Source organism: Actinomadura sp. WAC 06369 (assembly GCF_003947565.1).
In the GTDB taxonomy this organism is placed as follows: Bacteria; Actinomycetota; Actinomycetes; order Streptosporangiales; family Streptosporangiaceae; genus Spirillospora; species Spirillospora rifamycini.
The window spans coordinates 1-57,671 of record NZ_QHJN01000026.1 but is presented as its reverse complement, the minus strand read 5'-3'; the positions used below and the strand labels follow the sequence as shown (position 1 = coordinate 57,671).

At 73.1% G+C, this 57,671-nt stretch carries 49 protein-coding genes (1 of these 49 running past the window's edge); 28 read left to right on the top strand and 21 right to left on the bottom strand.

Features of this window, described 5'->3' with window-relative positions:
- Positions 1 to 1,268, top strand: the 3' portion of a protein-coding gene (locus DMH08_RS09910) for a glycosyltransferase (protein ID WP_233617505.1). It extends 877 nt beyond the left edge of the window; the window shows 1,268 of its 2,145 coding nt (coding positions 878–2,145); its start codon lies beyond the left edge, outside the window; its stop codon occupies positions 1,266 to 1,268.
- 117 nt (positions 1,269 to 1,385) lie between these two features.
- Entirely contained in the window at positions 1,386 to 2,213 is an 828-nt protein-coding gene (locus tag DMH08_RS09905; RefSeq protein WP_026403660.1) for an alpha/beta fold hydrolase, read from the top strand.
- 66 nt (positions 2,214 to 2,279) lie between these two features.
- On the opposite strand, the gene DMH08_RS09900 is transcribed toward DMH08_RS09905, so the two are convergent.
- The 10 genes from DMH08_RS09900 to DMH08_RS09850 all read right to left on the bottom strand — a co-directional run bounded on the left by DMH08_RS09900 (position 2,280) and on the right by DMH08_RS09850 (position 18,318).
- Positions 2,280 to 3,311 (bottom strand): CDP-alcohol phosphatidyltransferase family protein, encoded by a 1,032-nt coding sequence (locus DMH08_RS09900; protein ID WP_051301003.1) that lies wholly within the window; start codon positions 3,309 to 3,311, stop codon positions 2,280 to 2,282.
- A gap of 166 nt (positions 3,312 to 3,477) precedes the next feature.
- On the bottom strand, positions 3,478 to 4,623 hold the full coding sequence (locus DMH08_RS09895) for a glycosyltransferase family 4 protein (RefSeq protein WP_125613189.1): 1,146 nt from the start codon (positions 4,621 to 4,623) through the stop codon (positions 3,478 to 3,480).
- Complete coding sequence (locus DMH08_RS09890) at positions 4,620 to 5,375, bottom strand: hypothetical protein (protein ID WP_125613187.1); 756 nt, start codon at positions 5,373 to 5,375, stop codon at positions 4,620 to 4,622. Before DMH08_RS09890 ends, DMH08_RS09895 begins: the two co-directional genes overlap by 4 nt.
- Positions 5,376 to 5,462: 87 nt before the next feature.
- Positions 5,463 to 7,475 (bottom strand): glycosyltransferase family 2 protein, encoded by a 2,013-nt coding sequence (locus DMH08_RS40030; protein ID WP_158642284.1) that lies wholly within the window; start codon positions 7,473 to 7,475, stop codon positions 5,463 to 5,465.
- A 33-nt stretch (positions 7,476 to 7,508) separates the two neighbouring features.
- On the bottom strand, positions 7,509 to 10,928 hold the full coding sequence (locus DMH08_RS09875; protein ID WP_125613185.1) for a bifunctional glycosyltransferase/CDP-glycerol:glycerophosphate glycerophosphotransferase: 3,420 nt from the start codon (positions 10,926 to 10,928) through the stop codon (positions 7,509 to 7,511).
- A gap of 87 nt (positions 10,929 to 11,015) precedes the next feature.
- Entirely contained in the window at positions 11,016 to 13,295 is a 2,280-nt protein-coding gene (locus tag DMH08_RS09870) for a bifunctional glycosyltransferase/CDP-glycerol:glycerophosphate glycerophosphotransferase (RefSeq protein ID WP_199747713.1), read from the bottom strand.
- 61 nt (positions 13,296 to 13,356) lie between these two features.
- Complete coding sequence (locus tag DMH08_RS09865) at positions 13,357 to 14,478, bottom strand: acyltransferase family protein (RefSeq protein ID WP_064743686.1); 1,122 nt, start codon at positions 14,476 to 14,478, stop codon at positions 13,357 to 13,359.
- Positions 14,479 to 14,679: 201 nt separating this feature from the next.
- Positions 14,680 to 15,879 carry an acyltransferase family protein gene (locus DMH08_RS09860; protein ID WP_199747712.1) on the bottom strand — a complete coding sequence of 400 codons (1,200 nt, stop codon included), beginning with the start codon at positions 15,877 to 15,879 and terminating at the stop codon, positions 14,680 to 14,682.
- Positions 15,880 to 15,908: 29 nt separating this feature from the next.
- Positions 15,909 to 17,354 (bottom strand): LCP family protein, encoded by a 1,446-nt coding sequence (locus DMH08_RS09855; RefSeq protein WP_125613183.1) that lies wholly within the window; start codon positions 17,352 to 17,354, stop codon positions 15,909 to 15,911.
- Between the two features lie 121 nt (positions 17,355 to 17,475).
- The gene (locus DMH08_RS09850) at positions 17,476 to 18,318 is read right to left on the bottom strand and encodes a TIGR03089 family protein (RefSeq protein ID WP_125613181.1); all 843 of its coding nucleotides are present in this window, start codon (positions 18,316 to 18,318) and stop codon (positions 17,476 to 17,478) included.
- Between the two features lie 93 nt (positions 18,319 to 18,411).
- Between DMH08_RS09850 and DMH08_RS09845 the strand changes: the two genes are divergently transcribed.
- From DMH08_RS09845 to DMH08_RS09835, 3 genes are read left to right on the top strand one after another with little or no spacing between them, the layout of a single operon-like run.
- Entirely contained in the window at positions 18,412 to 20,493 is a 2,082-nt protein-coding gene (locus tag DMH08_RS09845; RefSeq protein ID WP_125613179.1) for a hypothetical protein, read from the top strand.
- A 20-nt stretch (positions 20,494 to 20,513) separates the two neighbouring features.
- Positions 20,514 to 21,434 carry a glycosyltransferase family 2 protein gene (locus tag DMH08_RS09840; RefSeq protein WP_026403656.1) on the top strand — a complete coding sequence of 307 codons (921 nt, stop codon included), beginning with the start codon at positions 20,514 to 20,516 and terminating at the stop codon, positions 21,432 to 21,434.
- A gap of 25 nt (positions 21,435 to 21,459) precedes the next feature.
- Positions 21,460 to 22,545, top strand: coding sequence for a glycosyltransferase family 4 protein (locus DMH08_RS09835; RefSeq protein WP_125613210.1), 1,086 nt, complete (start codon positions 21,460 to 21,462; stop codon positions 22,543 to 22,545).
- On the opposite strand, the gene trxA is transcribed toward DMH08_RS09835, so the two are convergent.
- Entirely contained in the window at positions 22,526 to 22,849 is a 324-nt protein-coding gene (gene trxA / locus DMH08_RS09830) for a thioredoxin (protein WP_026403654.1), read from the bottom strand. The two genes, DMH08_RS09835 and trxA, sit on opposite strands and share 20 nt — an antisense overlap.
- Positions 22,846 to 23,835: a lysylphosphatidylglycerol synthase transmembrane domain-containing protein gene (locus DMH08_RS09825; protein ID WP_051300998.1), complete on the bottom strand. Its 990-nt coding sequence runs from the start codon at positions 23,833 to 23,835 to the stop codon at positions 22,846 to 22,848. The genes trxA and DMH08_RS09825 overlap by 4 nt, the downstream gene beginning before the upstream one ends.
- A 93-nt stretch (positions 23,836 to 23,928) precedes the next feature.
- Between DMH08_RS09825 and DMH08_RS09820 the strand changes: the two genes are divergently transcribed.
- Together DMH08_RS09820 and DMH08_RS09815 are read left to right on the top strand one after the other, a co-directional pair.
- Positions 23,929 to 24,639: a class I SAM-dependent methyltransferase gene (locus DMH08_RS09820; RefSeq protein WP_125613175.1), complete on the top strand. Its 711-nt coding sequence runs from the start codon at positions 23,929 to 23,931 to the stop codon at positions 24,637 to 24,639.
- A 47-nt stretch (positions 24,640 to 24,686) separates the two neighbouring features.
- Positions 24,687 to 25,754 (top strand): sugar phosphate nucleotidyltransferase, encoded by a 1,068-nt coding sequence (locus tag DMH08_RS09815; protein WP_026403652.1) that lies wholly within the window; start codon positions 24,687 to 24,689, stop codon positions 25,752 to 25,754.
- Positions 25,755 to 25,758: 4 nt separating this feature from the next.
- Here DMH08_RS09815 and DMH08_RS09810 read toward each other — a convergent pair whose 3' ends face one another.
- Positions 25,759 to 26,592 carry a helix-turn-helix transcriptional regulator gene (locus tag DMH08_RS09810; RefSeq protein WP_125613173.1) on the bottom strand — a complete coding sequence of 278 codons (834 nt, stop codon included), beginning with the start codon at positions 26,590 to 26,592 and terminating at the stop codon, positions 25,759 to 25,761.
- 102 nt (positions 26,593 to 26,694) lie between these two features.
- On the opposite strand from DMH08_RS09810, the gene DMH08_RS09805 reads away from it, so the two are divergent.
- The 7 genes from DMH08_RS09805 to DMH08_RS09775 all read left to right on the top strand — a co-directional run bounded on the left by DMH08_RS09805 (position 26,695) and on the right by DMH08_RS09775 (position 35,839).
- Positions 26,695 to 27,777 carry an aldo/keto reductase gene (locus DMH08_RS09805; protein ID WP_233617504.1) on the top strand — a complete coding sequence of 361 codons (1,083 nt, stop codon included), beginning with the start codon at positions 26,695 to 26,697 and terminating at the stop codon, positions 27,775 to 27,777.
- Between the two features lie 190 nt (positions 27,778 to 27,967).
- The gene (locus DMH08_RS09800; protein WP_125613171.1) at positions 27,968 to 29,524 is read left to right on the top strand and encodes an alkaline phosphatase D family protein; all 1,557 of its coding nucleotides are present in this window, start codon (positions 27,968 to 27,970) and stop codon (positions 29,522 to 29,524) included.
- Between the two features lie 56 nt (positions 29,525 to 29,580).
- Positions 29,581 to 30,027 carry an SgcJ/EcaC family oxidoreductase gene (locus DMH08_RS09795; RefSeq protein WP_125613169.1) on the top strand — a complete coding sequence of 149 codons (447 nt, stop codon included), beginning with the start codon at positions 29,581 to 29,583 and terminating at the stop codon, positions 30,025 to 30,027.
- A gap of 105 nt (positions 30,028 to 30,132) precedes the next feature.
- Positions 30,133 to 30,906, top strand: coding sequence for an SDR family NAD(P)-dependent oxidoreductase (locus DMH08_RS09790; RefSeq protein WP_125613167.1), 774 nt, complete (start codon positions 30,133 to 30,135; stop codon positions 30,904 to 30,906).
- Positions 30,907 to 30,960: 54 nt separating this feature from the next.
- Positions 30,961 to 31,947 (top strand): RNA polymerase sigma-70 factor, encoded by a 987-nt coding sequence (locus DMH08_RS09785; protein ID WP_051300997.1) that lies wholly within the window; start codon positions 30,961 to 30,963, stop codon positions 31,945 to 31,947.
- 67 nt (positions 31,948 to 32,014) lie between these two features.
- The gene (locus tag DMH08_RS09780) at positions 32,015 to 32,908 is read left to right on the top strand and encodes a DNA-3-methyladenine glycosylase family protein (RefSeq protein ID WP_034519121.1); all 894 of its coding nucleotides are present in this window, start codon (positions 32,015 to 32,017) and stop codon (positions 32,906 to 32,908) included.
- Between the two features lie 339 nt (positions 32,909 to 33,247).
- Positions 33,248 to 35,839, top strand: a complete 2,592-nt coding sequence (locus tag DMH08_RS09775) for a bifunctional FO biosynthesis protein CofGH (RefSeq protein WP_125613165.1) — start codon at positions 33,248 to 33,250, stop codon at positions 35,837 to 35,839.
- 45 nt (positions 35,840 to 35,884) lie between these two features.
- Here the strand turns inward: DMH08_RS09775 and DMH08_RS09770 are convergent, their stop codons facing one another.
- Positions 35,885 to 37,171: a coenzyme F420-0:L-glutamate ligase gene (locus tag DMH08_RS09770; RefSeq protein WP_026403643.1), complete on the bottom strand. Its 1,287-nt coding sequence runs from the start codon at positions 37,169 to 37,171 to the stop codon at positions 35,885 to 35,887.
- Positions 37,168 to 38,127 (bottom strand): 2-phospho-L-lactate transferase, encoded by a 960-nt coding sequence (gene cofD / locus DMH08_RS09765; RefSeq protein WP_026403642.1) that lies wholly within the window; start codon positions 38,125 to 38,127, stop codon positions 37,168 to 37,170. The genes DMH08_RS09770 and cofD overlap by 4 nt, the downstream gene beginning before the upstream one ends.
- A 109-nt stretch (positions 38,128 to 38,236) precedes the next feature.
- Here cofD and DMH08_RS09760 point away from each other — a divergent pair, with 109 nt between their 5' ends.
- From DMH08_RS09760 to DMH08_RS09750, 3 genes are all read left to right on the top strand, one after another.
- The gene (locus tag DMH08_RS09760; protein WP_125613163.1) at positions 38,237 to 38,467 is read left to right on the top strand and encodes a hypothetical protein; all 231 of its coding nucleotides are present in this window, start codon (positions 38,237 to 38,239) and stop codon (positions 38,465 to 38,467) included.
- A complete protein-coding gene (locus DMH08_RS40940) occupies positions 38,464 to 39,405 on the top strand; it encodes a hypothetical protein (protein WP_026403641.1) in 942 nt (313 codons plus the stop codon). Before DMH08_RS09760 ends, DMH08_RS40940 begins: the two co-directional genes overlap by 4 nt.
- A 417-nt stretch (positions 39,406 to 39,822) precedes the next feature.
- Positions 39,823 to 40,038, top strand: a complete 216-nt coding sequence (locus DMH08_RS09750; protein WP_171064042.1) for a WhiB family transcriptional regulator — start codon at positions 39,823 to 39,825, stop codon at positions 40,036 to 40,038.
- Between the two features lie 249 nt (positions 40,039 to 40,287).
- Here the strand turns inward: DMH08_RS09750 and DMH08_RS09745 are convergent, their stop codons facing one another.
- Positions 40,288 to 40,716 (bottom strand): metallopeptidase family protein, encoded by a 429-nt coding sequence (locus tag DMH08_RS09745; protein WP_233617503.1) that lies wholly within the window; start codon positions 40,714 to 40,716, stop codon positions 40,288 to 40,290.
- A gap of 198 nt (positions 40,717 to 40,914) precedes the next feature.
- Here DMH08_RS09745 and DMH08_RS09740 point away from each other — a divergent pair, with 198 nt between their 5' ends.
- The 7 genes from DMH08_RS09740 to DMH08_RS09710 all read left to right on the top strand — a co-directional run bounded on the left by DMH08_RS09740 (position 40,915) and on the right by DMH08_RS09710 (position 47,676).
- Positions 40,915 to 41,292, top strand: coding sequence for a DUF3499 domain-containing protein (locus DMH08_RS09740; protein WP_026403638.1), 378 nt, complete (start codon positions 40,915 to 40,917; stop codon positions 41,290 to 41,292).
- A 118-nt stretch (positions 41,293 to 41,410) separates the two neighbouring features.
- A complete protein-coding gene (locus tag DMH08_RS09735; protein ID WP_026403637.1) occupies positions 41,411 to 42,766 on the top strand; it encodes a phosphomannomutase/phosphoglucomutase in 1,356 nt (451 codons plus the stop codon).
- A 2-nt stretch (positions 42,767 to 42,768) separates the two neighbouring features.
- A complete protein-coding gene (locus DMH08_RS09730; protein WP_176611429.1) occupies positions 42,769 to 42,945 on the top strand; it encodes a Trm112 family protein in 177 nt (58 codons plus the stop codon).
- Positions 42,942 to 44,081: a bifunctional phosphoglucose/phosphomannose isomerase gene (locus DMH08_RS09725; RefSeq protein WP_125613161.1), complete on the top strand. Its 1,140-nt coding sequence runs from the start codon at positions 42,942 to 42,944 to the stop codon at positions 44,079 to 44,081. The genes DMH08_RS09730 and DMH08_RS09725 overlap by 4 nt, the downstream gene beginning before the upstream one ends.
- The gene (locus DMH08_RS09720; RefSeq protein WP_034519118.1) at positions 44,078 to 45,025 is read left to right on the top strand and encodes a cation diffusion facilitator family transporter; all 948 of its coding nucleotides are present in this window, start codon (positions 44,078 to 44,080) and stop codon (positions 45,023 to 45,025) included. Before DMH08_RS09725 ends, DMH08_RS09720 begins: the two co-directional genes overlap by 4 nt.
- 365 nt (positions 45,026 to 45,390) lie before the next feature.
- Positions 45,391 to 46,986, top strand: a complete 1,596-nt coding sequence (locus DMH08_RS40935; RefSeq protein ID WP_199747711.1) for a sensor histidine kinase — start codon at positions 45,391 to 45,393, stop codon at positions 46,984 to 46,986.
- Between the two features lie 15 nt (positions 46,987 to 47,001).
- Positions 47,002 to 47,676 (top strand): response regulator transcription factor, encoded by a 675-nt coding sequence (locus tag DMH08_RS09710; protein WP_026403635.1) that lies wholly within the window; start codon positions 47,002 to 47,004, stop codon positions 47,674 to 47,676.
- A 57-nt stretch (positions 47,677 to 47,733) separates the two neighbouring features.
- On the opposite strand, the gene DMH08_RS09705 is transcribed toward DMH08_RS09710, so the two are convergent.
- Positions 47,734 to 48,513, bottom strand: a complete 780-nt coding sequence (locus DMH08_RS09705) for a trypsin-like peptidase domain-containing protein (protein ID WP_125613159.1) — start codon at positions 48,511 to 48,513, stop codon at positions 47,734 to 47,736.
- Between the two features lie 180 nt (positions 48,514 to 48,693).
- Entirely contained in the window at positions 48,694 to 49,029 is a 336-nt protein-coding gene (locus DMH08_RS09700; RefSeq protein ID WP_026403634.1) for a MerR family DNA-binding transcriptional regulator, read from the bottom strand.
- Between the two features lie 123 nt (positions 49,030 to 49,152).
- Between DMH08_RS09700 and ahcY (DMH08_RS09695) the strand changes: the two genes are divergently transcribed.
- The 4 genes from ahcY (DMH08_RS09695) (at position 49,153) to DMH08_RS09680 (ending at position 54,447) form a co-directional block, all read left to right on the top strand.
- Positions 49,153 to 50,583 carry an adenosylhomocysteinase gene (gene ahcY, locus DMH08_RS09695; RefSeq protein ID WP_125613156.1) on the top strand — a complete coding sequence of 477 codons (1,431 nt, stop codon included), beginning with the start codon at positions 49,153 to 49,155 and terminating at the stop codon, positions 50,581 to 50,583.
- 322 nt (positions 50,584 to 50,905) lie between these two features.
- Entirely contained in the window at positions 50,906 to 52,162 is a 1,257-nt protein-coding gene (gene ahcY, locus DMH08_RS09690) for an adenosylhomocysteinase (RefSeq protein ID WP_026403632.1), read from the top strand.
- Positions 52,162 to 52,752 carry a hypothetical protein gene (locus DMH08_RS09685; protein ID WP_125613154.1) on the top strand — a complete coding sequence of 197 codons (591 nt, stop codon included), beginning with the start codon at positions 52,162 to 52,164 and terminating at the stop codon, positions 52,750 to 52,752. The genes ahcY (DMH08_RS09690) and DMH08_RS09685 overlap by 1 nt, the downstream gene beginning before the upstream one ends.
- Positions 52,753 to 52,854: 102 nt before the next feature.
- A complete protein-coding gene (locus DMH08_RS09680; RefSeq protein WP_125613152.1) occupies positions 52,855 to 54,447 on the top strand; it encodes a BBE domain-containing protein in 1,593 nt (530 codons plus the stop codon).
- A gap of 17 nt (positions 54,448 to 54,464) precedes the next feature.
- Here DMH08_RS09680 and DMH08_RS09675 read toward each other — a convergent pair whose 3' ends face one another.
- The 3 genes from DMH08_RS09675 to DMH08_RS09665 all read right to left on the bottom strand — a co-directional run.
- Positions 54,465 to 55,682 (bottom strand): PP2C family protein-serine/threonine phosphatase, encoded by a 1,218-nt coding sequence (locus DMH08_RS09675; protein WP_199747710.1) that lies wholly within the window; start codon positions 55,680 to 55,682, stop codon positions 54,465 to 54,467.
- Between the two features lie 106 nt (positions 55,683 to 55,788).
- Positions 55,789 to 56,625, bottom strand: coding sequence for an SDR family oxidoreductase (locus tag DMH08_RS09670; protein WP_125613150.1), 837 nt, complete (start codon positions 56,623 to 56,625; stop codon positions 55,789 to 55,791).
- Positions 56,626 to 56,692: 67 nt separating this feature from the next.
- Positions 56,693 to 57,671 (bottom strand): GlxA family transcriptional regulator (locus DMH08_RS09665; RefSeq protein WP_442778633.1); only part of this gene is annotated, 979 nt, incomplete at its 5' end.

Sequence of the window (57,671 nt, the reverse complement as noted above, 5' to 3'; positions counted from 1 at the left end):
ACGAGCGGCTGTTCGGCGCCGACTACCCGCTGTTCGCCGCGTCCGAGAGCGACGTCCTCGACGCGCTCGCGCTCATCGGCAAGAACCCCGAGGTGTTCACCCTCGCCGTCGACCGCTGCCGCGCGGCCGCCGCCGGCTTCGGCCTCGACGCCGCCGCCGCGCGGCTCCGCGGGTACCTCGCCGAGACGTTCCCCGAGCCCGCCGAACAGGTCGCGGCGGCCGCGGCCGCGTACCGTCCGGGGGCGCGGAAGCTGCGCGTCGGCGTCGCGGGGCACGACCTGAAGTTCTTCACCCGCCTCCTCGACTACCTGCGGTCGCGCCCCGACATGGAGATCCGGGTCGACCACTGGGCGGCGCTGAAGGCCCACGACGCCGACCGCAGCCGCGAACTCGTCGAGTGGGCCGACGTCGTCGTCTGCGAATGGTGCGGCCCGAACGCGCTCTGGTACGCGAAGAACAAGCGCGCGGGGCAGCGCCTCGTCGTCCGGCTCCACCGGTTCGAGCTGTACGCGCCGTGGCCCAAGCAGCTCGACATCGACGCCGTCGACCAGGTCGTCTGCGTCAGCCCGCACTACACGGACCTGACCCGCGAGATGACCGGCTGGCCCGCCGAGAAGGTCGTCACCGTCCCGAACTGGGTGGACGACCGGCAGCTCGACCGGCCGAAGCTCGCCGGGGCGGAGCACCACCTCGGGATCATCGGCATCGCGCCGTCCCGCAAGCGCCTCGACCTCGCCGTCGACGTGCTGGAGGAGCTGCGCCGCGACGACCCGCGCTTCACGCTCTTCGTCAAGTCCAAGCTCCCGTGGGAGTACTGGTGGATCTGGCAGAAGGACGAGGAGCGGGAGCACTACGAGAAGCTGTTCCGCCGGATCCGGCGCTCCCCGCTCCTCGCCGGCGGCGTGGTGTTCGACTCCTACGGCCGCGACGTCGCGTCCTGGCTGCGCCGCATCGGGTTCGTCCTGTCCACCAGCGACGACGAGAGCTTCCACCTCGCGCCCGCCGAGGGCATGGCGTCCGGCGCGGTCCCGGCCCTGCTGCCGTGGCCCGGCTCCGACACGATCTACGACCGGCGGTGGATCCACGACGGCCCGTCCGCCATGGCGGCGTCCATCGCCGACACCGTCGCGCTCGGCCGCTGGGAGGGCGACGCGGCGGACGCCCGCGAGCAGGTCCGCGCGGCGTACGGGCTCGACGAGGTCTGCCGCCGGTGGACGGACCTCCTCGCGCGGCCCCCGGCGCGCACCGAGGCGCCCGCCGCGCCGTAGCCGGGCACCGGGGCGCCGCAAAGGTTTCTTGGTCCGCCGGTGGCTTACCGGACGCCCTTCCTCGGGCAGTCACGCCCGAGGAAGGGCCGACACCATCGCGAACCGGGGGGCACCCGCATGGGGTACGTGAAGACGCGCGACGGAGAGGAGATCTTCTACAAGGACTGGGGCGACGGCGACCCGGTGGTGTTCATCCACGGGTGGCCGCTGAACGCCGACGCCTGGGAGGACCAGATGCGGACGGTCGCCGACAACGGCTTCCGGGGCGTCGCGCACGACCGGCGCGGCCACGGCCGCTCCAGCCAGCCCTTCACCGGCTACGACTTCGACACCTTCGCCGACGACCTCAACGACCTGATGGAGCGGCTCGACCTGCGGGACGCGACGCTCGTCGCGCACTCCATGGGCGGCGGGGAACTCGCCCGCTACATCGGCCGCCACGGCACGGGCCGGGTCTCCCGCGCGGTCCTGCTGTCGGCCATCCCGCCGCTGATGATCCAGGGGCCGGGCAACCCGGAAGGCGTCCCCGAGCAGGTCTTCGAGGACATCAAGAAGGGCATCGCCACCGAGCGCTCGCAGTACTGGAAGGACGCGTCCGAGGCGTTCTTCTCCGCGAACCGCCCGGGCTCGAAGGCCACCCAGGGCAACCGGGACGCGTTCTGGTTCATGGCGATGCACGAGAACATCCAGGCGGGCCTGAAGTGCGTGGACGCGTTCGCGCGCACCGACTTCACCGGCGACCTGCGCCGGTTCGACGTCCCGACGCTGATCGTCCACGGCGACGACGACCAGATCGTCCCGATCGACGCCACCGGCCGCAAGTCCGCGCAGCTCATCCCGGGCGCGGAGCTCAAGGTCTATGAGGGCGGGTCCCACGGCATCGCGATGGTCCCAGGCGACAAGGAGCGCTTCAACCGCGACCTGCTCGAGTTCATCAAGCGCTGACCCCGGCCCCCGGCGCGGACGGGCGTGCCGGACGGGCGCACCGGGCGGGCGGCCCGGAGGGGCGGGTCAGCCGGCGCTGGTGCCGGCGCCCGCCTGGATCCGCTCGAACTCCTCGGCGGGCAGGCGGTCCCGGTGTCCGGAGATCTTCTCCTCCAGCGCGGCCATGTTCCGGTTGTAGGCGTGGGTCGCCATCCAGAACTTGTAGATGACCACGAGCTCGAAGAACAGCATCCCGGCGGCGCTGACCGCGACGACCGGGATGATCGCGCCCGAGACGACCGCGGCGGCGACCGGCGCGACGATGAACACGCCCATCTGGAACTCGATGCCGCTGAACAGGTGCGGCCGGATGCGCCCGCGCATGAGCACGTCGCGGATCCGGATGTACCAGGGGAACCGCGTGTAGAGGCCCCGCTGCATGACCGCGTCGGCGGCCTTCTCGGCGGCCTCCTCGCCGACGACCCGGTTCTCGTCCTCGGCGTCGCCCTCGTCCAGGGTGCGCTCCGCCGACGCGAGCCGCGCGCCGACCTCGTCCTGCGCGGCGCCCCCGGCGCGCAGCTCCGCCAGCTCCAGCGACTCGGCCTCCCGCCGCGTCTTCGCCAGCGTCGACCGCATCTGCGCCCGCACCTTGAAGATCTCGAGGGAGTCCATGTAGCGGAGCATGTCGAGGAAGACGACGGCGAGCGCCGTCCACACGTAGGCGACGTTGCCGGTGGCGGCGTACTGCCCGGCCATCAGCGCGATCGCGCAGGCGAGGACCCGCAGCCGGTCGAAGATGTAGTCGAGCCACGCGCCGAACACCGAGCCGGTGCCCTTCAGCCGCGCGATCTTGCCGTCCATGCAGTCGAGCGTGAACGACAGGTGGTACAGCAGCGCGCCCGCGAGCAGCCACTGCCAGTCGGCCATCGCGAAGCACGCGCCCGCCGCCAGGCCGAGGACGAGCGCCGCGACGGTGAGCTGGTTCGGGGTGATGCGGGTGCGGTTGGCGGTGACCTTCACCAGCCGCGCGGCGAGCGGGTCGACGAGCAGGACCGTCCACCACGCGTCACGCGCCTTGTACGTCCGTTGCCGAACGTCGTCGAGCGTGAAGTTCGCCATGGTGGGTGTCCTTTCGTCGTCAGGGCCGTTCCGATGCTAGCGACTGTCCGGAAGTGGCCTCCGGCATTCTCCCCGACTGCCGGGGTGAGATCAGCGGAACCGCGCGTTCACCCTCCGGACATGTCCGGTATCGATGGGCGTTGCCGGAGGCCGCGGGGCGAGGCCGCTACCGGAGCGCGGTGAGGAGGTCCTCCCACTCGGCGGCGACGGACCGGACGGCGTAGCGGCGGGCGCTGCCGGGCGCCGCCGCGGCCATCCGGCGGCGCAGGGGCCCGTCGTCGATGAGCCGGACGAGCGCGTCGCCGAGGGCGGTCGGATCCTCGGGCGGGACGAGCAGGCCGTCGTGCCCGTCGGTGATGATCTCGCGGGGGCCGCGGGGGCAGTCGAACGCGACGGCGGGCAGGCCGCACGCGAAGCCCTCGACGATCGTCATGCCGAACGCCTCGGCGCGGGACGGGACGGCGAGGATCGACGCCTTCGCGAACTCGCCCTCGATGTCGTCCGACGGGCCCATCAGCATGACGTTGTTGTAGAGCCCGAGGCGGGTGACCAGGCGGCGGAGCTGCTCGAACCGGCCGCCCTTGCCGTGGATCCGCAGCGTCCACTCGGGGTGCTTCTCCGCGACCCGGGCGAACGCCTTGATCAGCAGGTCGTAGCCCTTGATCCAGGCGAGCCGGCCGGCCGCCACGACGATCTTGTTCTCCTGCCGGGAGCGCGGGTACACGCGGTCGGGCAGGCCGTTGCGCAGCGTCCGGACGGTCGTGCCGGGGATGAGCCGCTCGTAGCTCTCGCGGTCGGCGCCGGTCAGCGTGGTGACCGCGTCCAGCTTCGGGTACCAGCGTTCGATCTCGGCGAGGATGCCGGGCTCGTGGATGCCGAGGTGCAGGTGCTCCTGCCCGACGCGGGCGATGCGGGACGGCGCGAAGCGGGCGGCGGCGACGTTCAGGCCCGCGCGGGTGGTGACGAGCACGTCGGCGCGGAGCCGCCGCATGGCGCGGGGGATGCGCTCGTCGGTGAGCGCGGAGAAGAAGCGGTAGGAGCGCTCCTCGGGGTGGACGAGCGCGCTGGGCTCCTCGTGGAGGCGGCGGGCGCGGCCGGGCCGCAGCCGCGCGAGCCGCGCGTCGTCCCGGGCGTCCACGAGGTGCTGGAGCCGGACGCGGTCGGGGAGCGGGAACGCGGGGGCGTCGGTGGTGCGCAGCACGCTGAGGATCTCGACGTCGTGGCGGCGGGCCAGCTCGCCCGCGAGCGTGAACGTGCTGCGCACGGTGCCGTCGAGCGCCGCCGCGTCCAGCAGCATGAAGACGATCCTCATCGGGCGCCGTCCCCGCCGTCGAGCGCGTGGCAGGCGACGGAGAGCTCGTCGCGCACCGTGTAGTACGGCCGGACCGAGCGGTCCCCGGCGAGCTGGCGCGGGTAGGAGACCATGCCGCGCTTGCCGGGGGCGTCGTCGAGGCGGGTCGCGAGCCGCGCGTGGACGTCGTCCGCGTCGAGCCACAGGTCCCAGATGGCGGGCGGCTCGGCGGTCAGGACGTCGACGGGCGCGCTGACGCGGAAGGCGGTGCCGTCGAGGCGCGCGGGCCAGGCGGCCCGCCGGCCGGTGCCGCGGGCGACGGCGACCAGGCGGGCGGCGCCGCGCCGCGGGCCGGTGTAGGCGAGGCGGCCCGCGATGCGGATCTCGCCGCCGCCCGGGTGCACGGTGCGGACCTCGGCGTGCGGGGCGACCGCGCGGACCCGCAGCCCGGCGCGCCCGTCCGGGGTGCGGGTGACGCGGACGGCGCGGTCGCGGGGCCGGTCGGCGTAGGCGAGGAGGCCGTCGAGGGAGAACCCGGGGTCGTCGGTGCGCAGCGGACGGGCGATGCCGCCCGCCTCGATGCACGCCTCCCAGGCGCCGGTGCCGAGGTCGCCGGCCGGCAGCGTCCAGCGGGCGCCGTCGCCGGCGGCGCGTCCGGCCCGGACGGCGCCGGACGCCGCGTGCCGCAGGACGACGCGTTCGCCGTCCGGCAGGGGCGCGTCCCAGCCGATCGTGAGGACGTCGTCGGCATCGACCCTGACGTGGTTCGCCACGGTTGCCAAGGTGCGGCCCTCCCCCGATGAAAACGCAGATTTTACCAACGCCCATGGGACGTCAGACGACGGCTGGGGCCCCTGAAGTCACCCTTTGCCGCCGGCGTCCTTCTTCGGGAAGGGCGCGCGGAGGCGCCGCTTGGCGGACCGGGCGAGCGCGGGCACCTTGCCGGGGACCACCTCGACCGACAGGTTGCCGCCCTCGGTGCGGTAGAACGACGCGTGGCGCAGCCCGAGCGGCGCGCACGGGACGGGCGCCGACCGGTCCGCGCCCGGCGCCGGCGCCAGCGGCACCCGCACCCGCGACCGGTCCCCGCCGACCGTGACCTCCAGCCAGACGTCCCAGCGCCCGGCGGCGAGCCCGCGCAGGTCCAGCAGCGCCGCGAAGCCGTACCCGCCGCCGGCCCCGTCGCCCGCCGGCCCGCCCGGGAGCTCGTCCCACCGGACCTCGCCCGGCAGGGACGTGCCCTGGGTGCGGTGGTCGATGGCGACGCCGAGCCGGACGAGCGCCGCCGCGGCGGGCGCCGCGGGGAGCCGGCCGCGCACCCGCAGCCGCCCGTCCGGCGCCCACTCGGCGCCCTCGAACCGCAGCAGCCGCACCGCCCCGGCGGTGCCGCGGGTGACGGTGAACGACAGGTTGCCGTACTCGCGGGTGAAGAACGGCTCGACGGCCGCGCCGGTCCCGTCCGCGCACCGGACGAACCGTCCGGCGGGCACGGTGACGCCCGGGGCGCGCGCGGCGCCGAGCCGGGCCTCCTTCGCCAGCTGCCCGTGCCGGGCCTCGACGTGCAGGTCCCAGACGCCGCCGGCGGCGGCGTCGAGGTCGGCCCGGTGGCCGTCGCCGTCCGGTTCGGCGGCGAGCCGCCGCTCGGCGCGCCCCTTCCGGGACCGCAGCAGCAGCGCGACGGCCCCGTCCGCCGGGTCCAGCCGGGGGATCTCCGCCGTCCAGCCGACCCGCAGCCGGTCGCCGGCCCACTCCAGCGACGTCAGCGACCGCCGCAGCCGCAGCCGGTCGGTGACGTCGTAGTACTCGTCGGGGACGCCGGCGGCCGGGTCGCGGAAGCCCGGGTAGCGGGCGTGCGCGCGGTCCTTGTCGACGACGACCGGGACCGGCCCGGCGTCCGCGGCCTCGATGACCCGCACCAGCAGGTCCTCGTTGCCGTGCCGCAGGCAGTGCGCGACCAGCCGGAACTTCGGCGGCATCCGCATCAGCACCGGCTCGGTGAGGAACTCGTCGCAGAGCGCGCGCGCCTCCTCCCAGAGGCGGCGGCGCCGCTCCTCGGACGACCCCGGGTAGTCGGGGTTGAACGCGTGCAGGACGTCCCGGTGGAAGTGGCGCAGCAGCATCCGGTCCCGGATCGGGCCGGGCTCGCGGTGCGTGACGACGTTCTCCAGCAGCGGCCGCGCCGCCTTCGCGTAGTAGCCCGGCCGCGCCGCGAGCCCGTTCTGCATGAGGCTGCTGCCGTCGTCGCGCTCGACCAGGTAGTAGCAGTCGTGGTCGGCGACGACGGACACGCCGCCGGACGCGTGCAGCAGCGCGTGGGCGGTGAAGACCTTGTCCTCGCCGGTCGGCGCGTCCTCGGGGAACCGGATCCGGTGCTCCTCGACCAGCGACCGGCGGAACAGCTTCTGCGCGGTCAGCGACTTCGCGTAGATGTCGAAGTCCGGGTCGTCCACGGAGACGTGCGCGATGTTCTCGGTGAAGTTCGCGACGGGCCGCCCCACCCCGACGTACCGGCCGATGACGACGTCGGTGCCGTGGGCGTCCGCGGCGGCGCACATCCGCTCCAGCGCCTCGTGACCGAGCCGGTCGTCGGCGTCGAGGAAGAACAGGTACTCGCCGCGGGCCGCCGCGATGCCGGTGTTGCGCGGCCCGCCGGGCCCGCCGGAGTTGGGGCGCTTCAGCACGGTCAGCCGCGGATGCAGCGCCGCGAGCCGGTCCAGCTCCTCGGCGCTGCCGTCGGTGGAGCCGTCGTCGACCGCGATCACCTCGACGAGTTCCGGGGCGATCGACTGCTCCAGGGCGCTCCGCAGCGCCGTCGCGACCGTCCCGACGCAGTCGTAGACGGGCACGACGACGCTGACCTTGATGGTTGTCACGTGCGGTTGTTCTCTCTAGGTCGTCGCCCGGCGTCAGCCGGACGACCCGAAGACGCGGTCGACCGTGCGGGCCGCCGCGTGGCCGTCGTCGAGCGGGCAGAACCGCGCGACGAAGTCGTCGTACCGGCCGGCGTGCCCCGCGGTGGCGGACTCGACGTCCCGGATCGCGTCGATCAGGTCGTCGGACGTCTCCACCAGCGGGCCCGGCGCCTCCGCCTCGAAGTCGAAGTAGAAGCCGCGGAGCCGGTCCCGGTAGTCGGCCAGGTCGTAGGTGAAGAACAGCATGGGGCGCCGGGTGTTGGCGTAGTCGAACATCACCGACGAGTAGTCGCTGATCATCATGTCGGAGATCAGGTACAGCTCGGTGATGTCGGGGTACAGCGACACGTCCCGCACGAAGCCGTCCGGGTCCTCCTGGACGCCGTCCACCACGTTGCTGTGCAGGCGGACGAGCAGGACGTGGTCCTCGCCGAGCGCGTCGCGCGCCCGGTCGAGGTCGAGGCGCATGTCGTGCTTGTACCGGCCGCGGCTGTAGTACTGGTCGTCGCGCCACGTCGGCGCGTACAGCACCACCCGCTTGCCCTCGGGGATGCCGAGCCGGGACCGGACCTGCTTGGCGACGGCGTCCGCGTCGGGGCTGTGCAGCAGGTCGTTGCGCGGGTACCCGACCTCCAGCATCTCGCCCTTGAACGCGAACGCGCGCTTGAAGATCTCGGTGCTGAACGGGTTCGGCGACAGCAGGTGGCTCCACTCGGGGACGGACGGGCCGGACGGCCCCTTGTCCTTGCTCTGCAGCGCGGACTTCATCCCCGGCGCGTACGCGAAGTGGACCTCCTTGACGTCCCGGCCGATCTTCTTCAGCGGGGTGCCGTGCCAGGTCTGCAGGACGATCTGGTCGGGGTGCCGCTGGAACCAGTCGCCGAGCCGGTGGTTGGTGACGATGTACCGGGACGTCGTCACCGCCTCCTGCCACTCCTTGCCGTTCAGCCGGACGGCGTTCAGCGTGTCGGGCAGCTCGCACTGGGCGTCGTTGACGACCCAGAGCTGCTCCAGGTCGGCGCCGCGCCGCAGCAGCTCCTCGTGGATCGCCTTCGGGCTGTCGGAGAACTGGCGGCCGTTGAAGCACGAGAACAGCACCGCGTCGCGGAGCCCGTCGCGGGCGACCCGCTTGCGCGCCTCCTCGCGGTACTTCGCGCCCGCGCTCTTCTCCTCGCCCGACACGTCGCCGGTGACGGCCACGACGAGCCGCCCGTTCTTGGTCTCCAGCTCGTAGCCGCGCCGCGCCACCTCCACCGGCTCCGGCAGGGACCGCTGCGCGTCCTCCGTCAGCCGGACGGTCAGCGCCCGCTCGCCGGGCGGCCGGAACAGCACGTCCCAGCGGCCGGGCCGCAGCGGCAGCACGCCCGCGACGCTCGGCACCGCCGCCGTCGGGATTTCCGCGCGCAGCACGCCCGAGCCGTCCCCGACCAGGTCGAACGCGAACTCCTTGCGGCGCCCGCGGCTGCGCACGACGATCTGCCCGGACGCGTGCGCGGGGTGCGTCGCGGCGAGCGTCAGGGTCCCGTCGGGGCGCCACCCGCACTCGTCCACCGACAGCCGGATCGTCGCGCGCCGCACCCGCACGTAGCCGCTGGGGCCGCGGCCCGCGCTCACCTCCAGCGCGCCGAACGTGCGCGGCGCCTCCGCGACGCCCTCCGCGAGGACGAGCGGGCGGTCGTCCCCGCCGTCCGACGGCACCGACAGCGACCAGTCGCGGGTGTCGTCGATCGAGTCGGGGTCGATGTCGACGTCGAGGGCGTCCGGGTCGATGCGGGCCGTCCAGCCGCCGGGCCGCGCCGCCACCGGGACGGGGACCCGCGAGTCGCCGAGCGTCAGCACCGCCTCGGCGGGCGCGCCGCCCGCCGACTCGACCTCGACGACGAGCGTCCGGTCGTCCCAGCGCAGCGCCGTCGCCTTCTCCCGGACGCGCTCCACCTGCACGACCAGGTTGCCTTCCACGACCTTCGGGACGACGCGGACGTCGTCGGCGACGTACCGGTAGGGCGGGTTCGCGCCCGTCCCCGAGCCGCCGCCGCGGACCGGGCCCTGCCGGAACACGCCCGCGTTCAGCACGGAGGCGTGCACCTCCCAGGTGCCCTCGGCCCAGCCGCCGCGGCCCTTCAGCTTCCCGGCCTCCAGCGCGAACTCGAAACCGGTCCAGCCGCCGGACGACTTGCCCGGCTTCGGCGTCTGCCGCGCCCGCACGGTGATCTTGCGGCCGCCGCTGCGCAGCGTCACCGTCTTGATCGCCGTCCAGCGGCGGCGGGAGCTGACCGAGTTGATGTACGCCTCGCCGGTGACGACGAGCCGGTCGCCGTCCCACGCCACGCTGTGCGCCCGGCCGCGCATCTTCACCTCGTCGCGCGCCCGGTACACGTCGCGGGGGACGTCGACCTTGGCGTCCTTCCAGTACGGGTAGACGACGTAGCGGCGCAGCGGGTCCCGGACGATCGACGGCGACGACTTGCCGCGCTCGTACCGGACGACCTTCACCAGCTCCATCGTGTGCCCGCTCGCGGCGAGGTGCCACTTCAGCCGGGTCAGCGCGGGCGCCTCGGCGAACACCTTCGCCGACACGCCCTTCCCGTACGCCGCGGCCAGCGCGATGACCTGCTCCCGCTCGTCCCCGGACAGGTCGGGCAGGACGTCCAGGAACGCCTTCAGCTCGTTGCCGACGAGGGCGAGCTGCAGGCGCCGCAGCTCCCGGGCGTCGCCCTGCTCGGCGACGAAGGTGGTGGCGAGGTTCGCCGCGGCGAAGCCGTCCGCGATCTCCTGCAGCTCGGTCGTCGGCGCGTACCGCCGCGACCGCCGGTGCAGGACGACGTCCGGGACGACGTCGACGGACTTCGCCAGGTGCAGCGCCCGCACCATCACCGGCAGGTCGTCGTCGCGGGACAGGTCGGGGAACTCCAGGCCGTGCGCGTCCCAGAACGAGCGGCGCAGCAGCGTCCCGACGATCTTGCGGTCGGACAGCAGGTCGGGGCTGCGCCGCAGGTCGGTGCCCGTCGCCGGCGCGGCCGTGTCGCCGCGCGCCTTCCACTGCGACACCTGGCCGGTCCACTTGCGGGACGCGTCGGGGCCCTTCGCCAGCTCGGCGCCGGACGCCTCGAGGGCGCCGAGCAGCGCGGCGACCGCGCCCTCCGGCAGCGGGTCGCCGGAGTCGGCGAACAGCAGGAACTCGCCGCCGCTCTCGGCCACGCCCAGGTTGCGGGCCGCGCCCCGGCTGGGCGCCCCCCGCCGGAGCAGCCGGAACCGGTCGTCGGGCAGCGGCGCGCGCGCGGCCGTGCCGGTCCCGTCGTCCACGACCAGGACCTCCAGGTCGCGGAACGTCTGGGCGGCGAGCGACCCGAGGACGTCGCCGAGGTCGTCCCCGGCGCCGTGGGAGAGCACGATGACGCTGATGCGGGCGGTCATGCCCACTCCTTCGTGAGCCGGCGAGCCGGACGGGGGTCCGGTCGCGGGACGGTCATTGGGGGATGTGACGGTCCTGCGGTGCGGCGGTCAGGACGCGCCGGACGCGGCCGGCCCGGCGCCCGCCGCCTCGACGCTCCCCGCCTCGCGGGGCGCGGCGACCGCCGGGAGCTTCTCGCCGAGGAAGACGCGGCGCACGGCCCGCTCGGCCGCGTCCCCGTCGTCCCACGGGCAGAAGCGCGCGCGGAACGCCTCGAGGTTCTTCGCGGCCGCGTCGCCCCACGCCGACCGGGAGACGAACGCGTCGACGAGCTCGGCCTCCGTGCGGGCGACGACGCCGGGCGGGAACTCGGTGAGGTCGAAGTTCACGCCCCGGGTGAGGCGGTAGGTCTCCCAGTCGTTGGCGTAGATCACGATCGGCTTGCCGAGGTTGGCGTAGTCGAACATGACGGACGAGTAGTCGGTGAGCAGCGCGTCCGACGCGATGGACAGGTCCTCGACCGACGGGTGCTTGGACACGTCGATCACGCGGTCCTCGGGCCAGCCCATGTCGGCCGCCATGTCCTTGAGCTTGTAGAAGTAGTGCGCCCGCAGCAGCAGGACGTGGTCGTCGCCGAGCTGCTCGACGACCCGCCCGATGTCGAACATCGGGCTGTAGCGGCGCTGGTAGTCGCGGTGCGTCGGCGCGTACAGGATCGCCGTCTTGCCCTCGGGGATGCCGAGGTCGGCGCGCGCACGCACCCGGTCCTTCCCGGTGGCGCGGACCAGGCGGTCGTTGCGCGGGTACCCGATCTCCAGCATCTCGTAGCGGCACGGGTACGCCCGCTCCCACGCCTCGCTCGACAGCGGGTTGGACGAGACGAGGTAGTCCCAGCGGTCGCACCGCTCGATGAGGGCCTTGAAGTCCATGTCGGCGGCGCCGACCGGGTACTCCATCTGGTCGAGGCCCATCTTCTTCAGCGGCGTGCCGTGCTGCGTCTGGAGGTGCACCTGCCCCGGCCGCTTGACGAGGTGGTCGGGGAAGTTGACGTTGTTCACGAAGTACTTCGCGGCGGCGATCGTCCGGTAGTAGTCCGCCGACCCCGACACCACGTACTCGACGCCCTCGGGCATGTCCTTGCGGCCGCCCGGCTTCACGACCCACACGCAGCGGATGTGGGGGGCGAGCTCCCGCACCTTCTCGTAGATCGCGGCCGGGTTGCAGGCGTACCCGCGGTACCAGTAGGCGGCGAAGACGGCGAGGTTCTCCTCGATCGGCATCCGCAGCCGCATCTGGTAGAAGTACCGCTCCTTCGCGACCTGCTTGGAGCGGACGACGCCGCGCTTCTGCAGCTTGCGGACCTTCTTCGTGCCCTTCTTCGCCTTCGCCGCCAGTTTCGGAGAGCTGAGCCGCTCCCAGGCGCGGAAGTCGTTCCGCTCGATCGCGCGGTGCTTGTCGGCGAGGCGCGGCTCGTCCTCCGGCGGGACGTGCCCCGGCGGCCGGTACCGGTTGTACCACTTCGACATCTCGGTGAAGAAGCGCTGCTTCTCCGACGCGACGATGCGGTCGGGCCGCTCGATGATGACGAGCAGGTGCCAGATCGCCCGGTTGAACATCGTGGGGCGGAACTGGTCCACCGACGGGCCGAGCTGGTCCATGAACGCGAAGATGCGGTCGTACTGGTCGAACGCGTCGAAGTGCTTGGCGCTCGCCGTCTTGGTGATCGCGCCGCGGCGGCGCTGCCGGTAGATGTAGCAGACCCGGTCCAGCAGGCTGATCCGCTCGGCGGCCATGAGGATCGGGTAGGTGATGCTGACGTCCTCGTAGTAGCCGCTGTTGGACCGCAGCCCCGTCTCGATCAGGAACTCGCGGCGGATCGCCCGGTTCCAGACCGAGGTGAACATCTCCAGGCACTGCGGGCGCTCGGCGAGCGAGAACACGTCCGGCGCCGGCGGCTCCCGGAACAGGTGGTTGATGATGCTGCGCTTGACCCGCCCGTTCCAGTACGACCGCGCGTAGTCGAACATCAGGACGTCCGGGCGCGTCTCGGCGAGCCGGTCGAGGATCGCGCGGACGGCGCCCTCGGTGGCGTAGTCGTCGCTGTCGAAGAACCAGATGTAGTCGCCCGTCGCCATGTCGAGCCCGACGTTGCGGGCCTGGCCGAGGCCCACGTTCTCGGTGAGGTGCCGGACCCGCACCCGCGAGTCCCGCTCGGCGAACTCGTCGAGGATGAGCCCGCAGGCGTCCGGCGAGCAGTCGTCGATGGCGATCACTTCGAGGTTCGGGATGCCCGGCTCGAGGATCGACTCCATGCACTGGCGGAGGTAGCCCTGCACCTTGTGCACCGGGACGATGATGCTCAACGAGACGTCGTTGTTGTCACTGCTCACGCGCTGGCCAATCGGTTAACGGGGAGACGAGGGGAACGGTAGCCGCTAGCGTAGATCGATACTACGTCCTGCTTTGCCGTGGCTTGAGAAGCCGGTCGGCGCGGGGTTCGACGGCCCAGCGGAACAGCCGCCGCACCGGAGCGGTGCCGAGCAGGACGCCCAGCGCCACGGCGCCCAGCGTCACCGCGACGATCCCGGCGGGGGTGTGCAGGGCCTCGGTCTCGAAGTAGCCGCCGTAGTCGAACACCTTCACGACGAGCCCGTGCAGCAGGTAGATGAACATCGTGCGGGCGCCCATGGCGGTGAACCACGTCGTGTTGCGCGGGATGACGGCGAGGAACGCCGCCCCGAGCAGCAGCGCGGCGAGCATGGCCGCGAACCGCAGGCCCATGCCCTCCAGGGCGGAGTACTCCATGGCCTCGTAGCCCCGGTTCCACCACAGCAGGTCCGAGTTGATCTCCGGGACGACCGTGCCGAGCTGCCACACGTAGGCGATCGGCAGCGCCGCGACCAGCACGGCCGCGCCCGCCCAGCGCGCCCAGCGGGCCTTGAGCCGCTGGACAAGCGCGGGGTCGACCGTCAGGCCGAGCACGAAGAACGGCAGCAGCCCGACCGTCCGGGCGACCGTCCCGTCGGCGTTGAACGCCCAGCTCCCGGCGATCAGGCACAGCACCACCGACACCGTCGTGGGGTACCGCAGGTGGCTCCACAGCGGCGCGCTCAGCCGCCAGAACACCATGGCGACCAGGAACCACATCAGGTAGTGCGGCCGGAACAGCTCGTGCAGATCGAAGTCCGCCCCGTTGATGAAGACCAGCTGCAGCCGGTACGGGACGATGAAGATCAGGTACGGGACCACGAGCGTCGGCAGGATGCTGCGGAACTTGTCCGTCGACCGCATGAAGCCGCGCGAGAAGAAGCCGGAGATGAAGACGAACACCGGCATGTGGAACGCGTACAGCACGGTGTAGGCGGCCGTTACGGCGTGGCTGTCGCCGAAGTTGGCCCAGACGTGGCCGACCACGACGAGGACCGCCGCGCAGAACTTGGCGTTGTCGAAGAAGGCGTCGCGCCGTGCGGACGGCCGGCCCGGGGGGTCGGCGGGACCGTGCGGGGCGTCCGTCCCGGAGGACGGCGTCCGGCCGCTCGGCGGAGGACTCGACGAAGGGGAGGTAACAACCATATTTCCGAGGGGAGACGTCACGGCGCCGTGGAGGTAACGGCACGGTCACTGTACTGGTGCTTCGGCCCTTCGGCGGACGATTCGGGTCTTTCGCCGGGGTGCGCCTGGTTCGTAGCGGCTTCCCGGGGCCGTCCCGGTGCCGCGCCCGGGACCGCGCCCCGGACGCGCGCGCGTTCGGCTACTTCTTCGCCGGGCGGCGGGTTACTTCTTCGCCGGGCGGCGGAGCGGGACGAACATCCTGGTCAGCTTCGGCTCCAGCGCCCACCGCATCGCCCGGACGACCGGCGGCGTGCACAGCAGCGTCACGACCACGGCCGCCGTCGCGACCGCGGCGAGCACGCCGGTCTCGGTGTTGAGCCAGCCGATGTCCCAGCCGTCGGTGAAGTTCATCGCACGGGTCAGGAAGCCGTGCAGCAGGTAGCCGTACAGGGTGGCGGCGCCGAGCCCGGTGAACCAGTGCCGCCCGCGCGGGACCACGGCCAGGAACGCCGCGACGAGGACGGCCGCGGCACCGAACATCGCGACCCGCATCAGCGTGCCGGTGACGTTGGCGACGCCCAGCTCCTCGTGCGTGTGCCGCCAGAAGATCCAGTCGATGTTCATCCGGTCCATCGCCAGGTAGGCGACGCCGAGCCCGCCGGCCAGGACGACCGCGCCGATCGGCCGCGCGATCGGCCGCTTCAGCACCTCGAAGTGCTCCGGCCGCAGCACCAGCCCGAAGACGTAGAACGGCAGCAGCCCGAGCACCCGGTGCAGGCTGAGCGTCGAGCCGAGCTCGCCCGTGTAGGACAGCAGCGCGATCACCAGCGACAGCGCCACCGGCCAGCGGACCTGCTGCCACACCGGGGTCGACAGCCGCCACATGAACAGCGCGAGCAGGAACCAGGTCAGGTAGTAGGGCTCGAGGAGGCTGATCTCCAGCCGCCCGCGGCCGGTGCCCGCCCAGTCGTAGAGCGAGTAGGCGACCTCGAACACGACGTAGGGCACGCCGACGGCCGTGATGAGCCGCCGCGCCTTGCCGCCCGAGAACGTCCAGTTCCGCGACATGTAGCCGGTGAGCACGATGAACACCGGCATGTGGAACATGTAGATGAACAGGTACAGGCCCTTGGCCATCGGCACGTTCTGCAGGTACGCGATGGAGTGCCCGATGGCGACCAGCACGATCGCGAAGTACTTCGCGTTGTCGAAGAACGGGTCCCGCTGCTTGCGCGGCCGCGCCGCCGCGGGCGGGGGCCCGGCGGGCGCCGGGACGGCCGCCGCGGGGGCCGTCCCGTCCGGTGCGGGCGGGCCCTGGACGGGCGCGCTCCGGGCGGGCCCGTCCGGCGCCGCGGCCCCGGGGGACGGGACCGTTCCCGCCGCCCGTGCCTCCGTCTGCGATGTGGACGTGCTGTGGGTCATGCGCCTGCCCCGATCGATCGACCCCTGGATCAGGTTTCGCTGCAGATGTTGTCGCTGGCGCGGATCTCGCCCTGCTGCTTCGGGATGCCCCGCTGGCCGCCCTTGAGGTCGGTCCAGTCGGCGCCGATGACGAGGTCGACGACCCCGGGCTCCGCACCGCCGGTCTGCGCCGCGGGCGCCGGCTTGCTCGGGATGAGCGCCGCCAGGCTCTTCGCCTGGTTCTCCGCACCGGAACCGTACAGCACCTTGGTGGCCGTTGTCCGCTCGGCGTTTCCACCGACCGTGACCTGGAAGCCCTGCGCCTCGAGGGAGTCGGCGACGCGCCCGGCCTGGCCGTCCGTGCCGCTGCCGTTGAAGACCCGCACCCGGATCTGGTTCGGCGGGATCGTCGGCACGGGCGTCTTCGGCTGGGCCCCGTCCTTCTTCTCCTCCTCCGGAGGCTTCTTGTCCTCGCGGACGGACTTGAAGAACGCGTCGGCGCCGGGAGCGAGGGCGAGCCGGTTCTTGTCGAGGGGGTCCTGGCCGTTCGGGACGGTCACGAAGCGCAGCTTCCCGGACGAGAGGCCCTGCATGCCCTGCGCGATGTCCATCATCGCGGTCACCGACAGCTCGCTGTCGGTGGTGAGGGACTTCGTCGTCGCGTTGAGCAGCTCGAACAGCGCCTTGGGGTTGGTGAGCACGCCGCGGCTCATCACCTTGGCGGCGAGCGCGCCCAGGAACTTCTGCTGCCGCTTGATCCGGCTGGTGTCGGTGCCGTCGCCGAGGGTGTAGCGGGCGCGGACGTACGCCAGCGCCTGCTCGCCCTGGATCTCGTGCTCGCCCTTGGTCAGCTTCAGCCCGGACTTGGGGTCGTTGACGTTCTGGTTGAGGCACACCGGGACGCCGCCGACGGCGGTGGTGATGTTCTTGAAGCCCGCGAAGTCGACCTGCACGAAGTGGTCGATGCGGATGTCGGTCATCGCCTCCAGCGTCTTGATGACGCAGGTGGCGCCGCCGACGGTGAACGCCGTGTTGATCTGTGCCCGGCCGGCGCCCTGGACCGGCTTGCCCTCGCGGTCCTCGCACTCGGGGCGCTGCACCATCAGGTCGCGGGGGAAGCTGATCGCCATCGCCTGCTCGCCGCCGGGGGACAGGTGCAGCAGGATCATCGTGTCCGAGCGCGGCGGGTCGTCCTTCATCTGCCGGCCGTACTCGGCGTTCGCGCCCGCGCGGGTGTCGGACCCGAGGAGCAGGATGTTCATCGCCTCGTTCAGCTTCTCCGGCCGGTCGGGCCCGAGCTTGGCGTTGACGTCCTCGTGCGCGATGTTGCCGAACGCCTGCCGGTACAGGCCGTAGGCGGTGAGGGAGCCGACCACCATGACCGCCGACAGGCCGATGCACACCCAGCCGAGGATGCGCCAGCCGCGCCGAGGCGGCGCCGGCTCCTCGGGATCGGCGTCGTCGACGTACTCCATGTACATCGGGTTGCTGTTCATCGGCTCCGTGGTTCCGGTGGGCCCGCTTTCACAGGTCGGGACGCGGTCGATGGGTCGGTCGGTGGGGCAGGGGCGAGGCGGCGAGCGGGCAGGGGGCAGAGCGGACGCAAGGGAAGCGTAGTCAGGCGAGTCGGCGTACGGACCCGGATGCGTCATTCCACCCCGGGAGCCCGGCCACCGCCGTCACATGCTCTACCGACACTCGCCGATTTACGGCGGCTTTGTCGAAGTTTCGTTGGATTATGACGGAAGCCCCTGAGGCTAGTGGTGCGAGCAGCCCGGCCAGAACCCCGTCGAGTGTGGCGAACGACATGTCAACCAGAAGCCGGTCCCGTGCGTCGAGCTCCCATTTCTCGGCCGCGGCACGCGCGGCGCCGCCCAGATCCTCGGCGCTGAGTGTGGCGTTTGTCACAGCCAGCGCGGGCGAGCGCGTCGACACCCCCGGACCCGGCGTGAACCGGTCCCCGTACGAGCGGACCTCCGCCGCGTAGTCCACGACGCCCGGCGGGCAGTGCCCGAGCGGCGCGCCCAGCGCGTGCAGCGACAGCCCGACGATCTCCTCGGCGTCCGCGTCGGCGAGCACCTCGTCGAGCGCCTCCTCCGACGTCGCCAGGACGTACGGCGCCGCCGCCCCGAACGGCTCGGCCGCGCCGTCCTCCGAACGGGCCGCCAGCGAGCCCGGCGACACCGGCTCGGCGACCAGCCCCGCCGCCCAGCAGGCCATCAGCCACACCGACGTCTGCCAGTGCGGCGGCAGCGCGAGCACCGCGCGGGTCCCCGGCTCGACGCCCAGACCGTCCACCAGGAAGTTCGCCGTCTTCGCGACCCAGTTGTCGAACGTGCGCGCCGACAGCTCCACGCGCTCGCCCGTCCGGTCGTCGTAGAAGGTCACCAGCGGCCGGGACGGATCGTCCGCCACCCGCCGCCGCAGCAGCTCCACCGGCCCGGCGTTGCTCTCGCTCATGAGCCGAGCGTAGAACGTTCCGTGGGCGGTCAGGGGTCAAGGCACCGTCTCGACGGCCTCGGCGGGGGTCCGGTGCCGCTACGCTCCGCTGCGATGAACGAGCGGACGAGTACGTCGGCGGGCCGCGTGCTCGCCCTGGTCACCATCGCCCCCGCGCTGATCGTCGCGGCCTGGCTCGCGGTGTCGCTGCCGCTGCTGCTCGCGGGCGTGTTCCACCCCGCCCCCGCCCTCGCGCTGTTCGCCCCCGCCGCCGCGCTCATGCTCCGGTACGGGCTGCGGACCGGGACGCGCGAGGGCGCGCCGCCCGTGCTGGACGGGACGACGCGGCGGTCCGTCGCGGGCGTCCTGGCGGTCGTCGGCGCGTTCACCGCCTACCAGGTCGCCATGTGCTCGGAGCAGATCATCGTCCGGCGCGACCCCGCCTCGTACGTCCAGTTCGCGGTGTGGCTCGCCGAGCACGGGTCGCTGCCGATCCCGCAGGACCGCTGGGCGTTCGGCGGCGCCGACCCCGCCCTCGCCTTCGAGAGCCCCGCCTTCTACGCCGAGGGCGGCGCGATCGTCCCGCAGTTCATGGCCGGGTTCCCGATCGTGCTGACGCCCGGCGGCTGGCTCGCCGGGGCGCACGGGATCCTGCTGACCGCGCCGCTGCTCGGCGCCTGCTGCGTGCTCGCCTTCGCCGGGCTCGTCGCGCGGCTCGTCGGGCCCCGCTGGGCGCCCGCCGGGGCGCTGCTGCTCGCCGCGACGCTGCCGATGCTGTGGGCGTCCCGCAACACCCTGAGCGAGCTGCCCGCGATCGTCCTGCTGCTCGGCGGGCTGTCGCTGCTGTACGACGCGCGCGGCGACGACCCGCGCACCGCCCGCGCGAAGCACCTCCTCGCGGGCCTCGCGCTCGGCCTGATCGTCCTCGTCCGCATCGACGGCCTCCGCGACGTGCTGCCCCTCTTGGCGCTCGCCGGCCTCCTCGTCGGGCTGCGCCGCCGCGAGGGCTACCGGCTGGCCGGCGGGCTGCTCCTCGGCATCGCCGCCGGGCTCACCGAGGGCGTCGTCCTGTCCCGCCCGTACCTGGAGTACCTGCGGGGCTCGGTCGTCCCGCTGCTGGCCATCGCGGCGGGCGTCGCGGCCGCGACCGTCCTGCTGGCGGTCCTCCTGCGCGCCGACCGGACGAACGCGCGGCTGCGGGCGCTCGCGGGCGCGGTGCGGGGCGGGCGGCTGCCGGACGTCCTCGCCGGGCTGACCGTCGCCGCGTTCCTGGCGTTCGCCGCCCGGCCGCTCGTCCAGACCGCCACCCGCGTCCCCGACAACCCCGACGACCGGCTGAACGCCCAGTTCATCGAGGCCGTCCAGAAGATCAACGGGATGGCGCCGGACGGCACCCGGCAGTACACCGAGCTGTCGCTGCACTGGGTCGCCTGGTACATCGGCGTGCCCGCGCTGCTGTTCGCCGTCGTCGGCGCGGCCGTCCTCGGGCGGCGGCTGCTGCGCGGCCGGTCCGCGCGGTGGCTCCCCGCGTACGCGGTGATCGTGTGGACGACGGCGCAGGTGCTGCTCCGCCCCGGCATCACCCCCGACCACCCGTGGGCGTCGCGGCGGCTGATCGGCCTCGTCATCCCGGGCCTGCTGCTGCTCGCGGTGTTCGGCGCGGCCTGGACGGCCCGGCGGGTGCGGCGCCTCGGCTACTCGCCGCGCGTCCTGCGCTGGGGCGTGGGGACCGGCTACGTGGTGATGCTCGTCCCGATCGTCCTGGTCAGCGCCCCCTACCTGGTGTCGCGGACCGAGCAGGGCGAGGTCGCGGCCGTCCGGACGCTGTGCGGGCGGATCGGCGGCGACGCGTCCGTGATCGCCGTCGAGCGCGCCACCGCCGACCGCTTCTCCCAGGTCGTGCGGGGGATGTGCGGCGTGCCGACAGCCCGGACCGCGCCGGACGCCACGCCCGAGGACGTCCGGCGCGTCATCGGGAAGGTGCGCGCGGCCGGGCGCACCCCCGTGCTGCTCGGCGCGCGGCGCGCCGACGTCGCCCCGTACGGCCCGGCCGAGCAGGTCGTCCGGCTGCGGACCGAGCAGGACGGGCGGACGCTCGACGAGCCCCCGCGCGGCACCTGGGGCCTCGGCGTCGACGTGTGGACGTCCCGCCCCGCCGGCCCCGGCGTTCCCGATGGCGGCGGGTCGGGCGGCTGAGGCGAGTATCCTCGCCCTGCGTGAGCACCCAGCCTGCCGAGTCCGCGCCCGAAGACGTCCACGTCACGATCGTCCTGCCGTGCTACAACGAGCAGGACCACGTGATCGACGAGGTCGAGCGCATCTGCAAGGCGATGGACAACAGCGGCAAGACCTACGAGCTGCTGGCCGTGGACGACTGCTCGACCGATGACACGCTGGCCCGGCTGCGCGAGGCCGAGCCCCGCTTTCCGAACATGCGGATCATGGCGTTCCAGCACAACAGCGGGTCGGGGACGGTCCGCCGCATCGGTTCGCAGCAGGCCCGCGGCGACATCGTCGTGTGGACGGACGCCGACATGTCGTATCCGAACGACCGCATCCCCGAGCTCGTCGGGATCCTCGACGAGAACCCGGCGATCGACCAGGTCGTGGGCGCCCGCACCAGCGAGGAGGGCACCCACAAGGCGCTGCGGGTGCCCGCCAAGTGGTTCATCCGCAAGGTCGCCGAGCGGCTCACGAACTCGAAGATCCCCGACCTGAACTCCGGGCTGCGGGCCTTCCGCCGCGAGGTGTCGCTGCCCTACCTGCGGCTGCTGCCCCCCGGGTTCTCCTGCGTGACCACGATCACCATCGCGTTCCTGTCGAACCAGCACCCGGTGCACTACGAGCCGATCGAGTACGCCAAGCGGGCCGGCAAGTCGAAGTTCCACTTCACCAAGGACGCCTACCGCTACATCCTCCAGGTGCTGCGGATGGTCATGTACTTCAACCCGCTCAAGGTGCTGATGCCCCCGGCGCTCTGGCTGATCCTCATCGGCCTCGGCAAGGGCGTCTTCGACATGATCGTCCACTTCGGGTACTTCGCGAACAACACGATCATGATTTTCGTCACCGGGTTGATCATCGCGTCGCTGGCGCTGCTCGCCGACCTGATCGTCCGATCACGCGGCGACGTCTAGCGTGGGGCGGATGGACACCACGGGCATGCAGATCGCGATCGTCGGGCCCGCGTTCCCGTACAAGGGGGGCGGCGCCCACCACACCACCGAGCTGGCGCACCGCCTCGCCGCCGCCGGGCACGACGTCGCCATCGAGTCGTGGCGCGCCCAGTACCCGTCGTTCCTGTACCCGGGGCAGCAGACGATCGACGCGCCGGAGGGCGAGCCGTTCCCCGACACCCGGCACCGGCTCGACTGGCGCCGCCCGGACGGCTGGTGGCGCACCGGCCGGTCCCTGCGCTCCCGCGACCTCACCGTGCTGGCCGTCCTGAGCCCGGTGCAGGTGCCGTCCTACCTCGGCATCCTCGCCGGGCTCGGCCGCCGCGCCCCGGCCGTCGCGCTATGCCACAACGTGCTGCCCCACGAGCGCAAGCCCTACGACGTCCCGCTGATGCGGCGCCTGCTGCGCCGCGTGGACGGCGTGCTCGTCCACTCGGAGGCCCAAGCCGAACTGGCGCGGGGGCTGACGGCGCGTCCCGTCCGGGTGGCGGAGATGCCCGCGCACCTCCCGGCCGCGCCGGGGGCGGCCGCCCCGCGCGCCGGCGGGGTGCGGCGCCGGCTGCTGTTCTTCGGGATCGTCCGGCCGTACAAGGGGCTGGACGTCCTGCTGCGCGCGCTCGCGCAGGGCCCGGACGACGTCGCGCTGACCGTCGCGGGCGAGTTCTGGGGCGGGCTGGAGGACACCGAGAAGCTGATCGGCGAACTCGGCCTCGCCTCCCGCGTCGAGCTGCGGCCCGGGTACGTGCCCGCCGCCGACGTCCCCGGCCTGTTCGCGGACGCGGACGCGCTCGTCCTGCCCTACCGGACCGCCACCGCCTCGCAGAACGTGTGGATGGCCCACGAGTACGGCGTCCCGGTGATCGCGACCGACGTCGGCGGGTTCGCCGGGCAGGTCCGCGACGGCGAGGACGGGCTGATCTGCGCGCCCGGCGACGTCGCGTCCCTGGCCGCGGCGCTCGACCGGTTCTACGCGCCGGGCGAGCCGGAGCGCCTGCGCTCCGGCGTCCGCCCGGCCGACCACGGCCCGCTGTGGGACGCCTACCTGGCGGCGCTCACAGGTGCGGCTCGATGATCTTCAGGAAGGCCCGCTTCGGCTTCGCGCCGGTGACCTGCTCCACGACCTCGCCGTCCTTGACGAGCAGCAGGGTCGGCAGCCCCAGCACCCCGTACTTGCCGGGCGTCACCGGGTTCTCGTCGTAGTTCATCTTCGCGATCTTCAGCCGGCCGTCCAGCTCGGCGGCGATCTGGTCCAGCACCGGCGCGATCATCTTGCACGGGCCGCACCAGTCCGCCCAGAAATCGACCAGGACGGGAACGTCGCTCTTCAGCACCTCGGCGTCGTACGTCGCGTCGGTCACGGTGACCGGACTTGTCACGGGGACTCCTTCGTCGGGGACGTACCGTTCACAAGTCCCGCCGTCTGCCGATCATTCCCGCCGCCGTCCGGCACCGCCCCCTTCGGCGGCTTGGTCAGCACGAACGCGGCGCCCGCGATGATCAGGTCCGCGGCCGTCAGCAGGACGCGGCTCGCGATCGCCACCACGACCGCCGCGCCCGCTGGCAGCGCCGGGCTGAGCACCACGGTCAGCGCGGCCTCCCGCGCCCCGATCCCGCCCGGCGCGATGAACACCAGGAAGCCCACCACGAACGCCAGCGCGTACGCGCCCGCCGCCAGGAACGGCAGCCCCGGGCCGTCGCCCCCGACCGCCGCGCACAGCAGCCACGTGTGGACGCCGAACAGCGCCCACCCGAGGACCGTCCAGCCGATCGCCCGCAGCGTCACCGCCAGGCTCACCGGACGCTCCAGCGGCGGCCGCCGCAGCACCTTCAGCATCAGCCCCAGCGCCCACGTGACGATCTTCGGGTGCAGGGCCGCGAGCAGCACCGGCGCCAGCAGGAACAGCCACCAGAACCGGTCCCGCGCGGTCGCCGACGTCAGCGGCAGCGTCACCGCCGCGACCGCGAGACCGCACGCCGTGGACGTCGCCACCGCCAGCAGCGTCGAGCCGAAGCTCCGCTCCGCGGGCACCTTGTGCTCCCGCGTCATCTCGATCTGCGTGACCAGCGCCCACACCTTGCCCGGCACGTACTTGCCGAGCTGCGAGATCCCCGAGATCCGGAACGCCGCGCCGACCGGCAGCGGCGACCCGAGCCCGCCCAGCAGCGCCCGCCACCCGAGCATCCACACGAACAGCCCCGCGAGGCCCGCCGCGAGGGAGCCCGCGAGCGCGTACCACGACATGTCCCGCAGCGCCCGCACGGTCGCGTCCCACTGCGATGCCACGCTGTAGGCGCAGAAGGCCAGGGCGAGCAGAACCAGCAGCACCCGCAGGACCCGCACGGCGACGACCTTCTTGTTCACGCGCCCCAGAGTAGGCGAACCGGGGGGCGCGGGAGGCGGACACGGGCGCCGAACGCGGCCCCCGCACCGTCCGTCCGCCGTACAGTAGGCGCGATGAAACTCTCGGATGCGATCGCCTTCATGGGGCACCAGGTGCACGTCTGCCGGTACCGCGAAGCCGGGACGCTGCTCGGCTGGATGGGGCGCGACCTGCGCGGCCGCCGGGTCCTCGACGTCGCGGGCGGCGACGGCTACTGGGCCGGGCAGGCCCGCCGGCGCGGCGCCGACGCGGTGTCCATCGACCTGCACCGCGGCAAGATGGAGTACGGCCGGACGCTCGCGCACGCGCCCGCGCTGATCGAGTGCGACGCGCTGCGCCTCCCGTTCGGCGACGCGTCCTTCGACGCGATCCTCTCCGTCTGCGCCATCGAGCACTTCGACGACGGCGGCCGCTCCCTCGACGAGATGGCCCGGGTGCTGAAGCCCGGCGGCGCGATCTTCATGTCCGCCGACGTCCTCAGCCGCGCGGACGCCTGGCCGAAGCTGCGCGACGCCCACAAGGCGAAGTACCACGTCCAGCACACCTACACCCACGAGAGCCTCCGCAAGCTCATGGACGAGCGGGGCCTCGACCTCGTGCGGCACAGCTACCAGTTCCGCACCGCCGCCACCGAGCGCCTCTACCTGTCGCTGTCCACTTATGGCGGCAAGGTGGGCTTCAACGCCGCCGCCCCGCTCACGCCGCTCGTCGCCCTCGCCGACCGCAAGGCCCCCAACGAGCGCGGCAGCATCGTGCTCGTCGAGGCCCGGAAGCGCACCGACTGACGGTCCACTAGGCTCGGCCTCCACACGGCGGTGGAGAAAGGAGCCCAGTGGAAGCGATCCTCCTGGTCGGAGGCAGGGGCACGCGCCTGCGCCCGCTTACCATCTCCACCCCGAAGCCGCTGCTGCCCACGGCCGGTGTGTCGTTCCTCTCGCACCAGCTCGCGCGCGCGCACGCGGCGGGCGTCGAGCGCATCGTGTTCGCCACGTCGTACCGGGCCGAGATGTTCGAGGCCGCCTTCGGCTCCAAGGCCCACGGGCTCGAACTCGTCTACGTCAGCGAGGACCAGCCGCTCGGCACCGGCGGCGCCATCCGCAACGCCGCCCGCGCCCTCCGCTCCGGCCCGGACGACCCGGTCCTGATCCTCAACGGCGACATCCTCTCCGGCCACGACGTCCGGGCCCAGGTCGCCCTGCACGAGGACACCGGCGCCGCCGCCACCCTGCACCTGACCCGCGTCGACGACCCGTCCCGCTTCGGGTGCGTCCCCACGGACGGGACGGGCCGCGTCACCGCGTTCCTCGAGAAGACCTCGCACCCGGTCACCGACCAGATCAACGCGGGCTGCTACGTGTTCCGCCGCTCCGCGATCGACACGATCCCCGAGGACGAGGTCGTCTCCGTCGAGCGCGAGACGTTCCCCGCCCTGATCTCCTCGGGCGCCCGCGTCATGGGCCACGTCGAGGCCGAGTACTGGCTCGACGTCGGCACCCCCGAGGCGTTCGTCCGCGGCTCCTGCGACCTCGTCCTCGGCCGCCTCGCCTCGCCCGCGATGCCCGGCGAACCCGGTGAGCGCCTCACCCTCCCCGGCGCGACCGTCGCGCCGGGCGCGATCGTCCGCGGCGGCACCACCGTCGGGCGCGGCGCGGTCGTCGAGGCCGGCAGCACCGTCGTCGGCAGCGTCCTGCTCGACGACGCGTTCGTCGCCGAGGGCGCGACCGTCCGCGACTCCGTCCTGTCCCGGGGCGCGCGGGTCGGCCCCGGCGCCGTCCTCGACGGCGTCATCCTCGGCGACGGCGCCGTCGTCGGCCCCGGCAACGAGCTCCGCGGCGGCCTGCGGATCTGGCCCGGCATCGAGCTGCCCCCGACGGCCGTCCGGTTCTCCACCGACGCCTGACCCGTCACCGGGCGGACAACCGGTCCAGGGCCGCCTGGCTTTCCGCGTCCGCGGCGCGGTAGATCACCAGCAGCTGGTCGAGGTCCTGGAGCGGTCTGAGCGTCTCGTACTGCACGGAGAGCACACCGGCCTCGGGGTGCCGCAGCATCTTGGTCCCGCGGGCGGCGACCTTGACGTCCTGCTCGGCCCACAGGCGCGCGAAGTCCTCGTGGCCGGCGGTGAACTCGGCGATGAGGCCGGTCAGCGCCGGATCGTCCGGGTGCGCGGCCCACGCGGCGCGCAGGTGGGCGATCCCTTCCCGCACCATGCGTTCGCGGTCGAGGTAGTAGCCGCGCAACCGCGGGTGCATCAGGCACAGCCACATCGAATTGCGCTGCTCTGGCGGCAGGTCGCCGAAATCCAGCAGCAGCCTGGTCATTTCGGTGTTCCAGGCCAGGATGTCGTAGCGGTGGTTCAGGAGCATGGCGGGCAGCGGCGCCAGGTCGGCGACGAGCCGGGCCAGCGACGGCGCCGCGGCGGTGACGAGCTTGTCGGCGTCGCGGGGGCGCTGCCGGGCCAGGTCGTAGAGGTAGGCGCGCTCGTCCGGGGCCAGGCGCAGCGCCCTGCACAGGCCCTCCACGACCTCCGCGGAGGGCCGCAGCCCGCGGGCCTGCTCCAGCCGTACGACGTAGTCGACGCTGACCCCGGCCAGTTCGGCGACCTCCTCGCGGCGCAGTCCCGGGGTCCGCCGGGCCCGCAGGCGCGTCGGCAGGCCGACGTCCCGCGGGTCCAGGCGCTCCCGCCGGGTCCGCAGGAACGCCGCCAGCTCTCGGGTCCGGTCCACCGTGGTCGTCGTCATGATCGGTGCAACAGGCAGGGTGGGACCGCTCTTCCCAGGATGCTCCTTCCCTTACCTCCGGCTCGCCGTGATCCGAGAGTGGCTGTCGAGGACGGACCACACGTGCAGGAGGACAGGATGGCGCTCACCCTCGACAGCTACCGGTTGCTGGGCCGCTCCGGACTGCGGGTCTCACCGCTCGCGCTCGGTACGGCGACCTTCGGAACCGAATCCGGCTGGGGTGCCGAGAAGGAAGAGGCGCGCAAGCTGTTCGACGCCTACGTCGAGCGCGGCGGCAACTTCATCGACACCGCCGACACCTACGCCAACGGCAGCTCCGAGCGCCAGCTGGGCGAATTCACCCGCGGCGCCCGCGAGAGCCTGGTGCTGGCGACGAAGTACACGACGCTGCGCCGCCCCGGAGACCCCAATGCCGCGGGGAGCCACCGCAAGAACATGTTCGCTTCGGTGGAGACCAGCCTCCGGCGGTTGAACACGGACTACCTCGATCTGCTCTACCTGCACGTGTGGGATTTCGCGACGCCGGTCGAGGAGATCCTGCGCGGTATGGACGACCTGGTCCGGCAGGGCAAGGTCCTGTACGTGGCGATGTCCAACGTCCCGGCGTGGGAGGTCTCGCGGATGCAGGCGATCGCCGACCTGCGCGGCTGGTCGCCGCTGGTCGGGCTGCAGGTCGAGTACAACCTCGCGAGCCGCGACGCGGAACGCGACCTCATCCCCATGGCCCGCGCGATGGGGCTGGGGGTGACCCCGTACTCGCCGCTGGCGGGCGGCGTGCTCACCGGGAAGTACGGCCGCGCCGACGCGGCGGGCGCGGCGGCCGCCGGGCCCGGGGAGAGCTCCCGCAAGAGCTTCAACGCCGGGCTCGGGCTGGTCACCGAACGCAACCTCGCCATCGCCGACGCGGTGAAGGAGGTCGCCGCGGAGCTGGGCCGCACTCCCGCGCAGGTCGCGCTCGCCTGGACGCTGCAGAACCCGGGCGTGACGGCGTCGATCGTCGGCGCCCGGACCCTGGAGCAGTTGAACGGCAACCTGGGGGCCCTGGAGGTCGACTTCACGGACGCTCAGCTGGCCCGTCTGGACGAGACCAGTTCGATCAGGCTCGGGTACCCCCACGACCTGCTCGCGGGCGACCACATCCGCACCGTGACCAAGGGCGACATGAAGATCGAAACGCGGGCCTGAGGGACCGGCCGCGCGCCGGAGGCCGTGCCGCCTCCGGCGCGCGTTCGGCGGCGGGCGCCCGCGGGCGGTCCGTCCGGCGCCGTGCGGGCCGACCAGCCGATTCTTCCCGGATGTCCGGTGTTCAGGTGCCGGTCACCGGCGTGGACGATCATTCCGGCGCGGAGTACGACGAACGGAAACGGAGCGCCGAATGACGCCGAACCGACGGACCTTCCTGCGCGGGGGACTGGCGACGGGGGCCGGAGCCGCCGCGGGGGCCCTGCTCGGCGGCGGGACGGCCCTGGCGGGGCCCGCGTCGCCCGCGCTGGTGCGGCGCCGCCCGCGGCTGACCCACGGTGTGCAGAGCGGCGACGCCACCGCGCACGAGGCGGTCGTCTGGGCCCGCTCGGACCGGCCCGCGCGGATGCTGGTCGAGGTGAGCCGCCGCCCCGACTTCGCCCGCGCGCGGCGGATCCCGGGGCCGCTGCTCACCCCGGGCACCGACCTGACCGGCAAGGCGTTCCTGCGGGGCCTGCCCGCCGGGGAGGAGATCCACTACCGGGTGGTGCTGGCCGACCCGGACCGCCGGTCCGTCCTGTCCGAGCCGGTGACCGGACGCCTGCGCACCGCGCCCCGCGACCGGTCCGACATCCGGTTCGTCTGGTCGGGCGACCTGGCGGGCCAGGGGTGGGGCATCAACGGCGCCCTCGGCGGCTACCGCATCTTCGACGCGATGGGCGCGCTCGACCCGGACTTCTTCCTGTGCAGCGGCGACCTCGTGTACGCCGACGGCCCGCTGCAGGAGACGGTCCGGCTGCCGGACGGACGGACGTGGCGCAACCTCGTCACCCCGGAGAAGAGCAAGGTCGCCGAGACGCTCGCCGAGTACCGCGGGCAGTTCCGGTACAACCTGGAGGACGCGGCCATGCGCGCGTTCAACGCCCGGGTCCCGATGGTCTACCAGTGGGACGACCACGAGGTCGTGAACAACTGGTACCCGGGGGAGATCCTCGACCTGCCCCAGTACACCGAGAAGCGCGTGGACGTCCTGGCGGCGCGCGCTCGGCGGGCGATGTTCGAGTACACCCCGACCGCCGTCCGCCCCCACAGGAACGGCCGCCTGTACCGCCGCGTCTCCTACGGTCCGCTGCTGGACGTCTTCGTCCTCGACATGCGCACCCACAAGGACGCCAACGGGGCGAACGACTCGCCCGCCGCCGCCGGGGGCGTGCTGGGGGCCGAGCAGCTCGGGTGGCTGAAGCGGGAGCTGCGCCGGTCCCGGGCGACCTGGAAGGTGATCGCGGCGGACCTGCCGATCGGGCTCATCGTCCCGGACGGCTCCGCCCAGGAGGGCATCGCGCAGGGCGACGGCGGCGCGCCGCTGGGCCGGGAGCGCGAGATCGCCGACCTGCTGTCGTACGCGAAGCGCCGGGGCGTCCGGAACATGGTGTGGCTGACGGCGGACGTCCACTACACGGCGGCGCACTACTACGACCCGGCGAAGGCGGCGTTCCAGGACTTCGACCCGTTCTGGGAGTTCGTCTCCGGCCCCCTGAACGCGGGCGCGTTCGGCCCGAACACCCTGGAGGGCACCTTCGGTCCGCAGCTCGACTTCCACCGGGCGCCGCGGACCCCGAACACGTCCCCGGCCGAGGGCTTCCAGCACTTCGGCGAGGTCGGCCTCGACGGCGGGTCGGGGGAGCTGACCGTGCGGCTCCGCGACATCGACGGTGCCGTCCTCTACACCCGCACCCTCGCCCCGCGCTGAGCCCGGCCGCCCCGGGGTCTTGACCTCGACCAAACTTGAGGTTCGATGATCGGTGCATGGACGAGGACGAGATCCGGCGCGCGCTCGACGCGCAGACGGACCACTGGATCCGGCACGAGATGGACGCCTGGGGCGCCTACTTCACCGACGACTGCGACTTCATCACCCACCGCGGCGTCTGGTGGCGGACGCGGCGCGACAACGTCGAGGGGCACAAGGACGTGCCCGCCCCGGTGGTCGAGCAGAAACGGAACTACACCCAGGAGGTCGTCGATATCGCGGCGATAGCACCGGACGTGGCGCTCGTCCACACCCGGTGGAGCTGGCCCGACCACACGCCGCCCGGCGCCGCCGCCCCCGAGGACCGCGCGGGCCTCATCACGATGGTGCTCGTCAGGCGCGACGGCGCCTGGAAGATCCGCGCGGTCCACAACACCCGGGTGAACGGCCTCGACGACGTCGCCGGACGGCCGGAACGGGAGCACGCGCCCGCCGAACGGTGAACGGCCTTTTTCCGGCTCGCATGTCACAGGCGGCGGCGCCGTCTCGTCTCGGGTGGTGAAGACGGGTGCCGCACGGAGCGCACCCTCCGACCGCAAGGGGCGAGCATGAGCGGGCAGGGCACGCACGAGAAGAAGGTCGCGCTGGTCACCGGGGCGAACAAGGGGATCGGCCGGGCGGTCGCCGGACGGCTCGCCGAGCTGGGCATGACCGTCCTGGTCGGCGCCCGGGACGCGCGCCGCGGCGAGGAGGCCGCCGCGGCGCTGCGGGCGGGCGGCGGCGACGCGCACGCCGTCGCCCTGGACGTCACCGACCGGGCCGCCGTCCGGCGGGCGGCGGCCCGGATCGAGGAGGACTTCGGCCGGCTCGACGTGCTGGTCAACAACGCCGGCATCACCGGCACCCCGCCCGGGGTGTCGCCCGCGGACGCCGCCGACCAGATCCCCAGCGGCGTCGACCTGGACATGGTCCGGGCGGTGTTCGAGACGAACGTGTTCGGGGTGATCGCGGTGACCAACGCCGTGCTGCCGCTGCTGCGGCGGTCGCCCGCGCCGCGCGTCGTCAACGTCAGCAGCCACGCCGCGTCGCTGACCCTCACGAGCGATCCGGACGGGCCGTTCGCGGCCCTGGTGCCGTCGGCGGCGTACACGCCGTCCAAGTCCGCGCTGAGCGCGCTGACCGTGCAGTACGCCAACGAGCTGCGCAAGGACGGCGTCCTGGTCAACGCCGTCGCGCCCGGTTACGTCGCCACCGACAGCAACAACAACACCGGGGTGCTGACGCCCGCGCAGGGCGCTGCGGTGGTGGTGCGGCTGGCCACGGTCGGCGCGGACGGGCCGACCGCCGGGTTCTTCGGCGAGGAGGGCCCGCTGCCCTGGTGAGGGCGGGGAACAGCAACGAGTGCGATCAGCGGATTCGATCAGGAGGGGGCGGCGATGCGGGCCGACCGGCGGGACGGCGAGGGGACCGGCGGAGCGACCGGAGCGGGACGGGCCGAGGAGTTCCAGGACCTGCGGTCGCTGCTGTTCTCGATCGCCTACCGGATCCTCGGCAGCGTGAGCGAGGCCGAGGACGCGGTGCAGGAGACGTGGCTGCGCTACGAGGCCGCCCAGGCCGAACCGGTCTCGGCCAAGGCGTTCCTGTCGGCGACGGTCACCCGCATCGCGATCGACGTGCTGCGCTCGGCGCGCGTCCGGCGCGAGCAGTACGTCGGCCCCTGGTTCCCGGAGCCGCTGCTGGACGACCCGTACAGCGAACCCGAGCGGGCGGCGGAGCTGGCGGACTCCGTGTCGATGGCGGCGCTGCTCCTGCTGGAGCGGCTCAGCCCGCTCGAACGCGCCGTGTTCGTGCTGCGGGAGGTGTTCGGGTTCGGGTTCCCCGAGGTGGCCGCCGCCGTGGGCCGCTCGGAGGCGGCGTGCCGGCAGCTCGCCGTCCGGGCGCGCCGCCACATGGACGCGGGCCGCCCCCGCTTCGAGGCCGACCGCGCGGACCGCGAGCGGCTCGCCGTCCGGTTCCTCGACGCCTTCCGGGACGGGGACGTCGAGGCGCTCACCGCACTGCTGGCCGCGGACGTCCAGCTGGTCGCCGACGCCGGCGGCAAGGCACCCCGCTGGGACGACCGCTTCGCCGGGCACCGCGACGTCGCGCGGGCGCTCGCCCGGCTGCTGGAGCTGTTCCCGCGGATCGGCGCGACGGTGGAGCCGCACCAGGTGAACGGCCGCCCGGGCGCGGTCTTCCGCGACCGGGACGGCGCGGTGCTCAACATCTGGTCGCTCGACGTCCTCGACGGGCGGATCCAGACGATCCGCACGGTGAGCAACCCGGACAAGCTCGGGCACGTGGGTCCGGTGGCGGACATCTGGGCGGCCTTCCGCGAGGCGAACCGCGGCCCGGCGCACGACCGGCCGGGCCCGCCGCCGTGACGCGTCCCGGCGACGCGTCCCGACGGCGCGTCCCGGCGGCGCGGGGCGGCTGGCAGACTGGGAACACATGTTCGGGGAGAGCGCGGCCATCGGCTTGGAGTGGCGGGCGCCCTGGCCGCTGGAGCTCGGGCGCACGCTGGCGCCGCATGCCCGCGGGCCGTACGATCCCGCGTTCCAGGTGCGGGACGGCTTCGTCTGGCGGGCGTCGTTCACGCCGGACGGCCCGGGGACGCTGCGGCTCCGCAAGGCCGGGGACGTCGTGGACGCGGCGGCGTGGGGCCCGGGCGCCGGGTGGCTGCTGGAGGGGGTGCCCGCGCTGCTGGGGGCCGACGACCCGGCGGAGGAGTTCGTCCCGCTGCACGACGTCCTGCGCGACCAGGTGCGGCGGCGTCCGGGGTTCCGGATCGGCCGGACGCGCCGGGTGTTCGAGGCGCTCGTGCCCGCGGTGATGGAGCAGAAGGTCCTCGGGCAGGAGGCGTGGCGGGCCTGGGGCTACCTGGTGCGGCGGTTCGGGCGCCCGGCGCCGGGGGCGCCGTGGCTGCGGGTGCCGCCGCCGCCCGCGGTGTGGGCGCGCATCCCCTCGTGGGAGTGGCACCGGGCGGGGCTGGAGGCGGTGCGCGCGCGGACGATCATCGGTGCGGCCCGGGTCGCGGCACGGCTGGAGGACGACCCGGGCGCGGCGCGGCTCACGTCGCTGCCGGGGATCGGGGTGTGGACGGCCGCGGAGGTGCGGCAGCGGGCGGTGGGCGATCCCGACGCCGTCTCGGTCGGCGACTACAACCTGCCCGGGGTGGTGGGCTGGGCGCTGGCCGGCCGGAAGGTCGACGACGCCGGGATGCTCGAACTGCTGGAGCCGTACGCGGGGCACCGGTACCGGGTCACCCGGCTGCTGGAAGCGTCCGGTGCGCGCCCGCCGCGGCGGGGGCCCCGGCTGCCGATGCGCGACTACCGGTCCTTCTGAGGCGGAAAGGGCGGCGCCGCCAGAAGTGGTCGGGCGCGTGGTCGAGGCCGTCGCGGCTGTCGGCGCCGGCCAGGGGGCCGAGGACGGCGAGGGCGAGGACGAGGGCGAGCATGACGATCATGGGTCTGTCCTTCTGGTGGTTCGGACGTTCCCGCGCGGTTGCCTCGATTCTGACCCCGATCATTGTTCAGGTCTAGCTAATGTTCCTGGAGTGATCGTGTTAGAAACACTTCACTATGGCGGGTCGGGAATAGGAAACCGCTGATCAGGGCTGTGTCAGAAGGCCGTGATCGGCCCCCGCCTCGCGAGAGAATATGACGATTGGCATAGAGTGCCCGCATGGAGGTCACCAGCACCGCGGTGCGCCGGGCCCTGGCCCGCGCGCGTGACGGCAAGACGCTCGACCGATCCGAGGCCACGATTCTGCTGCACGCCCGCGGCGAGCAGCTCGACGACCTGCTGACGTACGCGGCGCGGACCCGCGACGCCGGGCTCGCGGCGGCCGGCCGCCCCGGCGTCGTGACCTACAGCCGCAAGGTGTTCATCCCGCTGACCCGGCTGTGCCGCGACCGCTGCGGCTACTGCACGTTCGCGACCGTCCCGCACCGGCTGGACGCGCCGTACCTGAGCCCCGACGAGGTGCTGGAGATCGCCCGGCGCGGCGCCGAAATGGGCTGCAAGGAGGCCCTGTTCACGCTCGGCGACCGCCCCGAGGACCGGTGGAAGCAGGCCCGCGAGTGGCTCGACGCCCACGGCTACGACGACACCCTGTCGTACGTGCGGGCGATGGCGATCCGGGTGCTGGAGGAGACCGGGCTGCTGCCCCACCTCAACCCGGGCGTGCTGACCTGGCGCGACTTCCAGCGCCTCAAGCCCGTCGCGCCGTCGATGGGCATGATGCTCGAGACGACCGCGACGCGGCTGTTCAGCGAGCGGGGCGGCCCCCACTTCGGCTCCCCGGACAAGGACCCGGCGGTACGGCTGCGGGTGCTGGAGGACGCCGGACGGACGAACGTGCCGTTCACCACCGGCATCCTGATCGGCATCGGCGAGACCGTCGAGGAGCGCGCCGACGCGATCTTCGAGCTCCGCCGGACGATGCGGGAGTACGGCGCGATCCAGGAAGTCATCGTGCAGAACTTCCGCGCGAAGCCCGACACCAAGATGCGGGACACACCCGACGCGGAACTGGACGAACTGGCCGCGACGATCGCCGTGACCCGGCTCGTCCTCGGCCCGAAGGCGCGCGTGCAGGCGCCCCCGAACCTGGTGGCCGATCAGCCGGGAGGTCGGTCGGGGTCGGTTGGTCGGGACGAGTTCGCGCTGATGCTGCGGGCCGGGATCGACGACTGGGGCGGCGTTTCCCCGCTGACGCCCGACCACGTGAACCCCGAGCGGCCGTGGCCGCAGATCGACGAGCTGGCCGAGCGGACGGCGGCGTCCGGGTTCGAGCTCCGCGAGCGGCTGACGATCTACCCGGAGTACGTCCGGCGCGGCGAGCCGTGGCTGGACCCGCGGCTGCGCGGGCACGTCGCCGCGCTCGCCGACCCCGCGACCGGCCTCGCCCGCGAGGGCGCCGTGCCGGAGGGGCGCCCCTGGCAGGAGCCCGACGGCGGCTTCGCGGCGTCCGGACGCACCGACCTGCACACCGAGATCGACACCACCGGGCGCACCACGGACCGGCGGGACGACTTCGACGAGGTGTACGGCGACTGGGACGCCCTCAAGGAACGCATGTCCGCGCCCCAGCGGTTCGACGCCGACGTCAAGGACGCTCTCTCGCGCGCCGAGCGGAACCCGGGCGGCCTCACCGACGACGAGGCCCTCGCCCTCCTGCACGCGGACGGCCCCGAACTCGACGCGCTCGCCAAGCTGGCCGATGACCTCCGCAAGGACACCGTCGGCGACGACGTCACGTACGTGGTGACGCGCAACATCAACTTCACGAACGTCTGCTACACCGGCTGCCGGTTCTGCGCGTTCGCCCAGCGCCGGACCGACGCCGACGCCTACACGCTCTCGCTGGAGCAGGTCGGCGACCGGGTGGACGAGGCGTGGGCCGCCGGGGCCACCGAGGTCTGCATGCAGGGCGGCATCCACCCCGACCTGCCCGGCACCGCCTACTTCGACCTCGCGCGGGAGGTGAAGCGCCGCGCGCCCGGCATCCACCTGCACTCCTACAGCCCGATGGAGGTCGTGAACGGCGCCAGCCGCACCGACATGTCCGTCCGGGAGTGGCTGCAGGCCGCGAAGGAGGCCGGCGTCGACTCGCTGCCCGGCACGGCCGCGGAGATCCTGGACGACGACGTCCGCTGGGTGCTGACCAAGGGCAAGCTCCCGACGGACCAGTGGATCGAGGTCGTCACCACCGCGCACGAGGTCGGCATCCCCACGACGTCCACGATGATGTACGGGCACGTCGACACCCCCGCCCACTGGGTCGCGCACATCAAGCTGCTGCGGTCGCTCCAGGAGCGGACGGGCGGGTTCAGCGAGTTCGTCCTGCTGCCGTTCGTGCACCACAACTCGCCGATCTACCTGGCGGGGCTCGCCCGTCCGGGGCCGACGGTCCGGGAGAACGTCGCCGTGCACGCGCTGGCCCGGATCCTGCTGCACGGCGCGATCTCCAACATCCAGACGTCCTGGGTCAAGCTCGGGGACGAACTGTGCACGCGCGTCCTGCAAGGCGGCGTCAACGACCTGGGGGGCACGCTGATGGAGGAGACCATCAGCCGCATGGCGGGCTCGGAGAACGGCTCGTTCAAGCCCATCAGCGAGCTGGAGGCCATCGCCGCCCGCGCGGGCCGCCCGGCCCGGCAGCGCACCACCCTCTACGGGGACGTCCCGGCGGAGCGCGTCGAGGCGGCGCGCCGCACCGACGGCATCGGCGCGTTCGGCCGCCGGACCCTGCCCCTCCAGCCGACCACCTGACGGGCGCGGGGCCGGGCGCACCGCCCGGCCCCGCGCGCCGCGCGGTCAGCGCACCGTCACGAACGCCTCGGCGGACCGGGGCGGGCGCTCGCGCGGCGGCGCCGCCGGGTGCCCGACGCCGACGGCGCCCATCGGGTCCCAGTCGTCCGGCAGGTCGAGCGCGCGGCGGACGACGTCCCGGCAGAACATCGTGCTCGACACCCAGCAGGACCCGAGGCCCTCGACGGCGAGGGCGACCAGCAGGTTCTGGACGCCCGCGCCCGTCGCGACCACGAACATCTCCCGCTCGGCGGCCGCGCGGCGCTCGTCCGGGTAGTCGTGCGACCCGTCCATCACCAGGCACGGGACGACGAGGTACGGGGCGCGGCGCAGCACGTCGCCGCGCCGCAGCCGCTTGGCGACCGACTCGTCGGAGAAGCCGTCGCGGCGCAGGTCGGCCTCCCACGCGTCGCGCATCGCGTCGAGCAGCCGGGTGCGCGACTCCGCCGACTCCAGCAGGACGAACCGCCACGGCGTCGTGTGGTGCGGCGCGGGCGCGAGGATCGCGGCGTCCACCGCGCGCCGCACGGCGGCGCCGTCCACCGGCTCGTCCGTGAACTCCCGGATCGTGCGGCGCGCGCGCAGCACGTCCGCCGACCCGTACCGGAACATGTCCTCCGCAGGGGGACGGACGAGCGCGCGCGCCCCTGGGCCGTCGTCGGGCGTCACGAGGGCGCCGAGCCCCCGCACCACCGCGATCGGCACCCCGGACAGCTTGCCCTTCACCAGTTCGGCCGCCGCCGCGATCTCGTCCGCGACCGCCGTGACCGTCGCCTCCAGCCGGTTGCCGTGCGCGTCGTCGCGGCCCCGCAGGTCGTCCAGGGGGGCGAGGCCCGCGACGCCGATCGCCGCGTCCGTCAGCCCGTTGCGCCACGGCCGTCCGAGGGTGTCCGACACGATGACCGCCACGTCCTTGCCCGTGTGCGCGCGCACCCCGGCCCGGATGGCGCGTGCCGACGCGTCAGGGTCCTCGGGCAGCAGCAGCACCGTGCCGGGCGCCGTGTTCGACGCGTCCACGCCCGCCGCGGCGAGCACGAGCCCCTGCCGCGTCTCCACGATCCGCGTCTCGCCGCGCGCGTGCGCCCGCCGCGCCACGACCCGCACCGTCTCCGCGTCGATCGCCTTCTCCCGGTCGTCCGCGACCAGGACCCGGCCCTCCGCCTTGCTGACGATCTTCGACGTGACGACCAGCACGTCGCCGTCCTCGACCAGCTCGCCGGGGACGAGCGCCGCGACGTCGTCGCCCTCGGCCACCTCGGGCAGCCCAGGCACCCCGAACACCCGCAGGTTCACCGCGCCTCCTCGTCTTCCCGCCGCAGCTCCAGCGCCAGGTCCAGCGCCGCGCGCGCGAGGTCGGCCGTCGCCGCCGCGTCGCTCATCAGCAGCGGCCGCGGCCGCACCTCGACGCCCTCCACCCGGACGTCCGCGTCCGCCTCGGCCACGAGCCAGCCGTCGATCAGCCCCGGCCCGTACAGCTCGCCGACCGCCTGCGCCGTCGTCTCCACCCCGATCGCCGTCAGGCAGGCGTCCGCCATGCCCCGCACCGGCGCGTCCCCGATGATGGGGGAGACGCCCACGACCGTCTTCGCCGCGACCGCGTCCCGGATGCCCGGCACCGACAGGATCGTCCCGATGCTGACCACCGGGTTCGACGGCGGGAACAGCACCACGTCCGCGTCCCGGATCGCGGCGAGCACCCCCGGCGCGGGCTTGGCGTCCTCCGCCCCGACCGGCGCGATGGACAGGGCCGGGAGGGACGCGCGCAGCCGCACCCACCACTCCTGGAAGTGGATGGCGCGCCGCCCGTGCTCGGGGTCGTCGACCACCACGTGCGTCTCGACCTGGTCGTCGGTCATCGGGATCAGCCGGACGCCCGGCCGCCACCGGTCGCACAGCGCCTCGGTGACCGCCGACAGCTTGTACCCGGCCTCCAGCATCTGCGTCCGCACGATGTGGGTGGCGAAGTCGCGGTCGCCCAGCCCGAACCAGCCCGGCCCGACCCCGTACGCGGCGAGCTCCTCCTTGACGGTGAACGTCTCGTCGGTGCGCCCCCAGCCCTGCTCCTCGTTGATCCCCCCGCCGAGCGTGTACATGACGGTGTCGAGATCCGGGCAGACCCGCAGTCCGAACAGGGAGATGTCGTCGCCGGTGTTGCCGATCACGGTGATCTCCGCGTCCGGGACCGCCGCGCGGAGCCCGCGCAGGAAGCGGGCCCCGCCGATGCCGCCCGCCAGCGCCACGATGTTCATGCCGATCACCCTACGGCCTGCTCAACGGACCCCGCGGGGCCGCTCCGGTGCGCCTCACGGCATCCGGGCGCGGACGCGCGAGAATGGACGGGCGGTGACACCGGAGGCGGTGACGTTCGACACCCGCGAACGTCCGGAACGGTGCCCGCGCGCCCGCTTCCGGCGCGGCGCGCGGCGCCCCGCCGACGCCCCGGTATCGCCGCCGGACGACCGCCGAATGGTCTCGCTCGTCCGGGCCGTGACGATTTCGCGCCCGGCGGGGTACGGAGACGTCGGCGGGCGAGATGTGCAAAGCTTTGCCGTGTCATCGGAATGCCTCGGTCTGGAGAAGTCGCAGTGAACAAGGAAGCCGTCCAGCGCCTGCGCGAACCGGCCGCCTGGGTCCTGCTCGCCGCTGCGGGCGTACACCTGCTGGCGGGCATCATCCGGTTGTTGGGCGGTAACGGGAATTTCACCTCCCGCGCCTACGACGAGAGCGTCGGCGGAGTGTTCACCGAGGTCTACATCGTCGCGATGGTGGTCCTCGCGGTGCTGCTCACGACCTGGGGCACGGCGACGCGACAGGCCCGCAACATCACGATGGGCGCGCTCGGCGTCCTCGGCGGCATCCTGCTGTTCGGCGTCATCAGCTGGCTCGGCGGAATGCTCGCCGAGGGGCCCGACTCGATCTACAAGCTGACGACCTTCCTCATCGGCGCCGCGAAGGTCGCCGTGATGGGCGTCGGCATCTGGTTCGTCCTGACCGTGTTCCAGGGCATGCAGCCCGCGCGTCCGAAGGCGCAGCCGCAGATGCAGCAGGGCTACCCCGACTTCGGCTACCAGCAGGGCCCGCCCGGACAGCCGCAGCCCGGCCAGTTCGGCCAGCCCGGCCAGCCCGGCGGCTACCCGCAGCAGGGCCAGCCGCAGCAGTACCAGCAGTTCGGCCAGCCGGGGCAGACCGGCCAGCCCGCTCCGCAGGGCGAGCAGCCCCAGCAGCAGTTCGGCCAGCCGCAGCAGCAGTACGGGCAGCCGCAGCAGTACGGCCAGCAGCCCGGCCAGCCGGGGCAGCCGCAGTACGGCCAGCAGCCGGGCTACCAGCAGCCGGGCCAGCCGGGGCAGACCGGCCCGGGCGCCCAGAACGAGGACGAGATGGGCGAGTGGACCCGCGCCTACGGCGGCGGCTCCCAGCCCGCGCCGGAGCAGGGCCCGCAGGGCACCCAGCCCGCCCCGCCGCAGCCGGGCGAGCAGCGCCCCGAGGACGGCGGCGACTGGTACCGCGACAACCGGCCGCCCCAGTAGCGGACCGGCGGTACCGGCCCTCCCCGGCCGAACCGGAAGCCGGGCCCGTGACCCGAACGTGATCGGCGTCATGATCGGCACCGAGATCGGCATCGTGATCGGTCTCGTGATCGGCGGAAGGAGCGCCGCGGGCGGTGCCCGCGGCGCCCGAACTTCCCCCCGGTGACCGGCCGATTAACCGATCTTCAGCCAAAGGTCATCAGGGGTATCCCTACATAACCCGCTATGTCCCCGCGCGAACTCGTTCCGCTTGACGGAGCGGGCACTACACACGTGTAATTTCGTGGGTGTAGTTTCTATGCCTTCTCGGGGGAAGGAGCCTGAGGGAAGGCATTGATCCAGGGGGCTCCACGGGCAGGGAGGTGCGCTGTGAGCGAGGTGGTCATCCCGCTGGCGCACGGCACAGACGGCGAAGAGATGGGCTGGCAGGAGCGCGCACTGTGCGCGCAGACGGATCCGGAGGCGTTTTTTCCGGAGAAGGGCGGCTCCACTCGCGAGGCCAAGAAGGTGTGCCGAGCATGCGAGGTGCGTACTGAGTGCTTGGAGTACGCGCTGCAGCACGATGAACGTTTCGGTATTTGGGGCGGGCTGTCCGAGCGGGAACGCCGGAAGCTGAAGCGCCAGGCCGTCTAGCGGCGGCCCGCGGGACGCGCGTCCAGCGGACGGGGCCGCCGCCGGTGCGAACCGGCGGCGGCGCCCGGCCGGGAAGGCGGGAAGCGGAACCGGGCCGGTCCGGCCGGCGCCGTGGGGGAGCGGCGCCGCGAGGACCGGGATCGGCGCCCGCCGGACGCGTGCGCGCGGACGGGCGCCCGAAGACGCCGGAATACGGAAGAGCCGTGTCGACCCTCGGGCCGGCACGGCTCCGCCATGTCCGGGACGCCGTCAGTCGTCGGGGGAGTCGTAGCTCGGGTCGACCGACTCGGGGGACAGGCCGAGCAGGTCGGCGACCTCCTCCACCAGCAGGTCGCGGATCAGCCGCCCCAGCTCCCGCTCGCCGGTCGCGCGCGCCTCGACGGGGCGGCGGAACACGACGATGCGCACCGGGCGCCCGCCCTCGCCGGGGACGGTCCGGCCGAGCGGCACCAGCCCGTCGAACCACGGCTCGACGTCCGGGACCTCGGCGACCGTGAACTCCACCCGCGCCAGCTCCCGCTCCCAGCGCGCGCCGAGCCGGCGGACCTCGTCCTCGACGAGGTCGTCGAACCGCTCCGCGCGCGTCCGCGAGATCGGGGACTGCGGGGGCGCCAGAGGGCCGCGGAGACCGCGACCGCGCCGATCGCGGCGCCGCACGCCTGCCACACGGGATCGCACCCCCCCAGCGTACCCGCAGCGCCCCCGCGCAACCTCGGGACGCCCCCGCGCCCTTCCGTGCCGCCGTGACAAGAAACCGCACGGTACGTGGGCGTTCCCATGCGGTATGTAGTTCTTACCCCGGAAATCGGCCGATAGCGGCGACACGTGCGCCCGGGTGGTGGCGGACGCGGCGGGAGCGAGGTACGGTCGGCCATCGTGAGCCCCGTCCGCACTTGCTCCCGCACCGCCTGCAAGGCGCCAGCAGTCTTCACGCTCACGTACGTCTACCGCGACTCCACCGCGGTCTTGGGGCCCCTCGCCGCGTACGCGGAGCCGCACTGCTACGACCTGTGCGCGGAGCACTCCGAGCGGCTCACCGCGCCGATGGGCTGGGAGCTGGTCCGGCTGCCCGTCGAAGAGGAGACCTCGCTCGGCGAGGACGACCTGGAGGCGCTCGCCGACGCGGTCCGCGAGGCCGCCCGCCCCGCGCCCGGCCCCGGCCAGGAGCCGGTCGGCCAGGGCACCGAGGTCGGCCGCCGCGGCCACCTGCGCGTCCTGCGGTCGGAGCCCGCGGGCACGCAGCCGCAGGAGTAGCCGGCCCCGCGCGGGCCGCACCGGAACCGTCCGCCCCGCCGCTTCCCGGTAGGCTCGGTGTCTCGCCATTTTCGTTTTTCGCACGGCATCTTTCGGACGGCTCGGACAGGGAGCAGGAGTGGGCGACCTCGCCAAGATCTTCAAGGCGTACGACATCCGCGGCGTCGTGCCGGACGAACTGGATCCCGCGATCGCCGAGGCGGCCGGCGCGGCGTTCGTCCGGGTGACCGGGGCGAGCGCGATCGTCACCGCGCACGACATGCGGGAGTCGTCGGCCCCGCTGGCCGAGGCGTTCGCGCGCGGCGCGACCGCGCAGGGCGCGGACGTCATCGAGGCGGGGCTCGGCTCCACCGACCTGCTCTACTACGCCAGCGGCAGCCTCGACCTGCCCGGCGCGATGTTCACCGCGAGCCACAACCCGGCGAAGTACAACGGCCTGAAGCTGTGCCGCGCCGGCGCCCGCCCGGTCGGCCGCGACACCGGCCTCACCGAGATCCGCGAGCTGATCGAGCGGGGCGTCCCCGCCTACGACGGCGAGCCCGGCACGGTGTCGCGGCGCGACGTGCTCAAGGGGTACGCCGACCACCTGAAGACGCTCGTCGACCTGTCCGGCATCCGCCGCCTCAAGGTCGTCGTGGACGCCGGCAACGGCATGGGCGGCCACACGGTCCCGTCGGTGTTCGAGGGCCTCCCGCTCGACCTCGTCCCCCTGTACTTCGAGCTGGACGGCACGTTCCCGAACCACGAGGCGAACCCGATCGAGCCCGCGAACCTGCGCGACCTGCAGGCGAAGGTCCGCGAGACCGGCGCCGACATCGGGCTCGCGTTCGACGGCGACGCCGACCGCTGCTTCGTCGTGGACGAGCGCGGCGAGATCGTCTCCCCGTCCGCGGTCACCGCCCTCGTCGCGACCCGCGAACTCGCGAAGCACCCCGGCTCGTCGATCGTGCACAACCTGATCACGTCCGCGGCCGTCCCGGAGATCGTCGCCGAGCACGGCGGCACGCCCGTCCGCACCCGGGTCGGGCACTCGTTCATCAAGCAGACGATGGCCGAGACGGGCGCGGTGTTCGGCGGCGAGCACTCGGCCCACTTCTACTTCCGCGACTTCTGGTTCGCCGACTCCGGCATGCTCGCCGCCCTGCACGTCCTCGCCGCCCTCGGGCAGCAGGACGGGCCGCTGTCGGAGCTGCTCGGCGAGTACACCCGGTACGTCGCGTCCGGTGAGATCAACAGCGAGGTCGACGACCAGGCCGCCGCGGCCGCCCGGGTCAAGGACGCCTTCGCCGGACGCCCCGGCGTGACGCTCGACGAGCTCGACGGGCTCACCGTGGCGAACGAGGACGAGGGCTGGTGGTTCAACCTGCGCCCGTCCAACACGGAGCCGCTGCTGCGCCTCAACGCCGAGGCCGGCGACGAGAAGACGATGGCGGCGCTCCGCGACGAGGTCCTGGCGATCGTGAGGGAGAAGTGACGATGAAGCTCGACTCCTGGCTGCTGGAAATCCTCGCCTGCCCGAACTGCGGCGGCGACCTGCGCGCCGACGACGGCGCGGGCGAGCTCGTGTGCACCGGGTCGTGCGGCTACGCCTACCCGGTCCGCGACGACATCCCGGTGCTGCTGGTCGACGAGGCCCGGACCCCGGCTTCGTGAGCGTCGGCCTGGACCCGGCGCGCCTCGACGAGGTCTCCGCGATCGAGGCCGCCGACCCCGGCGGGATGCTCCGCCAGGTCGCCTCGTCGGCCGCGCAGATCCGGGAGGCGCGCCGCGCCGCGGCCGAGGCGGGCATCGCCTCGCTCACCGAGGACGGGCGCCCCCGCGCCGTCGTCGTCACCGGCATGGGCGGCTCCGGCATCTCCGGGGACGTCCTCGCCGCGATCTGCGGCACCGGTTGCCCGGTGCCGGTCACGACCGTCCGCGGCTACCGGCTGCCCGGCTGGGTCGGCGCCGCCGACCTGGTCATCGCCGTGTCCTGCTCCGGCGGGACGGAGGAGACCCTCGCCGTCGCGGCGGAGGCGGCCCGCCGCGGCTGCCGGCTGCTGTTCGTCGGCGGCGCCGGCTCGCCGCTCGCCGGCCTGGCCGAGCGGACGCGCGCGCCGTTCGTCCCGGTCCGGTCCGTGGGGCAGCCGCGGTCGACGCTGTGGGGGCTGACGGTCCCGCTGGTCCTCGCCGCGCGCACGCTGGGCCTCGCGGACGCGCCCGACGCCGTCCTGGAGGCGACGGCGGCCCGGCTGGAGGACGTCGCGCACCGCTGCCGCCCGTCCAGCGAGCCGTTCGTCAACCCGGCGAAGCGCGCCGCGCTGGACCTCGCGGGCGACGTGCCGCTGGTGTGGGGCACCTCCCCGCTCGCGGGCACCGCCGCGTACCGGATGTGCTGCCAGCTCAACGAGAACGCCAAGTACCCGGCGGTCCCCGGCGAGCTGCCGGAGGCGAACCACAACCAGGTGATGGCGTTCGACGGCTTCTTCGCCCGCGGCTACTCCGCGGACCCCGACGACTTCTTCCGCGACCGGGCCGACGACGCCGAGCACGGCCTCCACCTGGTCGTCCTGCGCGACACCGACGAGCACCCGCAGGCGCGCAAGCGCGCCGAGGCGTCCATCCAGACCGCCCGCGACCGCGGCGTCGCGGTCACCGAGCTCACGGCCGAAGGCGAACATCCGCTGGAAAGAATCGCGACACTCATCGCGCTCGCGGACTACGTCACGGTTTACTTGGCTGTCGCATTGGGCGTGGACCCCACGCCCGTGGCTGCCATTCAAGAGCTCAAGGCGAGGATTGCAACATGAGTGCTGAGGGTGGGACCAAGGCCATCGTGGCCGCGTTGGCCGCCAACCTTGGAATCGCGGTGTCGAAGTTCGTGGCCTTCGTGTTCACGGGCTCGTCGTCGATGCTGGCCGAGTCGATCCACTCGGTCGCCGACTCCGGGAACCAGGGACTGCTGCTGGTCGGCAAGAAGCGTTCCGAGCGCCGCCGCACCCACAAGCATCCGTTCGGCTACGGCCGCGAGCGGTACTTCTACGCGTTCGTCGTCGCGGTCGTGCTGTTCACGGTCGGGTCGGCGTTCTCGCTCTACGAGGGCTACCACAAGATCTCCCACCCGGAGGAGGTCAAGTCCGCGGGCTGGGCGTTCGGCGTGCTGACCGCCGCGATCATCATGGAGCTGTTCTCGTTCCGGACGGCGATCGTGGAGTCGAACCGGGTCCGGGGCGACAAGTCCTGGTGGGAGTTCATCCGCCGCGCGAAGGCCCCGGAGCTCCCCGTCGTCCTGCTGGAGGACCTCGCCGCCCTGCTCGGCCTGTTCCTCGCCCTGTTCGGCGTCACGATGGCGGTCGTCACCGGCGACGGCGTCTGGGACGGCATCGGCACCGTCGCGATCGGCGTCCTGCTGGGCCTGGTCGCCACCATCCTCGCGATCGAGACCAAGAGCCTGCTGATCGGCGAGGGCGCCGACCCCGAGCAGGAGGAGCGGATCATCGCCGCGCTCGAGTCCGTCGAGGAGGTCGCGCGCGTCATCCACATCCGGACGCAGTACGTGGGCCCCGAGGAGATGCTGATCGCCGCCAAGATCGCGGTGGACCACGACGACACGGCCGCCGAGGTCGCGCGGGGCATCGACGCCGCCGAGGCGAAGATCCGCGGCGAGTTCCCCGAGGCCCGGCTGATCTACCTCGAGCCCGCGCTGGACGAGTCCGAGCGCACAGCGCCCGCCGAGGCTTCCGGCGCGTCCTGACGCCCGGTCGTCCCGGCGTCCGCGCTTCCCTCACCGGGCGGCGGCACGTGCGTGCCGGTCGACCCCAGCCCAGGTAAGACCGGCGGGCTCCTCCGCGGAGGGTGCCGCCGTCCGGCGAGGTGCTTCCCTTGCGTCCGCCCGGACCCCTGAACCCGGACGGTCTGGTGTGACCGCGGCGACCGTTGCCGAACCCCCTACGTCGGCGCCGGCCGCCGTCGCGGTCACGGTTACACGTTACGTTCGCGCCGTTCGCCGACGCGTCCGCCGGAAGGAGGGACCGCGGGTCGTCCTCCAGGGGGACCCGGCTCCTCCGCATACCACCCGACGGTGAGTCGGCACCGGCCCCCAGCGGTCAGTATTGGAGGGTGACTCCCGACGACGACACCCGGACCGGTCCCGATCCCGCGCGGTTCGGCCCCGCGCTCGCGCACCACGCGTGGCGGCTGTCGGGCCGGATCGTGGCGGGCGTGGGCCAGCTGCTGCTGTGGATCCTCACCGGCCTCGGACGGCTGCTGCGCCCGCTCGCGACCCGCGTCGCCGACCGGCTGACCGGCGCCGGGCGCGAGCGGCCGCCCGGCCCGTACGGCCCCGGCGGCCCGCCCGGGGCGCCCGGGGCGCCCGGCGCGGCCCCCGCCGCGGGGCGCACGGCTCCGCTGCCGCGGTGGGTCGACGCGTGGTCCGAGGCCGTCCGGTCCTGGTACTTCGCGCCGCTGACCGGCCTCGCGCTCACCGTCGCCGCGCTCGCCGAGCTGGCGCCGCGCGCCGAGACCCCGATCAGCCTCGCCGGCGGCTTCGCGGTCGCCTCGACGCTCCCGCTGGTGTGGCGCCGCGAGTACCTGCGGCCCGTCGCCGCCGTCGTGCTCGGCGCGTTCGCCGCGAGCCTCCTCACCGGGCAGACGATCCTGTTCACGACCGGGTTCGCCGCCCTCTACACGCTGTACGCGCTGGGCCGCGGGTTGCCCCGGCAGTCCACGGGGGTGCTCGCCGTCGGGAGCGTCGTGACCGTCGCGGTCGTGTACCTGACGACGTTCACCCTCGACGACATCCCGTGGCCTGCCGCCGTCCTCGCGGTCCTCGCCGCGATCGGCCTCGGGGACGCCCGCACCGTCGTCGAGACGGCCGGGCGCACCGAGTCCGCGGCGGCCGAGCGCGCCAACGAGACGCTCACCCGGCTCACCGCCGTCCAGCGCGAGCAGGCGGTCATGCGCGAGCGCGCCCGCATCGCCCGCGAGCTGCACGACGTCGTCGCGCACTCCGTGTCGATGATCGCGGTGCAGGCCGAGACGGCCCCGTACACGATGCGGAACCTCTCCCCGGAGGCCCGCGAGGGGTACACCGAGATCGCCAAGACGGCCCGCGAGGCGCTCGTCGAGATGCGGCGGCTGCTCAGCGTGCTGCGCGCCGACGCCAAGCCCGAGCCGGACGCCGCGAACTCGCCGCAGCCCCGCCTCGACCGGCTCCCCGACCTCATCGAGCAGCACCGTGGCGCGGGCGGCCGCGTCGGTCTGGCCGTCCACGGCGACCCCGGCGACCTGTCCGCGACCGTCGAGCTGTCGGCGTACCGGATCGTCCAGGAGGCCCTGACGAACGCGCGGCGGCACGCCCCGGGCGCCGAGGTGCACGTCGACCTCGTGTTCCTGCCCGACCGGGTCGCCGTCCGCGTCCGCGACGACGGCCCGACCGCCCCCGCGCCGCCGCCGCCCGGGGCGTCCGACCGGACCATGGAGCTCAACCCCGCCGACCCGTCCCGCACGGCCGTCCTCGACCCCGGCGACGCGGGGCGGACGCGGATGGAGGGGGCCCCGTCCGCCGGACACGGTCTCGTCGGGATGCGGGAACGTGCGACGATGCTGGGCGGGCGGTTCTCCGCCGGCCCCGCCGCCGACGGCGGGTTCCTGGTGGAGGCCGAGCTTCCGCTGCACAGGGAGGAGCCTGGTGATGGAGGCGGACGGCCGCGGTAGCACGGGGCGGCAACGGTGATCAAGGTACTGATCGTCGACGACCAGACCATCGTGCGGGCCGGGTTCGCCGCGCTGCTCGCCGCGCAGGAGGACATCGCGGTCACCGGCGAGGCGGGCGACGGACGGGAAGCGGTGCGGCTCGCCGAGCTGAACCGGCCCGACGTCGTCGTCATGGACATCCGGATGCCCGGCATGGACGGCATCGAGGCCACCCGCCGCATCCTCGCGCTGCCCGGCGCCGAGAACGTCCGGGTCCTGGTGCTGACGACGTTCGACGTGGACGAGTACGTCTACGACGCGCTCGCCGTCGGCGCCAGCGGCTTCCTGCTGAAGGACGCGACCGCCGACGAGCTCGTCTCGGCCGTCCGCGTCGTGGCGCGCGGCGACTCGCTGCTCGCGCCGCAGGTCACCGGCCGGCTGATCCGCGAGTTCACCAAGCAGCGCCGCAGCCGCCCGCAGGCTCCCGCGGCGCTGGCCACCCTCACCGCGCGGGAGACCGAGGTGCTGGTGCTGATCGCCGGGGGCCTGTCGAACGCCGAGATCGCGCGGCGCCTCGTCGTCAGCGAGCACACCGTCAAGACGCACGTCGCCCGCGTCTTCACCAAGCTCGGCCTCCGCGACCGCGCGCAGGCCGTCATGCTCGCGTACGAGTCCGGCGTCGTCGTCCCCGGCGAGAGCACCGCCGGCTAGCGGGACGCGGCCGGGGAGCGGGACGCGGCCGGGGAGCGGGCCCGGCCGCGCCGGGCGTCAGCCGAGCGTGAACCCGGCGCCGACGCCGCCCTGCTCGTCCATGTCGGCGAGGATGCTGGTGATCGGGGTGAAGTGCTGGGCGCCCCAGGCGCTGCCGACGAGGGCGTTCCCGTTGATGACGGGGGCGCCGGAGTCGCCGCCCCACGTCCAGATCAGGGTCCAGTACCACGGGCCGTCGGGGCCGCCGGTCGCGCCGCAGGTCATGCCGGTGCGGTGCCCCTGCTTGCACATGCGGGTCCCGGCGGGCGGCACCGCGCCGACGGACGTGACGGTCGTGGTGCCGGACGGGCTGGTGACCGTCGGCGTCGGCGTGACCTTCGCCGGGTCGAGCTTGATGACCGCGTAGTCGAGGCCGTAGGGCCCGCCGGCGACGTAGTTGTTGGGCGTGCTCACGTAGGTGACCTCGCCGATCGGCCCGATCTCCGCGGTTTCCGGGGCGAGTTCGAGCGGGGCGGGGGCCAGGGCGGTCCCGGGGGGCGTGGTGTCCAGGTGGACCTCCTGGCCCACGAGCTTGTTGCCCTCCGAGTCGATGAAGCAGTGCGCGTTGGTGAGGCCCACCAGGTTCCCGGCGGCGTCGTGGCCGACCGCCGTGAGCGTGCACACGGTGAAGCCCGCCACCTGCCCTTGCTCGTCCAGGACGAGCCTCGGGACGATGCCCGAGCCGGGGCCGATGGCGTGCGTCGCCTGCGTCTGCGCCTGGGCGGCCGCCGCGGGCACCGTGAGGCCGGCGGCCAGCAGCGCGCCGAGGGCGCAGAGTCTGAGGAGCAAACGGGGCATCCGAGCTTTCCCCTTTCCGCGAGGAGCAAGGTCGGAAGCAGTCAAACAGACAAAGGTGTTTCCTGGGCAGTGTGAGGCGTGCCACCTCGGCGCGGGGCCGAAAAGAACGCGCTGGTGGGCCTGGCGGAACGCCGTTTCAGACGGCGGCGCGGGACCCGGGCCGCCGTCCGAATCCCCGGCTCAGCGGCGGCGCAGGAGGCGCATCGCCTTCTCCTTCTCGAAGTCGAGGGCCCGCGCGGGCGGTGCCGACAGCCGTCCGATGCGCTCGCCCAGCTCGCGCACGCGCGCCTGCACCTCCGGTTCGGCCAGCACCCGCAGCCCGAACGCCAGCTCGGCCGGGCCCACGTCGTAGCGCTTCTCGAGTGCCAGCGCGAGCGCGACGGCCCGCAGCTCGGCGTCCCCGAACTTGCGGTGGCCTCCGCGTTCCCGGGTCGCGGGCAGCAGCCCGAGCGTCTCCCGGTAGCGGAGCATGCGGGGCGACGTGCCGAGCCTGCGGGCGGCCTCAGTGATGCGCATGGCGCCGATTCTGACAAATCTGTGTCAGAAAGTCGCCCCGGAGCATGCCTCCGCGCGGACTCCGCCCGTAGACTCGCGGGCGTCGACACCCGCGGGACGCGCAAACCAAGGAGCAACGAAAGCATGGACTACAAGGTCGCCGACCTGTCGCTGGCGGACTTCGGGCGCCGGGAGATCCGGCTCGCCGAGCACGAGATGCCCGGCCTGATGGCGGTGCGCAAGGAGTACGCGGACGCCAAACCGCTGCGCGGCGCGAAGATCATGGGCTCGCTGCACATGACCATCCAGACGGCCGTGCTCATCGAGACGCTGGTGGAGCTCGGCGCCGACGTCCGCTGGGTCTCCTGCAACATCTTCTCCACCCAGGACCACGCCGCCGCCGCGGTCGTCGTCGGCAAGGACGGCACGGTGGACGACCCCAAGGGCGTCCCGGTCTTCGCCTGGAAGGGCGAGACGCTCGAAGAGTACTGGTGGTGCACCGACCAGGCCCTGCAGTGGCCCGACGGCTCCGCCCCCAACATGATCCTCGACGACGGCGGCGACGCGACCCTGCTCGTCCACAAGGGCGCCGAGTACGAGAAGGCGGGCGCCGTCCCGACCGCGACCGACGACGACCCCGAGGAGTGGGGCGTCATCCTCGAGACCCTCCGCCGCACCATCGCCGCGAAGCCCGGCCGCTGGACCGAGGCGGCCGCCTCGATCAAGGGCGTCACCGAGGAGACCACCACCGGCGTCCACCGGCTCTACGAGATGGCCAAGGCCGGCACCCTCGCCTTCCCGGCCATCAACGTCAACGACTCGGTCACCAAGTCGAAGTTCGACAACAAGTACGGCTGCCGGCACAGCGTCATCGACGGCCTGAACCGCGCCACGGACGTCCTCATCGGCGGCAAGGTCGCGGTCGTCTGCGGCTACGGCGACGTCGGCAAGGGCTGCGCCGAGGCCCTCAAGGGCCAGGGCGCCCGCGTGATCGTCACCGAGATCGACCCGATCTGCGCGCTCCAGGCCGCCATGGACGGCTTCCAGGTCACCACCCTCGAGGACGTCGTCGACATCGCCGACATCTTCGTCACGACCACCGGCAACTTCAACATCATCACGGCCGACCACATGAGCCGGATGAAGCACCAGGCCATCGTGTCCAACATCGGCCACTTCGACAACGAGATCGACATGGCCGGCCTCGCCAAGACCGACGGCATCGAGAAGATCGAGATCAAGCCGCAGGTCCACGAGTGGCGCTTCGCCGACGGCCACTCCATCATCGTCCTCGCCGAGGGCCGGCTGATGAACCTGGGCTGCGCCACCGGCCACCCCTCGTTCGTCATGTCGAACTCCTTCACCAACCAGGTCATCGCGCAGATCGAGCTGTTCACCAAGACCGAGGAGTACCCGGTCGGCGTGTACGTCCTGCCGAAGCACCTGGACGAGAAGGTCGCCCGCCTCCACCTCGACGCCCTCGGCGTCAAGCTCACCGAGCTGACCAAGGAGCAGGCCGCCTACATCGGCGTCCACGTCGAGGGCCCCTACAAGCCCGACCACTACCGCTACTGAGTTGTCTGCGTCGCCCTCGGCGTCGGGCGGTAGACCGCCCTCCTCCAACGGGCAACGCGTGCGATTGCTGCATCGCTCCGACTCGCCGGGGGGCTCGCTGCGCGATCAAGTTCTCGCGAGCTCGAACCTGGCTTCGCACGCGATCGCAGTGGTCCGGGTCCGCTCTGGCTGAGGAGATGGGCCGAGGCCCGTGCCTCGGCATTTCTCGCGCGGTGGCGAGGGCGCCTGCAACCGGTATGGGCTTGGTTGGGGCGAACGGTGAATAGGGCCATGCCGGACGGGTGTAGGTTGCTCGTCCGGCATCGGCCTCCAGGGGGAGTGGATGAGCGACATCGCGGACGGTTCGCTCGCCTATGAGGGCGTGAAGCGGATCGAGTGGGCGGACCGCAGCATGCCGGTGCTGCGGCAGATCCGGGAGCGGTTCGCGGCCGAGCGTCCGCTGGACGGCGTGCGCGTCGCGGCGTGCATGCACGTCACGACCGAGACGGCCGGGCTCATCCGGACCCTGCAGGCCGGCGGCGCGAGCGTCGCGCTGGCGTCGTCCAACCCGCTGTCCACGCAGGACGACGTCGCGGCGGCGCTCGCCGAGGAGTTCGGCGCGCAGGTGTTCGCGCGGGCGGGGATCGACCGCGAGGGCTACTACGCGCACATCCACCGGGCCCTCGAGACGGCGCCCGACCTCGTCCTGGACGACGGGTGCGACCTCGTCAACACCCTGCACACCGACCGGGAGGACCTGCTCGGCACCGTCAAGGCGGGATGCGAGCAGACCACCACGGGCGTCATCCGGCTGCACCAGATGGTGCAGGAGGGCGCGCTGAAGTTCCCGATGGTGGCGGTGAACGACACCGCGACCAAGCACATGTTCGACAACCGGTACGGGACCGGGCAGTCCACGCTCGACGGGATCGTCCGCGCGACGAACACGCTGCTCGCGGGCAAGACGATCGTGATCGCGGGGTTCGGGTACTGCGGGCGCGGGCTCGCCGAGCGGGCCCGCGGGCTCGGCGCGCGGGTCGTCATCACCGAGATCGACCCGGTGAAGGCCCTGGACGCCGCCCTGCAGGGGTTCACCGTCCAGCCGATGGCCGAGGCGGCGCCGCACGGCGACGTGTTCATCACCGTGACCGGCAACCGCGACGTGGTGAACGCCGACCACCTCGCGGTGATGAAGGACGGGGCGATCCTCGCGAACTCGGGGCATTTCGACGTGGAGATCGACGTCCGGGCGCTGGACGCGATGGCCGTCCGGGTGCACCGGGGCGTCCGCCCGCAGGCCGACGAGTACGTGCTGCCCGACGGGCGGCGGCTCGTCCTGCTCGCGGAGGGGCGGCTGGTCAACCTGGCCGCCGCCGAGGGGCATCCGGCCGCCGTCATGGACATGTCGTTCGCCGACCAGGCCCTCACCTGCGCGTGGCTCGCCACGGCCCACGCGGGCCTCGCCCCGGCCGTCCACGACGTGCCCGCGGAGATCGACGGCGAGGTCGCGCGCCTCAAGCTGGCCTCGATGTCGGTGTCCATCGACGTCCTGACCCCCGACCAGGAGGACTACCTGCACTCCTGGCGGATCGGGTCCTGATGCCCGCCGGCGTCTACCGCCACCTCGACGGCGGCCTCGACGAGCGGTTCCACTGCGCGCCCGGCCCCGGCGGGTGGCGCTACACCTCGTCCCGTCCCGGGCTGCGCACCGACATCGTCGTCGACTCCCGGTGGCGGCAGATCCGCGTCGAGCTCGTCACGCCCGGCTGGTGGGTGCGCGGCGGCGTCACGGGCCCGGACGTCGCGTGGGTGCGCGCGTCGGGCGGCACCGGCACAGGCACGGGGACCGGCACCGAGCACGCCGAGCGCGCCGCCGGGTTCCTTTCCGACTCGCCCGGTTTCCTCGTCGCCGTGGCGCGCGCTCTCGACCTGGCCGACGGCGCGGAGCGGGACGTCCGCCTGGTCGCCTTCACGGGCCCGTCCCTGGCGCCGCTGACCGCGCCGTGGCGCTGGCGCCGCACGGGCACGTCCGTCCACGAGACCGGGACGGAGCCGCTGCCCGTCGCCGGCTACGACGTCACCAACCTGTCCACGGGCGAGATCACCCGGGTGCACCTGGCGGGCGACGTCGTCCTGGACGCGCCGGGGATCGAGCTGGCCGACCTGGAGTCGCCGCCGAACCTGGCTTAATGATCTACCAACGATTTACTACTCTGCGCATTCAATTGCTGACTCTGGGTGAACAGAATGGACTCTGAGTAACGGGTCCGCTTCCCAGGGAGAGCAGCGCGCATGAGTCACCCTCCAGTGCCGCCCACCGTCACCGTCCGCCCGGGCGACGTCCGCTATCCCGCCCTCAGCCGCGGCTTCAACCAGCGGTGGATCGCCGACCCCGAGTACGTGCGGATGGTGACGTCCCCGCAGGGCGTGGTCACCGCGCTGTCGGAAGCGGTCAACCAGATACCCGCCGACGACGACGACCGCGACCGCGAGCGCTACCGCGACCGCATCACCGTCCGCTCCGGCGGCCACTGCTACGAAGACTTCGTCTGCGGCGACGACGTCCGGGTCATCCTGGACGTCAGCCCGATGTGCGACATGTACTACGACCCGGCCCTGGAGGCGTGGTGCGTGGAGGCCGGGGCCACCAACTGGCACGTCTACAGCCACCTGTACCCCATGTCCGGACGGGCGCTGCCCGGCGGCTCGTGCTACTCGGTGGGGCTCGGCGGGCACATCACCGGAGGCGGCTACGGGCTGCTGTCCAGACAGGCGGGCCTGACCGTCGACTACCTGTACGCCGTCGAGGTCGCCGTCGTCACCGAGCGCCGCACCGTCGAACTCGTGCTGGCCACCCGCGACGACCCCGACCCCGACCGCCGCGACCTGTGGTGGGCCCACACCGGCGGGGGCGGCGGCAACTTCGGCGTCGTCACCCGGTTCTGGTTCCGCGACCCGCCCGTCCCGCCCCGCACCGTGCTGCTGACCGCGCGCTCCTGGGACTGGAACCACTTCAGCAAGGAGTCCTTCATCAGCCTCCTGGACGCCTACGGCCAGTGGTTCGCCGACCACCAGGACCCGAACACCGCCTCCGGCCGCCTGTTCGCCCTCCTGGCCCTCAACCACCGCGCCGCCGGGACGATCAACCTCACCGTGCAGGTCGACGCCGCGAGCGAGGACAAGGACGACGAGGGCACCCAGGCCATGATCAGCTTCCTGCGGGCGGTCGACTCCGAGGCCGTCCCCAAGTCGAAGCCGATGGTGTGGTCGGCGGCCGAGCACGCGGCCGTCCCCGACGCCTGGTCGCCGCGGCTGATGCCCTGGCTGACCGCCACGCAGGCCCTCAACGGCTCCGGCCAGAACCGGTGCGGCAAGTACAAGTCCGCCTACGTCCGCAGACCCTTCACCCGCTCGCAGATCGAGGCGATGTGGGGCTATCTCGGCAACGAGCACTTCCAGGAGTTCAAGAACAAGGAGGCGCTCATCCAGATCGACTCGTATGGCTCCGCGGTCAACCACCCGCCGTACGACACGGCCGCACCGCAGCGCGACTCGATCATGAAGATGCAGTACCAGGTGTACTGGCGGCGTCCCAACGACCACGACATCGGCGACGAGGACGACAACCTCAGGTGGATCCGCGAGACCTACCGGGCCACGTTCGCCGACACCGGCGGCGTCCCGATCGTGGGAAACAACACCGACGGCTGCTACATCAACTACCCCGACGTCGATCTGAGCGACAAGAACTGGAACACCTCGGGCCAACCCTGGTCAAAGCTCTACTACAAGGAGGAGTACCTGCGGTTGCAAAAGGCCAAAGCCCGCTGGGACCCACTCAACGTCTTCCGGAACCAGCAGTCCGTCGAACGGCTCGAACTCTGAGCCGTGACCGGCGGAGGTCAGCCGGAGGAGCGGCGCAGCACCAGCAGGGCGACGTCGTCCTCCGGCAACTGCCGGCCGATCATCGCCGCCATCACCGCGGCGCCGACCGCCTCGGGCGGACCCGCATACGCGGCGCCGCACAGCGCGGCGATCCCGTCCGTCACCGACTCGCCCCGCCGCTCGACCAGCCCGTCGGTGTAGAAGCACAGCACGGCGCCCGGTGTCAGGTCGACGGTCGTCGCCGTGCGGGGCACGTCGGCGCCGAGCCCGATCAGCACGCCCGACTTCATCTCGACCGGACGCGCCGTACGGCCCGGCAGCGCGATCACCGGCGGCCAGTGCCCGGCCGAGGCGAGCCGCATCCGGGTCAGCCCGGCGTCGCAGACGCCGTACAGCACGGTCGCGGTCGCGTCGGGCTCGAAGTGGACGACCTTCTGGTTCAGCTTGTGCAGCACCTCGGCGGGGTCGCTCGTCTCCAGCGCGTAGGCCCGCAGAGCGCTCCGCAGCCGCCCCATCACGACGGCGGCCCCGAGGCCGTGCCCCGCCACGTCCCCCATCACGACGCCGATTTCACCCGACGGGAGGACGAACACGTCGTACCAGTCGCCGCCGACGCTGGCCCGGCCGGGCCGGTACCGCGCGGCCAGTTCCAGACCGGGCAGGGCCGGAAGCGCGGTCGGCGCCAGGCCGCGCTGCAGTTCCAGGGCGGCCTCGCGTTCCGCCCGGCTCACCTGGTAGCGCACCGCCATCGCCGCGCGCCCCGCCGCGAGCTGCACGAACTCGGTCTCCTCGGCGGTGAACCGGCGCGGCGCGAGCGTCCCGACGTGCAGCACCCCCAGCAGCGAGCCCTCCACGACGAGCGGGACGCCGAGCAGGGAGCGCAGACCCCGCTGCACCAGCAGCGGGTTGAAGACGTTCGCGCTCGGGACGTCCGCGATGTAGACCGGGCGCCGCTCCGCGGCGACGCGTCCGGCGAACCCTTCGCCCAGCGGGACGTGCGCCGCCTGGCTGACCTCCTCCTCGATGCCCCGCGCGGCCGTCGCCACCAGGAAGCGGTTCTGGCGGTCCAGGAGGAGCACGACCGCGGTATCGACGCGCAGAACCTCGCGGACCCGTTCCAGCAAGGCGTCCAGCGCCGCGTCGAGGTCCATGTGCATGAGCGATTCGTCGTCGAAGAGCGAGGTGCTCGGTACCTCGTGCGCGAAATTCGTGAGGGCTCCTACGGGGTCGGTCACTCAAGCCACTGTATGTGGGTTCGTCGTACTTTCGCCGTGATTGCTACTCCTTGACGAAATCAACGGGATCACATGAGAAATCCACCCATGACGTTCGCGTGGACGGTCACGCACCGTGCGGGCGCCACCGCCCGAAGCCGCCCTCCGTGCTGATGACCTGCCCGGTGATCCAGCGCGCCTCGTCCGTCACCAGCCAGCCGATCAGCCGTGCCGGGTCGTCGGGCTCCCCGTACCGGCCGAACGGGAACATCGGCGCGACCGCGCGCCGCATGTCCTCGGTCACGTATCCGGTGTCCACGGGACCGGGATTGACGGTGTTGAGCCGGATCCCCTCGTCCGCGAGCTGATCGGCGAGCGTGACGGTGACGCCCGCGAGCGCGGCCTTCGCCGCCGCGTAGGCGACCTCCCCGGGCATCGGCCCGAGGCCCTGCCCGGACGTCATGAAGACGATCGAGCCGCCGGGCCGCCCGTCGTGCCGTCCGGCGAACGCCTGCGCGAGCAGGATGCAGGACCGTGCGTCGACCGCCCAGTGCCGGTCCAGGTCCGCCGCCGACACCTCGCCGAGGGCACCGTCCCGCCCGCTCAGCGCGTGGTTGCACACCAGGACGTCGACGTGCCCGAACTCGGCCGCCGCGGCGTCGATGACCCGTTCCGGCGCCCCCGGCTCCGCCAGGTCGGCGTGCATGTCGGCGACGCGCGTCCCGTCCGCGCCCAGATGCGCCCGGACACCGTCCACCACCGCCCCGAGATCATCGGCGCCCCACTCCTGCTCCCGGTCATGCGGGGCGAAGTGGTGCAGGAAGACGTTCGCCCCGTAGGCGGCCAGCCGGCAGGCGATGGCGTACCCGATCCCCCGGCGGCGGCTCACCCCCGTCACCACGGCCGTCCGCCCCAGCAGCGGCCGCCGCGCGGGCACCAGTTCATCGGCAGTGCGAGTGCTCATCCCGGCACCGTCGCACCTCCTGCTACCCGGCACCAACTCGGCGCTCACCGCGCTCGGCGGGCGGGGATCAGGGGGCGGACGGGCCGCGGAAGGTGGCGCGATAGGCGCTCGGGGAGACGCCCATCCGGGCCCGCATGTGCGCGCGGAGGGAGGCGCCCGTTCCGAAGCCCGCCCGTTCGGCGACTCGGTCCACCGGCAGGTCCGTCCGCTCCAGCAACTGGCGCGCCCGCTCGACCCGCTGCAGCGTCAGCCACGTCGCCGCCGACACGCCCGTCTCGTCCCGGAAGCGCCGGGTGAACGTCCGGACGCTCATCGACGCCCGCGCCGCCATCTCCGCGAGCGTGATCGGCCGGTCGAGGCGCTCCAGCGCCCACGTGCGCGCGGCGTCCGTCGACGGCCCCGGCGAGGACGGCACCGGACGTGCGATGAACTGCGCCTGCCCGCCCTCCCGGTGCGGCGGCACCACGGTGCGGCGCGCCACATCGGCCGCCACCGCCGCCCCGTGGTCGCGCCGGATCATGTGCAGCGCCAGGTCGATGCCCGCCGCCTCGCCCGCCGAGGTCAGGACGGAGCCCTCGTCGACGTACAGGACGGCCGGGTCGACGCGCACGGCGGGGAACCGCTCGGCCAGCCGATCGCACGACAGCCAGTGCGTCGTCGCCCGGAGCCCGTCCAGCAAACCCGCCGCCGCCAAAACGAACGCCCCCGTGCAAACCGACGCGACCCGGGCGCCCCGCGCGTGCGCGTCCCGCAGCGCCGCCGGGACGGCCCCGTCCCCGGGACGGGTCTCGTCCAGCGCGTGGGACGCGGGGACGAGCACCGTGTCGGCCTCCCCGAGCGCCTCGAGCCCGTGCGGTGCGGTCACCGTGAAGTCGGCGTCCGTCCGGACCGCCCCCGCCTCGACACCGCAGGAGGCCACCTCGTACAGCGCCGCGCCGTCCGCCGACCGAGCGGCCCCGAAGAGCTGGTGCACGAGCCCCAGCTCCATCGGCAGGACACCCTCGCGCACCAGCACCGCCAGCCGGTGCCCCCCACCGCCCCCGAAC

Coding starts and splice junctions, on each gene's coding strand:
- DMH08_RS09750 (WP_171064042.1), top strand. CDS start 39,823: ATGGGCTGGCAGGAGCGCGCACTGTGCGCGCAGACGGATCCGGAGGCG.
- DMH08_RS09790 (WP_125613167.1), top strand. CDS start 30,133: ATGAGCGGGCAGGGCACGCACGAGAAGAAGGTCGCGCTGGTCACCGGG.
- DMH08_RS09720 (WP_034519118.1), top strand. CDS start 44,078: ATGAGTGCTGAGGGTGGGACCAAGGCCATCGTGGCCGCGTTGGCCGCC.
- DMH08_RS09795 (WP_125613169.1), top strand. CDS start 29,581: ATGGACGAGGACGAGATCCGGCGCGCGCTCGACGCGCAGACGGACCAC.
- DMH08_RS09900 (WP_051301003.1), bottom strand. CDS start 3,311: ATGGCGAACTTCACGCTCGACGACGTTCGGCAACGGACGTACAAGGCG.
- ahcY (WP_026403632.1), top strand. CDS start 50,906: ATGAGCGACATCGCGGACGGTTCGCTCGCCTATGAGGGCGTGAAGCGG.
- cofD (WP_026403642.1), bottom strand. CDS start 38,127: ATGAACATCGTGGCGCTGGCGGGCGGCATCGGCGGGGCCCGCTTCCTG.
- DMH08_RS09875 (WP_125613185.1), bottom strand. CDS start 10,928: ATGACCGCCCGCATCAGCGTCATCGTGCTCTCCCACGGCGCCGGGGAC.
- DMH08_RS09905 (WP_026403660.1), top strand. CDS start 1,386: ATGGGGTACGTGAAGACGCGCGACGGAGAGGAGATCTTCTACAAGGAC.
- DMH08_RS09865 (WP_064743686.1), bottom strand. CDS start 14,478: ATGGTTGTTACCTCCCCTTCGTCGAGTCCTCCGCCGAGCGGCCGGACG.
- ahcY (WP_125613156.1), top strand. CDS start 49,153: ATGGACTACAAGGTCGCCGACCTGTCGCTGGCGGACTTCGGGCGCCGG.
- DMH08_RS09820 (WP_125613175.1), top strand. CDS start 23,929: ATGAAACTCTCGGATGCGATCGCCTTCATGGGGCACCAGGTGCACGTC.
- DMH08_RS09895 (WP_125613189.1), bottom strand. CDS start 4,623: ATGAGGATCGTCTTCATGCTGCTGGACGCGGCGGCGCTCGACGGCACC.
- DMH08_RS09680 (WP_125613152.1), top strand. CDS start 52,855: ATGAGTCACCCTCCAGTGCCGCCCACCGTCACCGTCCGCCCGGGCGAC.
- DMH08_RS09785 (WP_051300997.1), top strand. CDS start 30,961: ATGCGGGCCGACCGGCGGGACGGCGAGGGGACCGGCGGAGCGACCGGA.
- DMH08_RS09705 (WP_125613159.1), bottom strand. CDS start 48,513: ATGCCCCGTTTGCTCCTCAGACTCTGCGCCCTCGGCGCGCTGCTGGCC.
- DMH08_RS09860 (WP_199747712.1), bottom strand. CDS start 15,879: ATGACCCACAGCACGTCCACATCGCAGACGGAGGCACGGGCGGCGGGA.
- DMH08_RS09800 (WP_125613171.1), top strand. CDS start 27,968: ATGACGCCGAACCGACGGACCTTCCTGCGCGGGGGACTGGCGACGGGG.
- DMH08_RS09835 (WP_125613210.1), top strand. CDS start 21,460: ATGCAGATCGCGATCGTCGGGCCCGCGTTCCCGTACAAGGGGGGCGGC.
- DMH08_RS09775 (WP_125613165.1), top strand. CDS start 33,248: ATGGAGGTCACCAGCACCGCGGTGCGCCGGGCCCTGGCCCGCGCGCGT.
- DMH08_RS09700 (WP_026403634.1), bottom strand. CDS start 49,029: ATGCGCATCACTGAGGCCGCCCGCAGGCTCGGCACGTCGCCCCGCATG.
- DMH08_RS09780 (WP_034519121.1), top strand. CDS start 32,015: ATGTTCGGGGAGAGCGCGGCCATCGGCTTGGAGTGGCGGGCGCCCTGG.
- DMH08_RS09855 (WP_125613183.1), bottom strand. CDS start 17,354: ATGAACAGCAACCCGATGTACATGGAGTACGTCGACGACGCCGATCCC.
- DMH08_RS09810 (WP_125613173.1), bottom strand. CDS start 26,592: ATGACGACGACCACGGTGGACCGGACCCGAGAGCTGGCGGCGTTCCTG.
- DMH08_RS09845 (WP_125613179.1), top strand. CDS start 18,412: ATGAACGAGCGGACGAGTACGTCGGCGGGCCGCGTGCTCGCCCTGGTC.
- DMH08_RS09670 (WP_125613150.1), bottom strand. CDS start 56,625: ATGAGCACTCGCACTGCCGATGAACTGGTGCCCGCGCGGCGGCCGCTG.
- DMH08_RS09850 (WP_125613181.1), bottom strand. CDS start 18,318: ATGAGCGAGAGCAACGCCGGGCCGGTGGAGCTGCTGCGGCGGCGGGTG.
- DMH08_RS09685 (WP_125613154.1), top strand. CDS start 52,162: ATGCCCGCCGGCGTCTACCGCCACCTCGACGGCGGCCTCGACGAGCGG.
- DMH08_RS09730 (WP_176611429.1), top strand. CDS start 42,769: ATGAAGCTCGACTCCTGGCTGCTGGAAATCCTCGCCTGCCCGAACTGC.